This window comes from Paenibacillus farraposensis (assembly GCF_020736845.1).
GTDB lineage: Bacteria > Bacillota > Bacilli > Paenibacillales > Paenibacillaceae > Paenibacillus > Paenibacillus farraposensis.
This window is the reverse complement of record NZ_JAFFQR010000101.1, coordinates 1-57,671: the sequence shown is the minus strand read 5'-3', so window position 1 is coordinate 57,671 and position 57,671 is coordinate 1. Positions and strand designations below refer to the sequence as shown.

Genomic DNA, 57,671 nt, shown 5'->3' with positions numbered 1-57,671 from the left:
TTTCATTTTAATATCGCCGATTTTCAACATATCTGTTCACTCCTTTATTCCTTTATATATATCGTAACTTATCGTCATTCCGTTAGTTCCCGGACTTCAATTCCAAGCGTCTGGGCAATCATGCCCAGCATATCAGGGTCTACTGTGCGATTACCTCGCTCCACAGCACCCAATACGGCCAATGATATGCCGGTTCGCTTAGCCAATTCCTGCTGTGTCATTCCTTTAAGCTTTCGGAAGGCCCGGAGTCGTTGCGCCAGCTGCATGTTTTCCAAAACTGTATGCCATCCTTTCCATCCATTGAATTCAATGCAGTATGAACGATACTGTACAGTCCGGATGGATCTTGGCTCGGAACGATGTCAGCCAATGGCACAAGCACAAAAGCGCGCTCCAACATGCGGGGATGCGGAAGCTCCAAATCCGGTGTAGCCAGCTCTGCGGCTTCCATCCATAACAAGTCCAGATCAATCGTGCGCGGACCATTTGGAATATGCCTTACTCTGCCCAGACGACTCTCCACCTCCAGCATAAAAGCCAGAAGCTCCCCGGGAGCAAGTGTTGTAGATACGGCTACTGTCATATTTAAAAAAGAAGGCTGATCCAGATATCCGACAGGCTCTGTCTCGTACAGGCTGGAACAGCGCAGCACCCATATACACGGATGTTCGTCCAGCCCCGTGATGGCTTCATATAGGGTCTGCTCACGCTCCCCTAAATTAGCCCCTAAAGCAATATAAGCCTCTGATGCCTCAGAGGTCGAATGTGCGTTCATGTACGTTCCTACTTTCTTGCGCGATAAAGCTCAATCGTCACACCTTCAAAATGAATATCAAATGGTGGATGCGGCTTTGTAACTTTAACAGTCAGTGCATCTATACTAGTATAAGTGTCAAGTAGGGAAGATGCAATACGTTCGCCCAAAGCTTCAATCAATTGGTAAGATTCCTTTTCTACAATATTTTTAACGGTGTAGTGCACCTCAGCATAATTTACCGTTTTGTCCAATGCATCCTGCTCGCCTGCCTCACGCAGATCAAGCTCCAGCTCCAAATCAATGTAAAAACGCTGTCCCAGCTTGCGTTCTTCGGGAAAAACACCATGATATCCGTAATACTCCATGCGATGCAAAACCATTTTATCCATCGTGGATAGCCCCCTGTTTTTCTGTTTTTTTTCTAAAAAAAGCTCAACTTAAAAGTTCAGATCGTGCCACTGCACAGTCGGATGGTGCTTCCCACGCCACCACTCCCGGATTGAATCCGAAGAAGCGGAGCGTTCGCCTTTGCAACAGCGATCGTAGGATCAAAGGATTCGTGAAGCGGCTTTACCCGCCATAACTCAGTGCATTTTTAGACCCGTACACCATCGCATCACACATACGCACCGTGCGTTTGATTTGTGCCACATCGTGTACGCGCACAATCTGGCACCCTTGCGCAATACCAAAAGCAACCGTAGCCGCTGTGCCCTCTACCACATCATGTGCAGGCAAATCCAGTGCTGTACGGATGAATCTTTTGCGCGATGTAGCCAGTAACAGCGGATAACCAAGCTGAGCCAATGCATCAAGAGAAGTCATGACATGAATATTTTCATCGTAATCCTTGGCAAAACCGATACCCGGGTCTAAAATAATCTGTTCCTCACGTACACCCGCATCCAGCGCCAATTGGACGCTTTCTTTCAAATCGGCCAGCATATCGGATACCAAATCGGTATAGTTGCGGTCATGACGATTATGCATCAAAATGACTGGACAATCGAATTCGGCAGCGACACTCGCCATGTCGGGGTCTGCCTTAAACCCCCACACATCATTAATGATGTGGGCGCCCGCTTCAAGTGCCTGCCGGGCCACCTCGGCTTTGTAAGTGTCTACTGATAGCGGAATGTGCGGTGCGATACGATGGATCGCCTGAATCACCGGGATAACCCGGTCCAGCTCCTCCTCCACACCTACCGGATCATGACCCGGACGGGTAGATTCTCCGCCAACGTCAATTATATCGGCCCCGTCCTCAACCAGCTTTAAAGCGTGTAAAACAGCAATCTCCGGGCTTTGATGTAATCCCCCATCGGAAAATGAATCCGGGGTCACATTCAGTATGCCCATGATCTGTGTGGCATGTCCGAGCGTAAGCTGGGCCTCCCCCATACGATAACTGCGTTGATAAAGAGTTGGTATGTTCACTTGATCCCTGCTTTCTGTCTATAATCGTGCAGCAGCAAACCTGTTATAGACCCGGTCTGTGCCAAGGAACCGGATACGTGATAGGCCGCTCCTTCCGGCTCCAGCAGCAGATGGACAGGTCGTATTTCCTGAATAGAGTTGGTTATAAAAATTTCATCAGCCCGCTGCAGCTCGTCCCAACGATACAAACCTTGCTCATAGGGAATGCCTCGCGCTTCTGCCAGCTCCAAAATAAGCCCGCGTGTAATGCCCGGCAGAATGCCAGTCGACAGGTCAGGCGTGCACAACGTATGATGTCGCACAAAAAACAGGTTGCTGACCATTCCCTCCGCCAGAAAACCATTGGCCGTGAGCATCATTCCTTCGGCCTTATATTGAACGGCTGCGGCATACTGCTGAAGCTCCCGCTTCGCAATAATATTGTTCATAAAGTGGAGTGATTTTAAGCGAACCTCACCCTCTGGCGTGTTTCTTGGGGTTCGCAGCAGCTGTAGCGCCGATGGGGAATTCGATTCCCCGGCTCGCGGATTTGCAGAGGGCAGCGGCTTGGCGAACAGAATATGGTTGGGCCGCGTATAATCACCGGTCGGCAAGCCCAGCACCTCTTCACCTGCTGATACGGTATACCGGATATAGGCTTCGTCCAGCCCATTTGCCGCCATCAGACTTTGGATTTGGCTGGTAAGCTGCTCCTCATCCGGCTGAAAAGGAATACCCAGCATTCGGCAGCCCTCTGCCAGTCTATGTAGATGCCGATCGAGCAGAAATGGAACACCCTTGTAGGTGCGGAACGTTTCAAACAAGCCCATTCCGTATAAAAAACCGTGATCACTTACGTGAATCACGGCCTTTGCGGCTTCCGTGAGGACGCCGTTAACTCCGATATATTTCATGAATCAGACGCCTACCTTACGTTTAAGGAAATTTCGCAACAGTTGATGCCCATAATCGGTAATAATAGATTCAGGATGGAACTGAACTCCTTCAACAGCAAATTCCTTATGCCGCAACCCCATAATTTCACCTTCTGCGGTTTCAGCGGTAATTTCCAGACATTCAGGCAGGCTCTCGCGCTCCACCAGCAACGAATGATAACGGGTGGCCGTGAACGGTGATGGCAAGCCTTCGAATACCGATGTATTATGATGGAGAATCGGAGATGTTTTACCGTGCATGAGCCGTTCAGCCCGGATAACCTTCCCGCCAAATGCCTGTCCGATGGCCTGGTGGCCGAGACATACACCGAAGATCGGAATACGACCTTTAAAATGACGAATCACATCCAGCGATATTCCCGCCTCGCTCGGCGTGCATGGACCCGGCGAGATCAATATATGCTCTGGTGCCAGCTCTTCTATGCCTTTCACATCAATCTCATCGTTCCGCTTTACGGTCACTTCTTCACCAAGTTCACCCAAATATTGAACAAGATTGTACGTAAACGAATCATAATTATCAATCACCAAAATCATACGGCTCACCCTCCTATGATACCGCTCCTGTTCGCAGCGGCTTCTTCTTCACCACATTGGACTGCCTTTATGACAGCTCTGGCCTTGTTCCGGCATTCCCGATACTCCCTGTACGGATCTGAATCAATAACGATGCCCGCACCTGTCTGTAAGTAGGCGGTGCTTCCTTTGACAGCCAGTGTTCTTATTATAATATTTAATTCCATATTGCCGTTATAGTCAATCCATCCAAGAGACCCGGTATATGGACCTCGCCGGACAGGTTCCAATTCTTCAATAATTTCCATGGTGCGTACCTTCGGTGCTCCGGTAATGGTCCCACCCGGAAAGGTAGCGGCAATCACATCTATGGCCGAACGGCCAGAAGCCAATGTCCCCTCAACCTGGGAAACCAGGTGCATGACATGCGAATAATACTCCACAGTCAGCAGCTCAGGTACATGTACCGAGCCATATTCGGCAATCCGTCCGATATCGTTGCGCTCCAGATCGACGAGCATAATATGCTCGGCACGTTCTTTTTCACTCGACAACAGTTCGGCAGCCATAGCGGCATCTTCGTCCGGCGTCAGCCCTCTTCTTCTTGTGCCTGCGATAGGCCGTGCACTGACGCGTCCATTCTCCAGCTTCACCAGCAGCTCCGGCGAGCCGCTGACAATCTGCAAATCCGGCATGCGCAGCATCCCCATATAAGGAGATGGGTTGAGCAGACGAAGCCATTCATATATATCTTCAGGGCGGGCTGCGAGCTTGCGCTGCTGGCGAATCGACAGGTTAACCTGAAATACGTCACCCTGCGCAATATATGCCTGCACACGCTTCACGGCATGCTCAAAATCGGCCTGGTTGAATGCCGCTTCCCAGCCTTCAGATTCATGATGGACAGCCGCCGCCAGCTCCGCTTCGGCAAGTTTTGCACAACGATGAGAATAGGCTGGATCTGTTTTTCCGGCATCCATGATTTCATTCCACTGAATCCGCATCCGCTCTGCCCGTCGGACAGCTTCTGCATAATGCTCGCGAAGTATGGAGTTTTGTTCATCGTGTACAACATGATCAGCATGATCGGTCTGGCAATTGGCTTGCGCGTGAACAGAAGCCGGCAGATGAACCGCACAATACACGCACGATTTTTCGTGATCATAGATCCAAAGCTCATTTACCCGCATCCACACATAATCAGGTATGTCTGTATCATCTGCAGCTTGAATGGGCAGACGCTCCAGCGAGCGAGCCACATCGTAGCTCAGATACCCCGCTAATCCTCCTGTGAAAAAAGGCAGGTTAGGTACATGCGGCGAACGGTAGGGAGCAATCCAGTCATTTATAACCGCCAGCGGTTGACCATATAGATCGCCATGATTCCCATTTTGTAAATCCGTCCAAACCGCATGCTCTCCCTTGCCTTCCAATACGGCAACCGGATTTAAGCCCAGGTAGGTATATCTCCCGCCTTTACCGCTCTCCAGCAAAAAGGCATATGGTGATGAATCCTCCCATGCCTTTCGCCATGATAACGGCAAACCGCCCGCGGGTAACGGATACTCGGCAATATAAGGGAGTATGCTCCAGCCTTCCTCCTGCCAAACCTGCCATTGTGCCGGCGTCACTCTAGCTGTCGATTCCATCCGTGTGTGCATCCCCTTCCATCCTTTGCGAAAAGTCGATATTCTCTCCTTAAAAAGAAACCCCCACCCCCTGACAACAGGGAAATGAGGGATTCCTTACTATAGTATACACAATTTCAACGTAATTACAGCTCGAAATTATATAGTGGTGTACTCAGGTAACGTTCACCATTACTTGGGATAATGACAACAATTCGTTTGCCCTTGCCCAATCGCTTAGCCAGCTTCAAAGCCGCATGTACAGCAGCACCAGAGGAAATACCAGACAAAATGCCTTCTTCCTTGGCTACTTTACGAGCTACCTCAAAAGCTTCATCGTTCTCTACATGAATAATCTCATCATAGATGCCACGGTTCAAAATTTCAGGAATAAAGTTGGCACCGAGTCCCTGAAGTTTGTGAGGCCCTGGCTTACCGCCAGCCAACAGCGGAGAAGAAGCCGGCTCTACAGCGGCAATTTTGATCTCCGGGAATTCTTTCTTGAGCACTTCTCCGGCACCAGAGATGGTTCCGCCTGTTCCCACACCCGCTACAAAAGCATCCAAAGTCCCACCGATAGAACGAATGGCTTCCACAATCTCTGGGCCTGTTGTTTCACGGTGAATTTTGATGTTCGCTTTGTTTTTGAACTGCTCTGCAGCAAAATAATCCGGATTTTCACTCAGCAGCTCTTCCATTTTCTTAACGGAGCCATTCATGCCTTCCGATCCTGGCGTCAACACAAGTTCAGCTCCATAAGCGCGCAGCAGGTTTCGACGCTCAATACTCATCGTTTCCGGCATAACAATCACCGCCTTATAGCCTTTGGCAGCAGCAACCATAGCCAAGCCGATTCCTGTATTACCGCTAGTCGCTTCAATGATTGTACCGCCTGGTTTGAGCAGCCCTTCACGTTCAGCTTCCTCCACCATACTAATTGCGATACGGTCTTTTACACTGGAGCCGGGGTTCTGATATTCCAGCTTCACATAAATTTCCGCACTGTCTTCCGGTACAATCCGATTAAGGCGTACAAGAGGGGTTCCCCCGATAAGCTCGGTAATGTTATTAACGACTTTGGCCATAATAGTTCCTCCCTGACTGTGATGTTATGTTAAAAAAATGCGAAATCACATGTAGATCATTCTTGTTTTTACAGTGGTTATTTGATTTCCGATAAAAATGGTTGGTTTTATACGCTAATCATAACAATCTTCAATTCCATTGTCAATACAAGCGATCGAAACCACGTTGCTGCCGATCCTTGTCCTCAGCACCGTGCTTCCTTCATCCAACTCACTATTCGCCATGTTCATAATGAAGCCGAGGGTTTATCCTGTTCGGATAAAATACGAGCTCCATATTTATCACGCAGGCTTTTCTCAACCTCTTCCAAAGGAGCTGCTTGTGCAAGCGCAAGAGAGCGGCGGATTTGCTGTCGAATCTCTTCTTTATCCGGGGGAGCCTTCAGACGAATATCGTCCACAAAAATAACAGCATAGCCATCGTTAACAGCTATGGGACCCGCCACATCCCCAGGGGTTAATTCTCTCGCTGCCTTCATAATCGCCTCCGGTTGAAAGGGGTCATACTCATCTACCCATCCCAGCTGTCCGCCGGTATTATTCCCCAGGTGCTGCCCTGAATGTTCTTGAATCAGCGCATCAAACTGTTCTCCTTGTTTGACCCGCGCCAGCATCCCTTCTGCTTCCTCGGCTTTTGCCACATAAAGAACTGCCAGCTTGATCTGCTTGCCAGCAGCAAATTCTTCGGGATGCTCCTTCCAATACCGATCAACCTCGGCTTCTCCAATTTGAATGCCCTGCGTGGCTATTTTCTCCAACCCAATCCGGTATTTCGCTTCATTCCGCAAATCAACCGGACCCAAACCAAACTGCTGCTGCATTTCCTCAAAATAAGCTTGTTCTGAGGCATACCCTTTACTGTCTTGCTCTAGCACCTGCTGTAAATCTCCTTGGGTAACTTGAATCCCAAGACGCTTAGTTTCAGCTTGTACGGCCTTACGATTCAGCATTTGCAACAGCGTATTGGCTCCATATCGCTTCTTCAGTTCCGCAACCCATTGTTCCTCAGATATGCCTTCCTGACCGATCTCCGCCACAGTATGATCGTCGTCATCCTTGATTATATCACCCGGCTTTGATAGCCCCCGAAGCATGATCAAACCACCCAAGGCGGCGACGCTAACGGTCAGGATAATGACAGCTGCCCATAACCCTTTCTCCCGTGTAGTCATCGCTTCCACCCGCCCGTCCGGTTAAGTTTTGGCCTGATCTAACAGACTTTGCAAGGCTTCCTTGTTAAACTGATAAGCCTCATTACAGAAGTGGCATACAACTTCGGCTTGCCCCTCCTCCTCAATCAACTGTTCTAATTCACTTTGCCCCAAGCTGATTAATGTTTTCTCTACACGTTCCCGTGAGCATTCACATTGAAAATGAATATCCGTCTCGTCGAGAATCCGAACATCCGGCAGCATCCAACGCAGCATTTCATCAAGCTCCAATCCTTGATCCAGCAGAGCTGTAACTGGGGGAATGGAACCAACTGCATTTTCAATAGCGGTAATCTCGTCATCATTCAAGCCCGGAAGCAGCTGAACAATGAAACCGCCTGCCACAATAACGGAGTTGTCCGTATCCACCAAAACACCTAAGCCCACTGCCGATGGTGTCTGCTCCGATTTGGCAAAATAATAGGTAAAGTCCTCACCCAGTTCACCAGAAATAATCGGAATACTACCGCGATAGGGTTCTTTTAACCCCAAATCCTTGATAATATGAATGAAGCCTTCTGTACCTACTGCACCTGCAACATCCAGCTTGCCCATGCTATTGCTTGGCAAATGTACATGCGGTTCGGTAACATAGCCTCGCACCTCGCCTGAAGCATTGGCATCAACGACGATCTGCCCAATCGGGCCGTCACCTTTCACTTGGATGGTCAGTCGCTCTTTGCCTTTTAGCATCGAGCCCATCATCGCACCTGCCGTGAGTGTACGCCCCAAAGCAGCGGTGGCAGTAGGGTAAGTATCATGTCTTCTCCGCAATTCTTCTACGAGTTGTGTTGTCCGAACAGCAAAAGCTCTAACCCTTCCATCCATGGCTGTTCCACGAATAAGCCGATCCTGTTTCTGTTCCATATTGATATCCTCCTTATTATCCAGGGCAGCTATGCTGCTTCATTTTGTTTGTGTTTCGGCACAACTAAACATGATTTCTCTATATACACAACCTGCGCTGACAATTCACGCGAATCGTTCAAAATCGTAACACATTTCAGTATTGACGAAAAACGCCGCCAATCCAAACCGATAATATCATCGGCTGGCCTTAGCGGCAGCTTATATCCACTTTTTTATTCAGCGTTACGTTGGTAAATGATTCGCAGGCCTTCGAGCGTCAACATCGGCAGCACCTTCTGAATGCTCTCTGTCTCTGACGCGATGAGCTCAGCCAGGCCTCCGGTTGCAATCACGGTAGGCTCCGCCTGCATTTCTTCCTTAATACGCCTCACAATGCCGTCTACTTGCCCCGCGTAACCGAATATAATCCCGGCTTGCATGGCATGAACGGTATTGCGCCCAATGATCTTCCTCGGTTTCTCCAGCTCAATGCGAGGCAGCTTGGAAGCCCGTTGATACAGTGCCTCGGTTGAAATTCCGATACCCGGCACGATCACTCCACCCAAATAGTTTCCCTTATCATCAATACAATCAAACGTCGTTGCTGTGCCAAAATCCACCACAACCAGCGGCCCGCCAAACTGCTCAACAGCAGCTACTGCGTTCACAATTCGGTCTGCCCCTACTTCACGCGGATTTTCATAGCGCAGGTTAAGACCGGTTTTGATTCCCGGTCCGACGATTAACGGCGTTCTGCCTATGTATTTGTCGCACATTTCCTCCATTACACGAATTAACGGCGGAACAACTGAGGAAATAATAACCCCTTGAATGTCATCCTTTAATACGCCACCCATACCAAAAAGATTATGTATAAGTACGCCGTATTCATCAGCGGTTGTCTGTCGGGAGGTACTGATCCGGTAATGATGCAGCAGCTCGCTTTCCTTGTACATCCCCAGAACAATATTGGTATTACCTACATCCACTACAAGAATCAATGGGTGTCACCTAGCTTTCTTCGCGTTAAGGTCAAGGCTGATATCCAGATTATCAAAAGAATATGTCAGCCTGCCTACAGAAATTACATCTACACCGCTCTCAGCCATCGCACGCACCGTATCCAGCGATACATTGCCTGAGGCTTCCGTTTTGGCATGGGGAGCCCGTTCACGAATGTAACGAACGGCTTCCTTCATATTCTCAATGGACATGTTATCCAGCATAATAATATCCGCCCCGGCATCGAGAGCTTGCTGAACCTGGTCCATATTTTCTGTTTCTACTTCAATGGTCATAGTGTGCGGAATATGGGCACGCGCCCGGCTTACCGCCTGTGCAATACCGCCCGCACCCTTGATATGGTTATCCTTAATCATAACAGCATCGTAGAGGCCAAAGCGATGATTCGAGCCGCCGCCTACACGAACCGCGTATTTCTCCAGCAGCCGATGTCCTGGTGTTGTTTTACGTGTGTCCACCAGCCGGGTAGGCAGTCCATGCAATCGCTCTACAAAAGATTGCGTCCGCGTTGCAATGCCGGACATCCGTTGGAGCAAATTGAGGGCCAGTCGCTCCCCGGTTAAAATCGCGTGGGTACTTCCATTGACTTCAGCCAGAATGCTTCCCTTATCGATCGCCTGTCCATCAGTCACCAGCGGAGTGAACGACAAGGAAGGATCAACGATCTGGAATACGAGGGCGGCCACAGGTAAGCCTGCAACAATGCCGGGCTCCTTGGCATGAATGACAGCCTTGGACTGGTGTCCCTGCTCAATGGTCCAGCGCGTGGTCACATCGCCTGAACCGGTATCTTCACGCAGCCAGCTGCGAATCTGTGCCAACAGTTCCTCCTGATATCCGCTAAACTCTCCATAATGCTCACTATTAAATGTCATGAACACACTCCTCCGTTATGCCTTGCTCGCGCCGCTGCTGAACATGCTTGTGCCATACGCTATCATTTGTCTTCGGGAAATCCTCACGATAATGGGCCCCTCGGCTCTCCTCACGTAATAGGGCACCGTCTGTCACTAACAAAGCACAGGTGAGCAAATTGGCAAATTCCATCTCTTCCTGGCTGGTAATCACAGCCTTAAAAACAGACAGCTGGGCATGCAGCGCATCTAACGCTGCTTGTAACCCTTCGCCATGCCGGTGAACCCCCGCATAACGAACCATGGTTTTTTGCAGCTTGCGCCGCTCCTCCACGACCGACAAAGACCGAAGCTCTGCACGGTTATCATTATATGCTATTAAGGTACGGCCAGCTAGCGGTGGCAATGAATGCAGCCGCTGGGCAATTCTGCTGCCGAATACGATCGCTTCAGATAATGAATTGCTCGCCAAACGGTTAGCTCCATGAACGCCTGTGGAAGAAACTTCGCCGCAGGCGAACAAGCGCGCAATCGTGCTTTCCCCGTACAAATTGGTCTGAACGCCGCCCATCATATAATGCGCGGCTGGTGCAATCGGAATCCAGTCTGTCGTCATATCCAAACCGAAGGATAGGCATGTCCGATAGATCGTTGGAAAACGCTGCTTAACCCGCTCAGACGGCTCATGTGTAATATCCAGATATACAAATGCAGCTTGTGTACGTTCCATTTCATGAACGATCGCACGGGCTACAATATCTCTGGGTGCGAGCTCCTGCCGGGAATCATATTGCTCCATGAATCGTTCTCCGTGAATATTGCGCAACACAGCCCCTTCTCCACGCACGGCTTCGGATATCAGAAACCGCGGGGCACCCGGATGGCACAACGCCGTCGGATGGAACTGAATGAACTCCATATCCCGTACAGCCGCTCCTGCACGATATGCCATAGCAGTCCCATCACCGGTTGCGATATCGGGGTTGGTCGTATAGCGAAATAATTGCCCGCTTCCTCCCGAGCATAAAATCGTGGCGTTAGCAGTCACATACCATCTTTCACCATCCGGCTTTTGGACGAGAGCCCCGATACATTCGCCATGCTCAGTCAGCAGATCGATGACCATACTCTCTTCCCACACTTGAATAGCGGGATGGGCTACAACCTGCTCAGACAATGCACGAACCACTTCATACCCGGTAGCATCTCCGTTGGCATGCAAAATGCGCCGATGACTATGTGCGCCTTCCCGTGTCAGGGCAAGTTCGCCATTCTCCCGGTCAAATGCCGTCCCCAATCGTATTAGCTCCTGTATGCCATCAGGCCCCTCATGAACAAGCGCCCGCACGGCCTCTGGTTCACATAGGCCCGCACCAGCAATGAAGGTGTCCTGCATATGAGAAGCAGGTGTATCCTCGCCCGATGTGACAGCAGCGATGCCACCTTGCGCATAACGCGTGTTGCTTTCCATCAAGGCCTTCTTGGTGATCAGCAACACGCTCCGATTCTCCGCGGCCTTAATCGCCGTATATAACCCTGCAATGCCCGAGCCGATAATTAACACGTCAGCTTCCAATTGCGTCAATTCTGAAGCATCAAAATCAACTATATATCTTGGAATCATGCCTTCACCTGATTTCACAGAGAATAGCGCACACCATAGATTGTACAGTATGCGCTCACGGTATAAGTTCAAAAATAGAAAGTCACTTGCACGGCTATTGCCTTGAATAGGTTAAGAATAGAGCAGCCGTTTATTTAAAATAAATGTACACAACGTTCCTCGGTCTGTCAAATCACTCCATCCATAATATCCCATATTTTAAAAAGCTCCGGAAAACCAATGTTACTGGTTCCCCGGAGCTTATCATCCATTTATTTAACTATTACCTGACGATCAGGTTGTTGTCGGTGGAGTGCCACCAGCATTGCCCGAATTGTTATCATCCTCTGGCTTTTGCAGATTAGGGATATCATTCGGTTGATCCGTAGTATTTTTAGGCTCATCATCCTTGCCTTGAATACGTATACGAACGTCTCCAATGTTGTCGATCACAGGCTCACCAATTTCCGGTGTTCCTTCTCCCTCATTCGTGCTGCCGTCCAAAGAACCGGTCTCGATCAAACGTTTAATTTGCTCAAGTTCCAAGGTCTCTTCCTGCAGCAGGGTTTGAGCGATCAGATGAACCTCTTTGGAATGCTTGGTCAGAAGTTCTTTGGCACGCTCATAGGAGTCAGTGATGAAGCGATTCATCTCCTGATCAATCTCATAAGCGATTTGATCACTGTAGTTCTGCTCATGACCGATATCCCGTCCAAGGAATACCTGGCCTTGGGAAGTGCCGAACTGCATTGGACCAAGCTTCTCACTCATACCATATTCTACAATCATGCTGCGCGCAATGCTTGTTGCTTGCTGGAAGTCACTGTAGGCTCCTGTACCGATTTCACCGATAAACAGTTCCTCGGATACACGTCCACCCAGTAATCCCGTAATTTTGTCCAGCAACTCTTGCTTGGTAGTCAGCATGCGATCTTCCTTAGGAAGCATGATGACATATCCGCCAGCACGTCCACGCGGAATGATCGTTACCTTGTGAACCATATCGGCGTTCTCCAGGAAGTAACCAATAATCGTGTGGCCTGCTTCATGGTAAGCAACAATTCGTTTCTCGCGGTCGCTGATTACGCGGCTGCGTTTTTCTGTACCTACGATTACACGGTCGATGGCTTCATCTACCTCCCGCATCGTAATATCTCTGCGGTTGCGACGGGCTGCCAGCAAGGCAGCTTCGTTCAGCAGGTTCTCCAGATCAGCACCTGTGAATCCTGTTGTGCGTTTTGCAATTACATCCAATTTAACATCCTTCGTCAAAGGTTTGTTGCGTGCGTGTACATGCAGTACAGCCTCGCGGCCTTTAACGTCTGGACGATCAACCGTAATTTGACGGTCAAAACGTCCCGGACGCAGCAATGCCGGGTCCAGAATATCCGGACGGTTCGTAGCAGCTACGATAATGATGCCTTCATTCGCACCAAATCCATCCATCTCTACGAGCAATTGATTAAGCGTCTGCTCACGTTCATCGTGGCCGCCGCCCAATCCGGCGCCACGTTGACGCCCAACGGCATCAATCTCGTCAATGAAAATAATACATGGCGCGTTCTTCTTCGCGTTTTCGAACAAATCGCGAACACGGGAAGCACCGACACCAACGAACATTTCTACAAAATCAGAACCCGAAATGCTGAAAAACGGTACTCCTGCTTCACCTGCAACAGCTCTGGCCAAGAGTGTTTTACCCGTTCCCGGTGGGCCTACCAACAGAACCCCTTTTGGAATACGGGCGCCCACAGCTGCGAACTTGCGCGGGTCCTTTAAAAATTCTACAACTTCGACAAGCTCTTGTTTCTCTTCGTCAGCCCCTGCCACGTCCTCGAAGGTAACCTTCTTCTTCTCTTCGTTATAAAGACGGGCTTTGCTCTTGCCGAAGTTCATAACTTTACCGCCGCCACCCTGTGCCTGATTAAACAGGAAGAAGAACAGCAGGAACATGATCACCAAAGGAATAATAGAAGTCAAAAACGTCAGCCAGATGCTTTCGCCTTCCATCTTCTTCTGTACGTATTCGAACCCGTTCGCTTCGCTGGCGTTAACCAGTTCGCTTAGCGCTTGATCCGTTGGCGGAATATAGACGGAAAAATTATTGGATTTAGCAGTAGCCGGCTGCTTCTTATATGCACCGGTTACCAGATAGGCGTAACCGTCAAATTGGACCGTTACTTTAGAGATATTATTAGCTTTAACCTCTTGCCGTAATTGGTCATATCTAGGGAGATCGGAGGCTTCGTTACTGTTGTTAACAAACTGAACGATACCCACCACAACTAAAAAAAGAATCAAATAAAAACCAGAATTCCGGATGAACCGATTCATCCCCTACCTCCTCTCGAGACACTTTAGTTATTTTACCATAGCCTATAAGTCCTTCTCAACAAAGGGTCTTATTTAGTCCTAGGACCGGAGGCTGAGATTAGCTGGTGTAGATTTCCGGCTTCAAAATCCCTATGTATGGGAGGTTCCGGTAGTGCTCGGCATAATCCAGACCATAGCCGACAACAAATGCATCCGGCAGCGTAAATCCGGTATAATCCGCTTCCAGATTAACGGCCCGGCGTGCAGGCTTGTCGAACAAGGTTACGACACATACCGATTTCGCATTACGATTCTTGAGCAGTTCAATCATATGCGTTAGCGTCAGGCCGCTGTCGATAATATCTTCGACAATCAGAACGTCACGTCCTTCAACGGATGCGTCCAAATCTTTAATGATTTTAACAACTCCCGAGGACTTCGTGGACACTCCATAACTTGATACAGCCATGAAATCAAGCTCTAGCGGCACTGTGATGGATTTAACCAAATCAGCCATAAAGATAAACGCGCCCTTCAGCACGCAGATCACCAATGGATTCTTCCCTTCATATTTTACGCTGAGCTGTGCACCCAATTCCTTGATTTTACTCTGAATCTCTTCTTCGCTGATCAATACTTCCAGAATATCATTTTGCAACGGTGTAAACCTCCTAAGTTTAACTATGAAAGCCGTCCCTGCGCGATTATCGGTGGCCTGGAATATCCCGTCTTTGCCATGACATGTATATAACCGAAGACGTGTGCTTGTGCACAGCGGCATGTACGGAACGCCGCACGCCCGGAATCCAGAGAATAGCTCCAGAGCGGTCACAAACAATGGGAATAACGGAACGCAGCGAAGGAGGAATTTTTCCATCAATGAAAATATCTTTCACCTTTTTCCTTCCGTTTAATCCCATAACATGCATGGCATCTCCAGGTAATCGTGATCGTACGACTAACGGCAGCTTCAATTCATCTGCGTCAAACCACGCTTCCTCCTCATTCGCCGGATAGAATCCATCCGAATAGGAGGTTTTGCGCCACCGAAGTACACCACCTGCCTCAGGCAATTCTAGCTCGCCAGACATAGGCAATACGTTTAGTCCGTAGCACCATTCGCCCGCAAATCCTTGCGATTGGTCAAACAAACCCGCTTGGTCATATTCACGCACTCCAACCGCACCACCGCCCAAGTCCAAACTCCACGTAGACGGTTGTTCCTGAAGAAGTCTCAGCCGAACGGTCTCAATTTTACGAAAATCAAAATTATCACTGTCCGAAGGCAGATAATTTAATATTAGTTTAATCAACCTCCGTTGTAAAGCAACCGGCAGCTTGCGGTAGGAAGCCACAGAAAACATGTGCCTACCGTTATCCAGGCGGACCAATTTCTCGTAGACTGCCAGTGTAGATTCCTCCATAAAATCATTTTCTTCAGCCATCGTTTCCGCCAGCCGGTTGAGGGATAGTGCCAGTTGCTCATTATATTGCCCCAAAAAAGGAAGCACATCCATGCGGATAGCGTTGCGGCGGTATTTGGTTGTTAAATTCGTGCTGTCCGTCACATAGGAAAGGCCATAAAAGTTGCAAAACTCAATCAGGTCAGCCTTGTACATACGTAGCAACGGGCGAATGAGTTGCACATTTTTTTCCCTTCGTGCCAATCGCATACCCGCCAGGCCCGCCGGACCGCTGCCGCGGAGAAGATGCAGGAGGACCGTTTCGGCCTGATCGTCTCCATGGTGGGCCATTGCAATATGCTGCGCTCCCCATTTTGCAGCCGTTTCATGCAGAAAGGCATAGCGTAGATCGCGGGCTGCTTCCTGTGGGCCTTTTCCGCTTTTCTTCATATAGACGGGTACATCAACTCGAATCATTTCAAACGGAAGCCCAAGCTTTTGGGCTATGCTATGTACCTCTTCAGCCTCGGCATCCGATTCCTCTGGCCTGAATCCGTGATGAACATGAGCGCAGATGAGTTGTAAAGGCATATGTGTAACGGATATTTTATGTAAAATGTGCAAAAGGGCCACCGAATCCGGCCCACCGGATACAGCAACCACAATGCAGTCTCCGGGGCTCCACAGTGAATGCTCCCGCGCGAGGGCGAGCACTTCCTGTACAACACCGGTCGGTTTGGTTGTTCCCATTTACGACCCTCTTTTCTCCCGACCGTAAAAAATGATCATCTGTTATCTTATGTAAGTCATGCTGCTACCGTAGCGCCAACCAGAGCGCCCCAGCCAGCAGCAAAAGCGAGACCGTAAAAGCATATCCCAGCCAGCGCGGATTCCCTCGTTTGGCCGACGATTGCCTGACATGTGCAGAAGCCAGACGCGACCAGGATCGAGCCGCTGCACGAGTATCGGAAAAACCCCCGTGTACTGCGGCAAGCAGCCACTCCGCATAGGGACGCAATACACGGCTGCGGCGGATAATGACCGTCAATTCTGCCGTATTGCGCAGCTGCGGCAGCCTGCTCGCAGCCGCCTTTAACAATTCCCCCTCCAATATATGAATTGTTAGAAGAGCAAAGGCGAACAGGTCATACTGGGGATCGGCATTTCGGTTGCCAGCATTCCAGAAACCTCTGTCATACCATTCTGTATATTGTTTCACACTCCTGCCTGCAAGAGATACTCCACCATAATCAATCAATTCGGCTTCTCCATAGGCATTGACCAAAATATTTTGCGGCTTCACATCGCCAAACACCCATCCCGCCTGATGCAGCTCCGCCAGACGATTAAGGATACCGGTCCCCGCTACACCGTACCATTCCGCCCCTTTGGCTGCCACAAAACGATGAAGCGGGTCACCCTTGACATATCGCATGACGTAAAAGGGGATTTCCCCGCTGTGCAACACTACATCGTCTACTTCAAACAAAAAGGGAGGATTCCCGTTTTTCTGAAATACAGCCTTGGTCCCTTGAGACTGTAATGTAGTCAGCACATTAATCTCCGACTGCATATCCAGCGTGTTTCTTCCCATTTTCAAGGCAAATTGCCGATCAGCCTGCGCTTCTTTTACCAAGTATACGGTTCCGTTCGCTCCCCGGCCCAACAAGCGCTGAATGACATAGCTGCTCCGCTTCCACTTGCCCTTGATGACCGTTCCGGGTGCAAGAACGGGATCAGACGACGTAGTCACCGAGCATCCCTTCTCCTTTATTATAGTATTCTTCCATATCTTTCTGTTCTTCTAGTGTAACATATCGGTAATAATCAATCACTTGTAAAATGGCTGGCCCCGTCGGCGTCGCTCCCTTCATCCGCAGACGTCCGAATAGGGATTTGATCTGGCTAAGCTCAGAAGTCCAACCGATATCCATAACCGCATCTGCTCCCATTTGCCCCCCCGGAAAATGAAATACAGATATACGGCTAAGTCCACTCCTAGACTGTAGACTAAGCAGCAGGTCGCGAATGCTGTCTTCTACAGCAGGCAGCTTGGGCCTCATGCTCGCACTAGCATCAATGAGCAAAGCAATTTCCAAAGCGCTGGTCTCTGCCAGCTCGTCCATCACCTCAACTACCTGAGCTCGTTTTGCGGGAGGCAGCTCACCGATATGCCGGGCGCCGCCCTCGCCCAATATATGCGTTAGCTCTCTATTAACCGCCTGCTGAATGGTTTGAACCACCGTTTTACGTGTCATCATCTGCATGGTCTGCGCCAACTGCTTTGTGCCTACGATTTGGCTGAACCCTCCCCCTGCTTTGGCAATTTCCCGAATCTCCGTACTGCCAAGCTCGCCAATTGTCCCATAATCTATGACTCCCGCAACGTTCACTGTAATGCCCTCCTGTAAGGCCTGAGCAGCCGCGATGACCGGGCTGACACCTACATTGGAACATCCGTCTGTAATGATCAAAATTTGCTTCATTGCTTTTTGACCTCCGCTTCCTCTTAATCTATTCCGATAGATTCCATCTTTGCCTATTCCGGAACGATTCAAACGAAGAATGCGGATTTTTAAAAACGAGAAAGAAATTTCCCGGGCAATGTTAGTCTAGCTCACCGTCCGTGGACGCTCCAGCCAGCTCATTCCCGGTACATGAAGGGTTGCCCACTCCGGACGGTAATGATCGATTTTGCTAACGACCACTGTCATATCGTCATAGATTTGATTTTGCTGGTAACGGATAACCCGTTCCAGCAAGCAGTCGGCCAGCTCCTGCGGATCATCACTTTCAATTTCCTGAATCATGCGTTTCATCCATATTTCCTTGTTGACCGCATAACCCGGCGAATCGTAGATACCATCGGTAATCATGATGAGAATATCGCCTGGCTGCAACTGAAACGACACCAAATCAACCTCAATATCCTGTATAATGCCAATGGGCAAATTACTGGCGGATACAGGAATGACCTCCTCCCCTCTTTTAATAAAGCTTGGCGTAGACCCAATCTTCATGAAGGTTGTTCGGGCTGTATACTGGTCAATCAGCGCCATATCGACGGTGGCATACATTTCCTCTGGTGATCGCAGCATCAGGACGGAATTGACCGACTTGATGGCCAGCTTTTCGTCCATACCCGATTGCAGCAATTCCTCTAAAATATGAAGGGCTGCGCTGCTCTCTTGCTGTGCACGTTCTCCATTTCCCATGCCATCGCTCAGGGAGACAGCAAAGGTCCCGTTCCCTATCTCCATCGTGCTATAGCTGTCTCCTGAGAGAAAATCCCCTCCTTTGGCCGCGCTTGCTACTCCTGTGGCAACCTCATACGTCTTGGCAGAGCCAAACGTGACGGTAGCCAGACCCTGGTGGTGATCTGCCGCCGTTTCACATATCACGGCAATATGCTCGTCCAATATGTCCGACAGCAATGGCGCAATGATTTTCCGACATTCATCGAATCCCCTTGTATAGGCATGGACAATCTCGATTTCGACCTGGCCTGCATCCAGATTAATAATCTCAATCGAATGGATAGACAGACCGAGCCGCTCCAGCGCTTCCCGTATTTGCTCCTCCTGCCGGTGCATCGTCTGCCCTTCCCGCTGAATTTCCCGCGCCAAATCGTCCATAATTTGTGATACACCCGATAGCTGTTCAGCAACAAGCTGACGGCTGTCGTATACTTGGCGCTTCCACTGCATATTATGCTGATAGAGGTTATACTGCTGCTTCATCACCTGCAGTACAGCGCTTGTCTTGGCGCATACCTTGTTCCATTGCGACGGCATCTGCTCCGGCTGCAGATCCGGGTTTTCCTCAATGACGCTCATCATTTCCGTCATATACTGATGAGTTTGCATAAACTTCCCATCCCAGCACTGCTCACATTTGAAGCAGGAGGCACACGTCCCTTCCGCTACAGCGCTCATAAAATGCTCAATTTCACCGTCCGGCTTCGCGCCTTCACCCGCGGATATCTGATGGAAGCTGCGGGATAGCTGGCTGAATACGCGGGAAAACTTCGCTACCCGTTCTGCGGTGAGGTCACGAACCCTTTTGGCATACTCGTGCTGGGACTTGGCGTGGTCCTGCGTGCCGGGAACATAGGTAGAAACCGCTTTAAAGAAACTTTTTGGAGTCAATATAAATAATAGAATGGCCGTGCAGCTCTCCCAAGTCGATGTCAGCACATCTCCGGTCCCATCCAGATAGATCGTCAAAATGGAAGAGCCCAACAGCATTCCGAGTGCAACAGCACCTTTTCGGCCTTCACGCAGCATCCCTGCCAGCAAACCTGCAAAAGCAAGCAAGCTCATCTGCACAATCGCCGACATATTGGCCAAGCTTAAAATCAAACCGGTAATCACGCCAACCGAGGCACCTAGTGAAGCGCCTCCTACCAAAGCAAACACCAGCACCAAATACCTTGACAGAATATGATCGACCGATAGTGCATGGACGGCCCATCCGACCGCTCCTGTCATAACAGAAGCCAGTAAAATAATAAGGCACAAAATTTCCTCATTCTTGAGCTGGCTTGTCTTTTTTCGGTACGTAAACAATGGAATTGCCTGCGTGAACACCAGCGTAAGCATAAAGCTGAGAACCGCATCGGTTCCCACAATGACAAGTTCATACCATGTGAAGGACGGAGCCATCACGGCGCTAAATAAATTGACCATGAACACAGACAGGAACACCATCAGCGGAGCGTAGCTTAATTCCAGACGATCAAAGGCACGCAGCCCGCGGAGCAAGAAATAAAATACAACCAGCTCGCCGCCAATCATGAACAGCGATGGATATGGAGCCAACACACTGCCTGCCAATACGGAAAGAGCTACAGGCAGCATCAGATCACGGCGCAGGAATGTGATGACCGCAAAGTAAGCGAGGGCAAAAGGAGAGAGCTCGTCCAAAATCGTGGCACGTCCCAGCAAAAGCCCCATAGCCGACAATAGCAGCATCCATTTTTGCGCCATTACCCATTGCACCGCTTTATGTGAATCCAGCCGCTTCTTGAGTCTGGAAGGCCAACCTTTCGTACGTTCTTTGGATCTGGACTTTCTAGATTTCAACCCCGGAAATTGTACTACGTTCCATTTCTCCATCATGCGTCAGGCACCCCTCATCAATTTGATGCTCCCATCTTAAACCGGAATGATTGAGAAAGTTTGTCAGAACCTCACGCCTTATTCCAAGAAATTTCCGACAAAAAAACGTTCTGTGCGAAAGGACAGAGCAGCGGCCTGAAGATCAGGCCACAAGCGTATGGAAGCAGATGGAAGTTACGTTAATTCTTCACTTGCACAGCCTCTCCCTGTCGTCCATGACTACGTCCAAACTAGCGATTTGCACAGAAGATAGACGGAAAACCGTTGGAGTTTGTCGGACGAATATGTGAACACGACAAAAAAAACATGCACTTTCCAGTTCAATTGCTCCTCGATTGTTCAACAAATCATAATTCTCATCATAGGCTCGTAGTATTTCGGCGGCCTCAATCCCCCTCCATAGCGCTTGCATGCCTCATGTGTTGTCGGTAAAACGCAAAAAAACCGTAGCAGTCTTTCGACTGTACGGTTTCCGTGTATGGTTGATACGGTTGTCAAAGTGAACTAAACCCGCTTCGCGCCGCGCCCTCCGCGTTTACCCTCGGTGTTCTTTTTCAGCGACGAAATGCGTTCCTCACTATCTTTCAGGAAGCGTGACATTTTATCCTCAAATGAAGTTTTACTCGGTGCAGGCTTGAAAGAACGGCCTCCACGATCGCGGTTGAAACCACCACGTCCCTGACTTGGGCCTGAACCCCCACCGCCGAAACGGTCTCCTCCACCTGTTCCCCCTGTGCGCTCCGGTCTTGGAGCTCTTGGTGGACGGGCTTCACTTGCTGGCTTGTCAATTGTTTGCTTAATGGAAAGTCCAATTTTGCCATCTTTGTCAACATTAATGACTTTCACCGTCACGATATCGTTAATCTTCAGGTGATCGTTAACATCCTTCACGTAGTTATCGGCGATTTCCGAGATGTGAACGAGACCCGTGACACCTCCAGACAAATCCACAAATGCTCCAAAATGCGTGATGCCTGTCACTTTGCCTTCTAACTTGGTGCCCACTTCAATTGCCATAGAATAAAATGATCCTCCCTTAAAATATACAACCGATTTTTCGCAAGAAAATCCCGCTGTGGTGATTTGATTATACAAAATGGCGGAACTAAGGTCAACTAAGCAATGACCCGACTATGATCCTATTTCTGATCTCCGATAATCGGCGTTTCTTCCGGTTTATAGAGACCGTACTTGCTTCTGGCAATTTCTCCAATATACTCAGGGTCTTTAAGACGATTCACTTCAGTCTGAAGCTGTTGTTCTGTTTGTATAGCAGCTTGCTTCTGTTTTTCCTTCTGGATGAGCTGTTCATTTCGATCAGCCATAGTCATTCCTTGAGAAAAAAAGGTGAAAATGGCCCAACTACCAAAGGCGGCAAGCGATAGCAACCAAATCATGATTCGCCTGCGCCCGCCCGCGTAGGACTTGGACGTAGGAGATGAATGGCGATCTACAGACGAATTACGCATGATACTACCTCCTTCCAAACCATCTTTTTGCTGTGTTTTTCAATCTAACGCCCAGCTGTACGAGTGACGCCGGAATCTTAAAGCGCGCTTTAAGCGGACCGACCATCCATAGAATCGGCTTCCAAACCGGCATCAGGATATAGATCAGCATCCTTCCCAAAAACACGATAAGTGCCAACGTCCATCTAATCAGCCTGCATACCAGCCGATACAGCAGCAACACCGGATGAATAATCAGGATGCGCAGGATGCTGTTTACGATCAGCGCTAGTCTGCGGACGATCTCTAATAACATTACCACAAAACGTTGGGTTGTAACACTAAAGGCCCAAAAATAGAGACAAACCCCCAAAAGTAGTCCTAAAAAGACATAAAACCGCAGCTCACCGCGATTGCTCGCGTACAGCACACGGAAAATAAACAGCGCCGAGGCCACCCAATACAGTACGTCTAACATATGAATGCTCCAGCGGACAAAATGAAAGCGGATGGACAGTACCCGGTAGCTGTCAAATACCACTCCCATTGCCATGCCCGACAGCAGCATCCACATCAATGTCAACCATTGTGTGTGAGGATTCATCTGAAGAGCTTGCCGAACAGGCTTTTTCCATTTTTGGCCTGGGCCCCTGGCTCCAGGTAGACGAGGGAATGAATCTGACCTTCAATGGACAACAACCCCTCTTCCAGACTGAGGTTTTTGATATGTAAATGCTGTCCGCGAATGGTGAGATGACCCAGCTCAGTCTGAAGCAGAAACTCTTCGCTGTCAAAGCTCTCCACATTGCTGACGCCTGAAATATCAAGCTGCTTTCGGCTTTGCATGTGCAAATCATGGTGTTTGGGCTTCCCTTGTTCAATCATGGCATGTACCCCTCCTTCTGTTCTTAGCTTATGAGGGGGATGATACGATTTAGAACTGCTTTTGCTCTATATCAGCATGCCTTGAAGCAGGAAGCTCCTCATTATAAGTAAAAAAGCACCCCTTCATAGGATGATGAAGGAGTGCTTTCATGTACAGCTTGATGAGAAAATCCGTTAGCCTGCTTACCAGTTCAAACCAGTTTCCCTGGCAATAGGCTCTTCTTTCACCAAAGTGTACATACTTGCAGCCTCGTCCTTGCGTGTAGTGTCGGCGAGCCGTTCCACTCGCACAGTCACCAGCTTCTGGCCAAATTGGACGGTGATTTCATCGCCTGCTTTGACCGCACTGCTCGGCTTGGCTTCGCGCCCATTCACCAGCACTCTGCCCTGTTCGGAGACGTCCTTGGCTACGGTACGCCGCTTAATCAGCCGCGAGACTTTCAAGAATTTATCAAGACGCATTAGTTAACGGCTTCTTTAAGCTTATTACCGGCTTTAAAAGCAGGAACGGTCGATTCTGGAATTTCAATCGTGTGGCCAGTTTGCGGGTTGCGGCCTGTACGGCTGGAACGCTTGCGTGTTTCGAAAGTTCCAAAGCCGATCAGCTGCACTTTGTCACCGCTAGCGAGTGCTTCTGTAATTTCACCAAGAACACCATTCAATACAGCTTCAACGTCACGTTTGCTCAAACCGCTTTTGCTGGAAATATTGTTGATCAGATCTGTTTTGTTCATAAGATAAAAGCCTCCCAAATGTCAAAAAATAATCATCACGCTGCATGTCCACATATGGATCAGACGTGAGGTCAAGCTTTGGCCGAAGCCTCTTCTGAATCCAACTGTAACACGTATCCCTATAAGCTACAGTTATTTTCAGAATTACTACAAGTTATTCTGGCTTGTCCCAAAAAATCCTGCAATGACAGGCTTTTTTTATTGGACCCCAGTTAAGCCAACATCCTACTACAAAACGCTCCCCATTGGCAAGTCTCCACAAACCAGGCATGCTTCCTAACCGACTTAATGTTCACAAGGACGTGCCATCAGCTCCGTCAAGCTGCTTTTTTGCCTCCTGCCAGTAGATTTCCATTTCTTCTACGCTGCTATCCTCGGGACGACGCCCCTGCTCGCGCAATCTCTGCTCAATATACTGGAATCGGCTGACAAATTTTCGATTGACAGCAGACAGCGCCTCCTCGGGATCTACTCCCATAAATCGAGCGGCATTCACAGCAACGAATAACACATCACCCAGCTCCAGCAACTGTGCCTCCAGGGAATGTCCTTCGCGGACGGCCTCCTTTAATTCAGCCACTTCTTCATCCAGTTTGTCAAATACACCTTCAATGCCATCCCAGTTAAAGCCTACTTTTGCTGCTTTTTTCTGAAGCTTGTACGATTTCATAAGCGCAGGGAGATCACGCGGAACACCGTCAAGTACAGAAGGCTGCACAGACGCTGTTCCTTTGAGCCGTTTTTCCTCCGCTTTCATTTGCTCCCAATTTTGCAGCGCCTCTTCCGCGTCATTCGCCTGGTTGTTGCCAAATACGTGCGGATGACGGAAAATGAGCTTATCATTCAATCCTTCGATCACGTCATACACATTGAAGGTTCCAACTTCCTCTTCCATCTGGGCATGCAGCAAAATTTGCAGCAGCAAATCGCCCAGCTCCTCCTTCATATGCTCGGGGTCATCCTCATCTATCGTTTCGATAACTTCATACGTTTCTTCGATCAAGTTTTTGCGGATGGACTGGTGGGTCTGCTCACGATCCCATGGACACCCTTCCGGACTGCGTAAAATATCGACAATTTCGTGGAGACGGTCAAAAGACCGCCGCTTAAGCGTCTCATCCTCGCTACGAGGTATGTACACCAGAGACAGGTTTCCGTAACCCTCCACCCTGTCCAGCTCGTACAGAGGCACCTTATGCACCGCTTCCTCGCCTTCCACGCCAAGGGCATGGCCAACATACACTTCATAATCGTCAGGATAACGTTCCATCAGGCATAGCTTCACATCGGAAGCAGTAAAGGTGTCATACACTTGTCCGATTAACGTGTGTAATTGCGGTTGAAGCCAACTGGCTTCCAGCGTGCTTGCATCCAGCAACTGGAAACCCTCTATCGGATCAAAACCAAGTCGCACAAAAGCTTCATCCAGGAAACTTTCGCCGCCCAGAATGTTCAGTTCAACGCCCTGGGCAGGACAACGCTCCTTAAGAAGCTGCACCGCGGCTTCCGCCACCATCGGGTGACCTGGAACTGCATAGACAATTTCGCTTCCATCTGTCGCCTTAACCGCCGTTGCAATCAATTGACTGGTAATTTCCTCGTATACTTCTGGAAAAGAACCCCTTGTCTCATACACCGTGTCAAACGACTCAAATGCCACTCCAAACTCATCCAGCACCTTAACCGCCGGATGCTCCTTTGTGCGCAGGTACAGCGCTGAAGCGCTCCGCATTTTGTTCAATATCCCGATCGTAAGCTGATCCGGATCTCCCGAGCCCAGGCCGACGACCGTTAATGTTACGCTCATATCCAATCCTCCGTTTCGCAAAAAAACAGGCCCATGCGCCCAAATACACCTTTAGCATACTACTTCTGGCGGCATCCTGCTTCTGGCAATCCTGCTTCCGCTTCCTTTGCTTCGGCATTTAATATACCACAAAGTTGTGCAGGCTCATAAAATGGCCATTCGTTCTTACCCCGAACAGCCAAGGCTACGCCAGTACGCGCAGCCTGCGCAGCGCGGCTGCGAGTGGCCGTCCGAGCTTGGGCACCGCGGCAAGCTCGGTTTCCGTGATCAGCCTCAAGCGAGCGAGGCCGATCACGAATACCACGGCGCCTGCAGCTACGCCCAGCAGGCTTTCCGCCGCTGCCGTGGCACGGCTCCCGGCAGCAGAGCCCAAGGCACTCAGCACAGCGCCAGTGCCCCACGACGCCGCTGCTGCCGCACAGGCCAGGGCGATCAGCAGGGCCGCCGGCTTGAGCACGCTGGCGGACCAGCTCCTGCGCAGCCCTACGAGGCGGGCCAGCAGCGCGATGTTGATCGCCGCCGCCAGCAGATAGGCGGCGGCTCCTGCGATGGCGGCTCCCGCCGTGCCCAGCTGCGGCACAAGCAGCCAGTTCAGCAGCGCCTTGGCGACGGCGGCGGCAAGCATCGCCAGAGCTGGCGCGCGAACTGCGCCAAGCCCTTGCAGCAGCGCTGCCGAGATGATGCTGAGCGTGCCGCCTACGGCGGTCAGCGCCATCCAGCGCATAACCACGCTGCCGGTATCGTCCGCATACAGCAGCACATTAATGGGGACGGCCAGCACGATCAGGCCTGTCGCCGCGGCCAGTCCCAGCAGCCAAAACCAGCGCAGTGATTGCTCGCACTGGCGACGAGCCAGCTCCGTGCCGCCGGTCACCCGGGCCTCGGCCAGCGATGGGATGAACAATGCCGACAGAGTCGTGGCGAACATCATGACTAGCTGTACCAGCGGAAGACCGCGGTTATAGATGCCGAAGGCGACCATCACCGCCGTATCGTCCAGGCCCTCCTGCTTTAATAAGCGAGGGACAGTGAACGTGTCCACCAGGTTAATTAACGGAACGGCCAGCGCTCCAAGGCAGACAGGCAAGGCATAACGCAGCAATTCCTTTAGCAAAGAACCGTAGCTCTCCGTTCGGTGAGCTTCACCAGCCTGCTCCTGTGCTGTCCCGGCAGCAATTTCCAACACCCCTGATATGACCGCGCGGCCGCTGCTAGCCAAATCATCTGTCGTTCCTCCCACAGCCTGCCTAATGGCCTGGGAAGCCTGCTCAGAGAGCCTCTCCTGCCGTTTGAGCTTCTGCCTGTGGTTACGCCAGAATAGCAGCATGACGATCAGACCCGCTGCACCGCCAGCAGCTGAGCCAAACACAGCTCCGGCGGCAATCATATCCGCTCCCGCTCCGTGTGACAGCATGAACAGCAGCAAGATGATCATCACACTTACCCGTACCGCCTGTTCCATCACCTGAGAGACAGCGGTCGGGATCATATTTTGCAAGCCTTGAAAATACCCTCTCAGCCCTGCCATAACCGGCACGAACAAAAAGGCAAATGCCGCCGCCTTCACCGACAGAATGACATGAGCATTATCGATCCACAAACCGATCAGCGGCGCACACGTATACATGAGCACTCCCAGAATCAAACCAAAAATGCCCAATACGAGCGAAGACAGCCGGGCTACACGCTGTCCTGCTGCCCTGTTCCCCACCGCCTCATACTCAGCTACAAATTTCGATACCGCTGCCGGAAATCCAGCAGTCGCAATGGTAATGAACAGTGTATAAAAAGGATAGACCGTATTGTAAATACCAAACACACCGTCGCCGCCGATATTTTGTAGCGGAATCTTTTGCAATGTACCGATCAGCTTGCTCGCTACCGCCGCCAATGTCAAAATGACAGCCCCCCGTAGCAACCGCGCAGCGGTGCGATTCTCCTGCATTCCCCGTCTCCACTCCTACCTGAAATATGCATCTCTTATGATTCCTATTATACCGCCTCTTCCCCCGGAAAGAAAAAAAGCCCTGTACAGCGAAGAACGGCTTTCGCCATCCTGTGCGCTATACAGGGATGAAACGGTATTATTGTTCCATTTGTTTGCCCAGGAAGCCAGCGGCCGTTTCAGCCATTTTGACCTCCATTTCGGACATTTTTACACTCTCATCCTTGTTCAGTAAAATAACGGAACCAATAGGATCCCCACCTGAAACAATGGGAGCCGTCACAAAGGACGAGATTGTTTCTTCGTGGTCACGGGTTAGCTCGTAGGAGCCGCTGGATGTTTCCAGCACCGTTTTGCGGTTGTCCATACTATTTTCGATAATGCTGCCGATTGGTTTGTCCAAAAACTCTTTTTTGGAGCCTCCAGCCACCGTAATAATGGTGTCCCGATCGGAAATCATCGTAATATGGCCTGTACTCTCAAACAGGGACTCAGCATATTCTTTGGCGAAATCACCAAGCTCACCTATAGGTGAATACTTTTTCAAAATGACTTCTCCGTCACGATCCACAAAAATCTCGAGCGGATCTCCTTCGCGAATTCTCAAGGTGCGGCGAATTTCCTTTGGAATAACTACACGCCCAAGGTCATCAATCCGGCGAACTATACCAGTAGCTTTCATTTCACATGTTGCCCCACTTTCCAAAGAAGAATTTAGTAAAACTACTGACGGTATCGAACGACACTTCCACTCCCCTGGAAGCAGTCACGAAGAACGTCACGGTCATGGTGCTTATGGTGATATCTGACCATAGTATTCATCTGTTCCCAATTCCTTATGCATGTTCAGTTATTTGCCTTGGTTTGCAGCCCCGCCTTTAGCGGTTCCAGCTTGGGTATCACTGGTGCTGCCTGTTGTTCCGCTTGGCGCAGCCCCGCTACCTGCGCCCGGAGTCGTGCCGCTTTTCTCTTTTGCAGCAGGTGCCTTCGGCAGATTGAATTTCAAATTAAGCTTTGCCAAATCATTTTCGGTAAAGTTTTGGATACTTTCCCCGGCCAGTTTGTTTCTCAGGGCAGCCTTTTCATTGTCCTTGAGTTTGTCGAACGTTGGCTCATTGCGGGATTCCACCTTGATGATGTGATATCCGTATTCCGTTTCCACCGGATCACCGATTTTGTTAATCGGCTGGGTTTCGGCTGCCTTTTTAAAAGCAGGTACCCATTGTGCAACGGATGCATTCTCATACAGCCCCCCATTCGACGCAGAGCCTGGGTCTTCTGAATATTTCTTGGCAATCGTCGCAAAATCCGCCCCTCCGTCCAGCTTCGCCTTCACTTCTTTGGCCAGTTTGAGGGCATCTTCTTTTTTGCGCGGTTTCTTTGTTTTTGGATCTTCGAAATTAATCAACACATGGCGGACCGTTGCTGTCGTGAATTGATCTTTATTTTTCTCAAATTCCTGCTTGAGCTGATCGTCTGTTACTTTATTGGTTTCACTGTTGATGACGGTCATGACGCGTGTAAAGTAATCCTGTACACCTTGTTCAGTCAGCTTTTGATCACTTAAAAACTTCTTGAACTTATCTTCTCCAACCGACTTTTTATACTGTTCGAGCTGTTCTTTCCCTTGCTTGGCGCCCTGTTCCTTGGCTTTGTCGTCTGCTTTGGCAGCCAGAAGCTTGTACACCACTTCCTGCTTGGCAATTTGCTCCCGTACCTGATCCGAAGCTAACGCAGCCTCGTATTCCGGGTACAGGAATTTCATCATGCTGATTTCCTGGTTGAATTCATTTTCCGTAATAGTTCCACCCGTATAGGTCACGACAGCCTTACTACTGTCTTTCGGCTCCTCGTTGACCTTACTCTCATTAGCTTGCTTCGTACATGCGGCCAGCACGGATATGGCCAGCAACGCTGCAATTCCCAAGGAGAGCATTCTCCAAGGCTTCCTTTTACTTAGTTGAGACATCTTGCAGTTCCTCCTTCAATGTGAATGCTTGTTTCAATGCACTCAAAAATTCCTCCAGTAGTTCTAGCAGCTGTGCATCATTTAGACCTCTACCCTTTATATGTGCGCTCATAGAAGTTCCCTGTTCAAATTGTACACGTCTTTCAAAGCGATTGCCAATTTCGGCGAATTTGGCAGGTTGTATCGCCTGCTGGAGTCCTTCCTGGAACTTCAACACCATGTTGTCATCCCGCTGGACAATGGACTCGATACCGTACATACGTCCATATATCTTAAGACGAGCCACGGCCAGCAGATGACGTACAGCCTCCGGCAGATCGCCAAACCGGTCGACCAGTTCATCCTCCAGCTCGACAGCCTCGTCAAAGGTACTGATTGCCGCAACCTTTTTATAAATCTCAATCTTCTGAATACTATCATAGATATAGTCTCCGGGCAGGTAAGCATCGACACTCAAATCAATCGACGTGCTCCAATTCCGATTCGATATGTCTTTTTCCCCAAGCATACTGACCTTACGTTTGTTAATTTCTTCTGCCAGCATTTGCGAATAAAGATCAAAACCGACGGATGCGATGAATCCGTGCTGCTCTGCACCCAGCAAATTACCCGCTCCGCGAATGGACAAGTCGCGCATTGCAATCTTGAATCCGGAGCCCAGCTCCGTAAACTCCTTGATGGATTGAAGGCGCTTCTCCGCCACTTCAGTCAGCACCTTATCCCGCTGGTATGTGAAATACGCATAGGCAATCCGGTTGGAACGGCCTACACGACCACGAAGCTGATAAAGCTGGGATAGCCCCATTTTATCGGCATCATGCACTATAAGCGTATTCACGTTCGGGATATCGACTCCGGTTTCGATAATGCTGGTGCTGACCAATACATCATATTCTCCATCCAGGAAGTCCAAAATGGTCTTCTCCAGCTCGGTTTCGGACATCTGCCCGTGACCCACACCCACCTTGGCATCCGGCACAAGCGCGTTGATCTCTGCAGCCATTTCCTGAATGCCCTGCACACGATTGTAAAGGTAGTACACCTGTCCACCACGTGCCATCTCACGTTCAATAGCCTCGCGTACCAGCGTCTGGCTGTGTTCAACCACATAAGTCTGCACCGGGAAACGGTTTTCCGGCGGTGTCTCAATGACCGACAGGTCACGCACACCCAGCATGGACATATGCAGCGTACGCGGAATAGGCGTAGCCGTTAATGTCAATACGTCTACGTTCGTCTTCAGCTTTTTCAGCTTTTCCTTGTGTGTTACGCCGAATCGCTGCTCTTCATCGACAATCAACAGCCCCAGATCCTTAAACACGAGGTCCTGTGAAAGTAGACGATGGGTACCAATCACAATATCAACCGTACCTTGTCGGACCCCCTTGGTCGTCTCGTTCTGCTCTTTGCGCGAGCGAAAACGGCTCAATACCTGAATGTTGAACGGATATCCAGAAAAACGTTCACGGAACGTCTCATAGTGCTGCTGTGCCAAAATCGTCGTCGGTACCAGCACCGCTACCTGCTTGCCTTCAATCGCAGACTTGAACGCAGCGCGAATGGCGACCTCGGTCTTGCCGTAGCCTACATCGCCGCACAGTAAGCGATCCATCGGACGGCTCTGCTCCATGTCCTTTTTAATTTCTTCAATGGCCCGCACCTGATCACGCGTCTCTTCATACGGGAACATATCCTCAAATTCCTGCTGCTCCGGCGAATCCTTTTCAAAAGCAAACCCCGGCGCCGACTGGCGCTCTGCATACAGCTTGATCAAATCATCGGCAATGTCCTGAACCGAGCTGCGTACCTTGCTTTTAACCCGTGTCCACTCATTGCCGCCCAGCTTGTAAATTTTGGGCTCTTTGTCCTCCGAGCCAACATACTTCTGAATTAGATCAATCTGTTCAATCGGTACAGACAGCTTATCGCCACCTGCATAGAGAATGTGCATGTAATCCTTATGGATACCGCCAACTTCCAGCGTACCAATCCCCATGTACTTCCCGATCCCGTGATTCTGGTGTACGACATAATCGCCCACCTTCAGCTCGCTATAGCTCTTAATCCGCTCGGCATTGTCCATATGGCGGCCGTGCTTACGCGCTTTGCGCTGCTTCTGGGAGAACATTTCCCCTTCGGTAATGACCGCCAAATGAATGGAAGGCATCTCAAAGCCGCTCTGCAGATTGCCAATAGCCATGGCAGGCTCTTCAATCCCGTAGTCCTCAAGCACCCGCCGCATCCGATCCAGCCGTTCATCTCCGCTGGCCAGCATCATCACCTGTGTGCCTGCCTTGCGCCAACGTTCCATTTCTGCCTTGAGTACGTTCATTTGACCATGAAAATCCTGCATACCACGGCAAATAAAATTCAAAATATTCTGCGGATGGGTATGAGGCACCTGACGGAGGAAGATGGACATGAACAATGTCTGAAATCTCCGATTGTACAACAGATTGTCCGAGTTATCCGATAGTTCTAGCTGCGGTAATGTTTTACCGTTCTGAAGCAAGTGCAAATTCCATTCAGACTCATCCCGTTCCAGTTGCTTGGCCGTTTCCAGCATTCTCGCTGGTTCGTCTATTACCAGGATCGTGTCCTCCGGCATATAATCGGCCAATGTTTTGCGCTCAGGATACAGCAGGGAGATATATTTATAGATTTCGTCAAAATATACGTGCTCCCGCAGAAGCTCAATCTCTCGATGGATCTCTTCCTTCAGATGCTGCTTGGCTTGACGGTCGGTCATTTTGCCCAGTTGCTCTTCTAGCAGAATCGCAGCGGCATCCGCAGCCTGATCCATACGTTGATTGCTCGCAATAACTTCCTTGCACGGCGTTATGGTAACGCTCTGCACCTTCTCTATTGAACGCTGATCTAGCGGATCAAACATACGGATGGAGTCAATTTCATCATCGAACAGCTCGACACGGTAGCCCCAACGGGTTGTCATCGGATAGAAATCAATAATTCCTCCGCGTACACTCATCTCGCCACGTGACTCTACACGTTCTACACGCTGATATCCCATTTCAACCATGTGTAGCAAAAACGACTCCAGTTGAATCGTCTCGCCTTCTTTCAGCTCGGCATGAGCCTCACGCCACGTTTCTGGAATCGGCAGTAAACGACGGACACCAGAAAACGGCACAACAACAACCCCACGAAACCCCTGGGTGCATCGTATTAATACATCAATTCGTTGGGATAGTGTCTCTGGGCTGGATATCGCTGCTTCAGCAGCTACCAGTTCATTAGCAGGGTATAATAAAACCTGATCAGGCGAAAGCGCTTCTTGCAAATCATCTGCTATTTTTTGCGCGGAAAACATATTGTGCGTCATGACCATTAACGGTCGTCCAGTATCTTCAGCTAGCGCGGCCATCAGTACCTGTCTGGAAGAGCCGGACAGGCCCGATATCAGCTGTTCCTTCATGCCCGAAGATATGCCTGCTGCAATGGATGCGTAATCAGCATCCTTCGTAAAAGCCTGAATAAGTGCTTGTAACAAAAAAGGCACCCCTTTATGCTTATAAATAGTTACATGTAAACCGAAAAAGAAGCCTCAGCAATGCTGCCAAGGCCCCATAAGCGGAAAATGCCACTTCACCTCTCAAGCTGGTACTATCTGACCAGTTGAATACCTGTTATTGGAGCGGATTTGCGAGCAAGCTCAGCTCAGGGTTATTTTCCAGTGCCTGACTGCAATGCTCGCAAATAACTTTGACGGTTACTTCGCCGCCCGAATTATACGCTATTATATCTCTACGCTCGGCAGGGGTCAAGGAATGGAAGCCTAACCTTTCTTCGGTTATTGCCGCCGAATCAATGCGTCCCAAGAAAGTTCGACAATGTCTGCATACATAATTGACAATCATGTAATGTATATGCCTCCTGAAAGTTTTCTATACCTTTCAGTATGTCCAACAATCTTTCATTTAAGCCCGTCTGCCTCTGCGTAAACTCACTTATTGAATTCGGCCATCGTCCGTTCAAAAGGATGATTCAGGCTATATTCCAAAGCGTTGCACGCATCTTCTATCATTCCGTTCAGCAAATCTTTTTCCTTCTTAGGAAAGTTCCCCAGAACGTAATCGACAATAGCATATCCAGGCTCAGGGCGGGAAATGCCCATACGAACCCGGTTGAACGACTGTGTCCCTGTATGCTGAATGATTGATTTAATCCCGTTATGACCGCCTGCGCTGCCTTGATAACGCAATCTAATTCTACCGACCTCTGTATCCAGATCATCGTACACGACGATCAAATCCTCAAGGTCCGCCTTGTAGTAGTCCATATAAGCACGCAAAGACTCGCCAGAGAGATTCATATAGGTCATCGGTTTGATCAGCACCGTTTTCACGCCGCCGATGTGTCCCTCTCCAATCAGAGCCTTGCATTTGCTTTGATTAATCTGAATGTTATGACGTGAGGCAAGGGCATCAAGTGCCATGAACCCCACATTATGTCTTGTTTTCTCGTATTGGGGACCCGGGTTCCCCAAACCTACAATCCACTTCATAAACCTTGGCTCCCCTCTTTCGGAGTCTTTATTTTTTGGTAAAATAGTAATATTGAACAGGAAGGTGCGTGTCGGTATGCTCAAACAGGGTGATATCCTCTTATATGACAGCCATTTTCTATATCATTTAAAACATTCCGTTCCTGTCCAGGTCTATGACGGGAATGTACATATCCAGATTGGCATCATTGTACGTTTTAATGAGCATTTTGTCGAAATAGAGGACACGCTATACAATCGTCAACGTTTTACTTTTATATCTCGTGCAGGCTTTTAGCCTGACATGTGATAGGGGTTACCTTTTCCATATGGAAAAAGCAACCCCTTCTTTAATGAGCCAGCGCTTATTCGATTTCAAACAGTTTGCTGATCGACAATTCCTCATGCACACGGATAATGGCTTCTCCCATTAACGGGGCCACAGACAAAATCTTCAGCTTGCTTGTCGGATTCGGGTGAACGATCGGAATGGTATCCGTTACGACCACCTCTTTTAATGGTGAATTCTCCAGTCTTTCCATCGCAGGGCCGGATAGCACGGGATGCGTACAGCAGGCATACACATCCTTTACGCCGCCTTCTTTAAGCGCATTTGCGCCCAATACAATCGTTCCGGCTGTATCAATGATATCATCAATTAAAATAGCCGTTTTCCCTTCGATGTTCCCGATGATGTTCATGACTTCACTGACATTTGGCTCTGGACGACGCTTATCAATGATAGCGAGAGGCGCATTCAGGAAATCTGCCAGCTTGCGTGCACGAACAACCCCGCCATGATCGGGTGAAACTACAATCGGGTTCTCAATTTGCTTGGAACGGAAATATTGAGCCAGAATTGGAGCTCCCAACATATGATCTACTGGAATATCAAAGAATCCCTGAATCTGCATGGCATGCAAGTCCATACTGATTACGCGGTGAGCTCCCGCCTTTTCAATTAGGTTGGCGACAAGCTTCGCTGTAATCGGATCACGCGAACGGGCTTTACGATCCTGACGAGCATAACCGTAATATGGCATAACGACGTTGATGCTTTTGGCAGAAGCACGTTTAAGTGCGTCAATCATAACCAGCAGCTCCATCAAATTATCGTTAACTGGTAGACAAGTCGACTGCACAACGTACACATGGCAGCCACGAACGCTTTCCGACAGCTTAACCTGAATTTCACCGTCACTAAACGATGTGGTATGGGATTCCCCCATTGGGATTCCGATGTAGTCCGCAATCTGGTGGGCTAACTTCGGATTGGAGTTACAAGTAAATATTTTGAGTTTGGAATCGCAATAAGTCATTAATAGAAACCCTCCGTGCTGGTTCATTCATTACAGATTCAACAGCTTGCTGATTAGGTTATTCGGATCTTTTTTTCTTCGCTTTGGCACGTGCGCGGATTTTGTCCGCATATCCGGCTTTGTTTTCCTGACGTGGTCTGGAAATGGCCAAATCATTATCAGGGACATCATGTGTTACGGTGGAGCCTGCTACGACATAAGCACCTTTCCCAATCTTAACCGGGGCGATCAGATTCACATTGCTGCCAATAAAGGCATCATCTTTAATATCTGTAATGGATTTATTATATCCATCATAATTAACCGTTATTGCCCCGCAGCCAATATTTACATTCGATCCCACCTTGGCATCACCAACATAGCTCAAATGAGACACCTTGGAGTGATCCCCGATGGTCGCATTCTTCACCTCAACAAAATCACCGATCTTCACATGTTCGCCAAGTTTCGCACCTGGTCGCAGATAAGCAAACGGTCCTACAGACGTACCGCTTCCCACTTCCGCTTCGTCCAACACCGAGTGTTTTACCGTTGCGCCCGAACGAACAATCGTATTGTGAATTTCAGCCTGCGGACCAATGACGCAATCTTCGCCAATTTGCGTTTGACCATGCAGCCATGTGTTGGGGTACAGCACCGTATCAGCACCAATGACAACACCGCTCCCGATGTAGGTAGAGGACGGATCAATAACAGTGACACCATTCAACATATGCTTGCGAACAATACGCTCGCGCATATAGCCTTCTGCCACCGACAAAGCGACTCTGTCGTTCACACCGATAGATTCCGACACATCCTTGGTCAAATACGCCTCGATCTGCTCACCTTGGCCATGCAAAATACCAATGACATCTGTCAGGTAGTATTCCTGCTGTGCATTGGTGTTCGTTACCTTGTCCAGCGCTGCGAACAGCTTGGCATTGTCAAAACAGTACGTTCCCGTGTTGATCTCCCGAACCGCATCCTCCTCAGGTGAGCAATCCTTCTGCTCTACGATTTTGAGCACAGCTCCTGAGGTATCACGGATAACTCGTCCATATCCTTTCGGGTCATCCATCTCAGCGGTCAAAATCGTAGCCGCCGCCCCGCGACTCTCGTGCAACTGTGCCAGACCCTCCAGTGTCTCTGCCGTGATCAACGGAGTGTCTCCACAGATGACGATGGTCGTGCCTTTCTCCTGGCCAAGCAGGTCCTTCGCCTGCTTGACGGCATGGCCTGTTCCCAACTGCTCTGCCTGAAGCGCGTATTCTGCTGTAGGTCCCAGGTAAGCCTGTACCGCCTCCGCACCGTGGCCCACGACAACTACACTGCGTGATACCCCGATTTCACGAACCGTGTCGAGCACATGGCCAACCATCGGTTTTCCGCACACCGGATGCAGAACTTTATATAATTTGGATTTCATACGTTTTCCCTGCCCTGCGGCAAGGATGACTGCCAACCTTTCCAACAAGTCCAACCTCCTATCCTGAAAATAACAGTTACCCTTGGCTAAAACGTTAATTCCCAGATCAGATTTTGCTTAACTTTTCACAATCCTCCTGAAAAATAACGGCGAACCTTTGGTTAATGGCTATTTTTTCAGGCCAGCTTGTGCTGGACATTCATCCCCGGGACGTATAGCTTGCCCAGTCCCTGTCTTATGAAAAAGCCGCTTCGGCAGCCCGGATGACTCCAAGTTGCCTTAAAACTGACTGTTAACTCACTAAAGAATATATCTCATTCCAGCCAAAAAGAAAAGAGAGCCACAGTTAGTGGCCCTCTTTTTCTTTTATACCCCAATCCTGCTTTAGGCGAATTAAGCGCCTTCTTCAATAGCGACTTCTTCATCCACGGCTGCGCGTTCGTACTCAGTCAGAACAGCAGCCTGGATCTTCTCACGGGTTCCTGAAGATATCGGGTGAGCGATATCGCGAAACTCTCCATCCGGAGTTCGTTTGCTAGGCATAGCTACGAACATTCCGTTATTACCGTCGATAACTCGGATGTCATGAACAACAAACTCGTTATCAATCGTAATGGATGCAATCGCCTTCATTCTTCCATCAGAGTTTACTCGGCGAAGTCTAACATCCGTAATTTGCATGTGTGTTTCACCACCTTTTTCCAAATAGGGCTTGGTGTAATATTCCACACAGCAATTCGAATTCCTTCTTTTTTTGGACAATTTGTATCCTAAATTCAGGGAATTTTTTTGAAAAGCTTCCTTTTCGACAATTTTAGGTATTTTGTGATGAATTGTGACAATTTATTGCCCTGTCAAGTCATCAAAATAATTCCCCAGCCTGACTATAATTTGTTTGCTGCGAGAATCGACCGCAGTCAGATTAGCCAGTGAAATATAATCGTGCAACAGGCGCTCCTCGTTCTCCACCTCGCCCGATTCTACCAATACACCTACTCCAGCTACCTCGGCATCAAACTCGGTCAGTAGATCGACCATTCCCTGAATCGTTCCGCCTGCCTTCATAAAATCATCTACGATAAGCACACGCGATTTCTCGCGCAGCGCACGTCTGGATAAGGACATCGTATGCAGGCTCTTTTGCGATCCTGAAACATAGTTAATACTTACAGCCGAGCCTTCGGTCACCTGATGGTCACGCCGTACAAGAACAACAGGCAAATTCAATTGCGCTCCGGTCGCATAGGCGAGTGGAATCCCCTTGGTCTCTACCGTCATCACCACATCAATCTGGCGGTTGGCAAAAGCAGTTGCAAATATTTTGCCAGCTTCGTTCATCATGGCCGGTTGGCCCAACAAATCAGACAGATACAGATATCCTCCCGGCAATATGCGATCAGGCTGCTCCAATTGCGTACACAGATCGTTCGCAAACGCAAGCGCGCGCGCTCTGGAGAGCTTAGGGATGAGCTTGACGCCCCCTGCCGCTCCTGCAAGCGTCAGAAGCTCGCCAATCCCCTCATCCTCGAATACTTCCTTGATAATGGCCAGATCCTCGCTTATAGATGACTTGGCCGCCCCATAGCGATCCGCAAAATGAGTAAGAGGCACCAGCGTATGCGGCTGTGACAACAAAAATTGCGTCATTTCCACCAATCGTGAGCTTCTTTTAAGTTTCTTCACAACAATTCCTCGCGATCTATTATCCTGCCGCCCGCTTTGTACAAGAAAGCACCGGCGGACTGGCCGGTTGCTGGCGGAATGTAAGTGATATAGTAAAATCCGAATATTTAATAGTAAATATATCATCTTCGTACGTATTTGTACAACAATTACCACTATAATCAGCAAAAAATAATTAAAATCAGGTCAAAAGTCGTACTGCATACACATCTTTACAAAAACCTCTCAGGCCGTTGTAAATCCGCGGCACCTTCGCCTCCTTCGATACCAGTCCAAACACGGTAGGTCCGCTGCCTGACATCAGTACACCATCCGCTCCCAACCGAATCATGGAGTTTTTGAGATGCTCCACTTCCGGATAGAGCTTCAGCGTTACCTCCTCCAGTACGTTCCCCAGTGTGCTGCACACCTCGGTAAACGAGGCGTTCCGGATCGCACTCTCCATCTGCTGGGCAGACGGGTGACGCGTGATCTGATCGGCTTTGACACGTCCATACACTTCTGCAGTCGATACATTAATCGGCGGCTTGGCAAGAATCACCCAGCATTGGGGCGGGTTCGGCAGCGGCTTGAGCAATTCTCCGCGACCGCTCGCTAAAGCTGTACCCCCTGTAATACAGAAAGGCACATCTGAGCCCAGCTCAGCACCCAGCGCTCTCAATTCCGCATCCGAAATACCAAGCTTCCACAGCCTATTCAATCCGCGCAATGCTGCGGCGGCGTCACTGCTCCCGCCCGCCAATCCTGCCGCTACCGGGATATGCTTATCCAAATGGATATGCACGCCCCTAGACACGTTATAACGTTCCTTGATCAGACGTGCCGCCTGAAAGGCCAAATTCTTTTCATCCAACGGTATGTACCCGGCTTGGCTTGAAATAATAATGGTGTCACGCGGTAACTCGGACATCGTCAAACGGTCGGACAGATCGACCATCGTCATGATCATTTCGACCTCGTGATATCCGTCATTCCGCTTATGTAAAACATCAAGCATTAAATTGATTTTCGCCGGTGCTTTTTCGTATATTTTCAAGGCGTTCACCCACCTTCAACTTTTCCCTCAAGACAGCTTAACATATTATATCAGACTCGGCCTATCAAGTCATGAGGTACAAAAAAGCGGAGACTACCCGGTATACACCGGATATCCCCGCCTTTTCATAGCACCATTGATGGTTATGATTTGCGGGAAGCCGCCTGCTCCGCAAGCTGAATAGCCCGCTTGACCATATTGCCCGCGTCTTTGGCCTTAATGCCTCCCCAGCCCTCTTCCTTGATCGTATCGTAAAACCCGAGATCTTTGGCCAGCTCGTACTTCAGCTCCTCTGACATGACACTCCGTCTTCTTCGGCTCATGCATACGCCTCCTTCGGCAATGGAATAAGGAAGATCATTCCCAAGCCTTAGTATGTGCAGAATATCATGCTTCATCCCGCTCTGCATATACAAAACGGCCCCGTCATTTGGAATGACGAAGCCGCCGCTAAACCTGCAACGCTGGTATAAATTACGTAAAACCTTTAAGGTGTTTCAAAATACTCGACTACACCTGCACGGGAGTCGGGATCATATACAGTGACTTCCACCGACTCGGTAAGAATGTCAGCATAGCTATAGGAGACACGTTTAAACGTTTGTTGCTCCTGATCCAGCTTGACGATAAAAACAGAAGGGTACGTTTCTTCTAAGACACCAGTTCGTTCGACGGTCTTACGGCGTCCGCCGTTAGCCCGCAGCAAAATTTTTTGCCCTACATGTGCGTCGAGACTGCGTTTGATCTCCAACAGCGTATTTTTAGCCATTGCCTAACGACCACCTCTTTCCTTGTCCATTATAACGAATTTTAGAGGGATTGTCAAATCAAGCTAAATATTATATCAACACGAAAAATAAGTTGTCAATTATTTTTTTTCGAACAGAAATGATTTGTATAAAATGACAAAAGGCCCCTGAAATCAGAGGCTTTAGGCTTTAGATATTTTCTATTTAGCGCGCTGAAATTTTAGATGGCGGAAGGTGTTACTTTAAGAGTTGACAAATTTTCAAGCTTCGGCAGGCCGATACGATAACTTCCCCGCGTCTCGATGCCACCCACTCCGCGGCTGCCGCTGATCGTCTGGTGAAACAGGTCACCCATATTGATCGTATCTCGAATGGACGTAAAGGCCGCCTTGGCAGCCACGTAAACCGGGTCCAGCGCGTGAATCAGGATTCGCCCCGGGGAACTGGCAAAGTTCGCTCCCGCTCGCAGCAGTGCCTCAAAGTGGGACTGGCATGCACCGGCTACAATCGTCAGCGAATCCAGATGACGTTCATATTGTCTCGCCACCTGAATCGCCGCCACAAAATTTTGCGAATTTTTATAGCTTTTCAGACTATATAAGTCATAAGGTTGCGGCTGCTTTAATACACCATCGTGTCCGGTAATGACTACGATATCCGGACGGATGCGAGGAAGCAGCCGGTACAACGTATCGGCCATCGCCGATTCATGAACATGGTGTCCCTCTGCGGGAACACGGAGCTGCTCGTATAGGCTGAGACACTTTTTCAAGTAACCGGGGTCTCCATCCAGATGAAGCACCCTCCCGGGCATTTCAAAGTACGTCGACTCCACTGGATCACTCCACTCTCCGATCAGAGCGGCCTGACTCCGGGCAGCTTGCCGCTGCCTTGCCTGCTGCAGCAGATGAAGAGACTCGCCAGCCTTAATATGGGCCTGCTGAGCCTTACCGCTAACCTGGTCCGCAGGCACCTTGACCAGATCGTCCACCGGGGAGTCGGCGAGCAGTCGAAATTCCGTCCCCTTAATGATCGCTTTATCCCGCTGGATGTCCTCAATGCGAAACGTGACATCTCCGCCATACGATTTTCGAACGACCAAGTCTCCTAAAATCATCACACTGTATCACCCCTCCTATATCGTATGGGTGAATGCACAGTTTGGTTCCAACTTAGGAAATCCCAGCCTCCAGCAGGACGGCGCTAAGACGCGCAAATTCCTCGATGCTTAGCGTTTCGCCCCTGCGAGAGGGTTCAATGCCGGCTTGATCCAGCAACGGCTCCAGCATGCCCCTGTTCTCTTTGGTGAAGAAGCGGCTTTTCAAATTATTGGAGATCGTTTTGCGGCGCTGGGCAAAAGCAGCATGAATCACTTCAAAGAAGTGCTTCTCATCCCTGACCTCTACCGGAGGAGTCTCCCGCACACGCAGACGAATCACAGCCGAATCTACATTTGGCTGGGGAATAAATACCGTATTCGGCACAGTGCAGACCAGCTCAGGCTCGCTATAATACTGCACCGCAATGCTCAGGCTGCCATAGTCCTTCGTCCCAGGAGATGCAGCCATACGCTCAGCCACTTCCTTTTGGATCATGACGACGATATTCTCAAGGGGGAGCCTGTCCTCCAGCAGCCTCATCAAAATCGGTGTAGTCACGTAATACGGCAGGTTAGCGACGACACTCACTTTACTGACCTCTGCAAAATCGGAGGCGAACACCTCGTTCAGGTCCAATTTCAACACATCCCCGTGACGCACCTTCACATGCTCATAAGGAGCCAGCACTTCTTCGAGAATAGGCAGCAGCCGCTGATCAATCTCAACGGCAGTAACGACCTTGGCTGATTGCGCCAGCTTTTCGGTCAACGCACCAATTCCTGGACCGATTTCGAGCGCACCCTTGGTGTGATCCAATCCGGCAGCACTCACAATCTTGTTCAGAATATTTTGATCAATGAGAAAATTTTGTCCCAAACTCTTTTTGAACGAAAAACCGTGTCGCTGAATAATCTCCTTCGTGCGCCGCGGTGTTGCTATATCTTGAATCCCTGTCATACGGTATCACAATCCTTCACTTTCGATTTGTGCCAGCGCACCGGCAAATTCCTCACGGCTGATCTGGAATACAGCGAGCCGTTTATGCAGCTGCTTTCCGTTACAATAGCCAATCCCCAGCACATTGCCGAGCGCCATACGGCGTGCTGCAGCATTCGGGTGGGTGATAAGTCCGGCGTCAATCAGATCGGCCCACTCAATCAGCGGATCGGCCCCTTCCACCGTTGTATGTACCCGTGCGAGAGCCTGTCTGATGGCCTCCGGGGAGGCATTTTCCACCCCAATATCTCCTTTACGCGTCGCTTCCGCCTCTGGAATAAAGGCCTGCTTGCAGCCGGGTACCTTGGACGCGATAATTTTGCGGATGCGCTCCCCTGCATGATCGGGGTCGGTCAAAATAATGACCCCCCGCCGCTCCTGCGCCAATGCAATTTTACGCAGCGTCATTTTATTAATGGCAGAGCCGCCCGTTTCGATTGTATCCGCTTCGACAGCACGGCGAATAGCTACCGTATCATCCCGGCCCTCTACTACGATCACTTCCTTGATCATTTGCATTTCCCTCCACCGCTACACAGCAAGCTATATTTATCTTTCCCTGTTTTTGAAAACAAAATAAGAAGAGGATATCCTCTTCTTAGCATGGCATTACTATGATGTTAATACTATCGCATTGTCCTGAATATACACAACCCGTTTTAGTTGATTTCAGGCTTTACCGGTCCGATTACATACACGGTTTTACCATACTTGCGGCCAAATTGATTAGCCCGGCTCAAACTCTCATAATACACATCGATTTTGTGGCCTTTAATAGCGCCACCGGTATCCTCCGCCCGGCGGAAGCCTACCCCCTCAATATACACCCACCAGCCGATTGGAATTATGCTTGGATCGACAGCAATGGTCCGTCCTTCCGTGACACGTGTACCGGAAGCGGTACGTGTGCCGATACCCGCCTCTTGTGAGGAATACGCCGTCATGGAGAAGTTCTGCAATACTTTGCTGTATTTAAAATTCACACCAGCTTTACGAACTGCATTGCCCGAACTCACTCGCGTTGCCTTGGCGGTATCTGGACTGACAGAAGCAGCCAGAACGACCGGCTTTTTCTTTGTTCCTATCGCAATTACCTTATCCACACGCTTCTGCGTGACTTCCTTGTTGATCAGCTGCTTGGATACCAATTTTCCGTCATGGTATATCTTCTGGACACGCTGAACGACAACGCCCGATTTCCCGCTTTGGAGGACCCGATTGTCGCCTTTATAAAGACTCGGATCGGACGTTTTGATGACCTGATAAGGCACCTGTTTTTTCTGTTCGACTTGCTGCTTCTTCACACGTACGATTTTTATGTGCATGTTAGACGAAACAGAAGCACCAAGCGCAGGGTAAACCTTGTCATTTGACGATAATTTATAGCCCGAAGTGCGGATAGCACCCTCTACTGTATTTTCTGTTGTGTACAACTTTTTCGTCTCATTGCCTGAGGTAACTTTGACTTGATTGGCACGCTTGATGATTACGCGATCCCCATCCTTTATTGCTCCGTTCACCGGCATGGAAATTGTATCATGCGGCTGTAGTGAAATCGAATGCTCATTGAGCAAATTTTGGAGCTTGGATTCCCGGGTTTCTACCGCAGATGCCTTACCGTCGATGACAAAAAAGACCTGTTTCTTGGATTGGGTGTACATCAGAATTGAAATCATAATCGTTAGTGCAATTAGAAAAATGGCAACCAAACCAGCCTGGCGCACATTCTCCTTCTTCCAACGTAATACGTAAGACATGCTGGATGAGCGTGACTCATGGGTCTCCTTTTTTCGGAAAATGCCCATTTCCTCCGTCCTCCTTACATAGCCCGCCGTCTAGAGTAAGACATAGATGAGGTTTGACGTGACTATAACAGATTTTCTACAAGACAAGCCCATACTACGGCTGTCCTGCACCATGTACCCGTCTTCGCGACATGCTGTCCTCCTCTGTTTAACCACAGTATGATGACAGATTTCCTTTTATTCACAAACAAAAAAAGCCAGAGAAAGAGACTAGAGAGCTCTTTCGTGGCTTCCGGCATGTAGTGAATATGCGGAAAAATCATGCACGAGATGGCTTCTCTCTTGTTACGCTTACGGGGTTAGCTGTCGGGTTCGGACGTAGAGAGTCGCCCTAGTTTGGGTCAGCCGCTCATGGCGGTTGCCTTTACATTCACCCCGAAGACCCAGAAAGAAATCGAAATATGGCTTCTCCACCTGATCTATCCCATTCGGGAAAGTGTTGCGGTCGAGCCGACTGGCGAAAGAGACAAACCCCTTCGTCCTCTTGTGCCGGACTTGCAGTAAGCCATACCGGTTCCCCCGTTCCCTGTTTGGGACTCAGCGAGACTGGTTCATGAAATGAGTTGTTGGTGTTTACATTCCAGCAACAATTCACTGAAAAGATGATATCCTGTTTCTATGCATGTTGTAAAGCAGGTTTCAAGTACATTTTTTAAAATATTCGGTTAAAAAAATGTAATATTCTCTAGTTTTCTGTATCAAATTTATGATTAGCTCCGTCTATCTCTTTATTTTGATTGGTTTCTTCTCTTTTTCACCGAATGTTAAATCGTTCCAATGCATTTTGGGTCGTTATGGCTACCATTTCCTCCACCGTAATCCCCTTGATTTGGGCAGCAGCCTCTGCCACCAGCCTCACATGTGCAGACTCGTTTCGTTTGCCACGAAATGGGTGAGGTGTCAGATAAGGTGCGTCCGTTTCAATGAGCAAGCGATCCAGTGGAACCTGCGCGAGCACCTCTTTAGGCTGCTTTGCATTTTTGAACGTAATCGGCCCGCCGAAGGAAACGTGAAAGCCCATACCCAGCACCATTTTGGCTGTCTCCCAGCTTCCTGAGAAGGAGTGCATGACTCCACCTACCTCACTCGCTTTTTCCTCACGTAAAATCTTAATCATATCTTCATGGGCATCCCGGTTATGAATCACAATAGGCATGTTCAGCTCCCGAGCCAGACCAATCTGGCTTCGAAGCACTCGGTGCTGTACATCCTTCGGGGATGTATCCCAATAATAATCCAGACCAATCTCCCCAATGGCTACAACTTTTTTGTGACTGCATAACGATGCAATCCACTCTAGATCGCCCTCCTGCATTGTAATGGCGTCCACAGGATGCCATCCGACTGCCGCATAAATAAAATCATACGTCTCGGCCAATTTCATCGTAGATGGAATCGTCTCACGATTAAATCCGATATTAATCATCCGGGTTACTCCGGATTCGACAGCGCGTGCTATAACTTCTTCACGGTCTTCGTCAAATTGCGGCGCATCCAAGTGAGTATGAGTGTCGAATAAATCCAAGGTTCTTATCTCCTTTTTTTACTTTCATTGTTATACAATTGTCTATTGTTTGACAAAATAATTCCTTATTTCGGCAGGCAGCCTGTCTTTTACCGCATTCCATTTATTTTGGGGATAATACATATGATACTTGCCGCGGTGAATGCCACTAATCGAGCGCACAATTTCCGAAACTTCAGAAATCTCTTTCACCTCACCCTGACGTCCAAGCAGCAAAATCTGGTTGTCGGTCGACCCGCCCTTCCGAAACACATCATAAGGAAGATCTGTCGGAAAATCAATTTCAAGATCGTATTCCGGGTGCAAACCAGCCTCAGCCAAAGCTCTTCGAATGCTGTCAATCGTATCGGTATCCATCGTTTCGATCTCTACATATTTATACAATTTACGATCCATAAAACGAGCACTCAAATCGCTTAAAATGCCATCCTTTTCCCGTTTCCACTGGCCGAATACCGTCTGAATTAGAGACTCATCCAGCATCAAATATTGCTCTACCGTGAGGTCTCCCTTCAGAAGATCCGGAAGCGGGTCCAACAGAAAACCAAACTCATATCCGTTTTTAAACAGTTCCTTCGCCCGCTTGAAAATTTTCCGTAAAAGGATTTCCGAACTGCGTGTTACAGGATGGAAATAAATTTGCCAGTACATCTGATAGCGTGACATCAAATAATCCTCAACCGCATGCATGCCTGACTCCTTTACGACGATTCTTCCATTATGAGGGCGCAGCAGCCGTAAAATACGATCCAGATCAATGGTTCCATAATTGACACCTGTCGAATGAGCATCCCGCAGCAGATAATCCATACGGTCGGCATCCAGCGGACTTGTTACCAGATTGACAACGATTGGCTTGTCATACGTCTTGGCAATAACTGCAGTTACCTTTTGCGGAAGCTCCTCATCGACCTGCCGGAGCACAGCATTAATTTTGGTATCGCCCAGTACAATGCGGCACGTCCAGTCCTCATGGTTCATATGGAAAGCTTCCTCAATAGAGTGGGAAAATGGACCGTGCCCCACATCATGCAGCAGAGCGGCGCACAAAGCAACCAGCCTTTCCTCCTTGGGCCAATCGGGAAAATCGCCATGCTCAAATTGGGAAATAATACGCCGCGTAATTTCGTAGACGCCCAATGAATGCGAAAAACGGCTATGCTCTGCTCCATGGAACGTGAGATACGATGTGCCCAACTGCCGGATGCGTCGTAAACGTTGGAACTCCGGCGTATTGATCAACCGCCAAATTACAGCATCCTGAACATGGATATAGTTATGTACCGGATCCTTAAAAACTTTTTCTTCACTGAGTGACTGGTGCAAGATATCAGCTCCTTTAATATTCGGAATAATGGGTTAAAATACAATAAAATCCTAAACGTTTTCCCTCATTCGACATTATTTGTCGCAAAATGTCGAATTATAGTTTTTATACATTTCCAAATCGACAAATGTGAATAAAACAAGTTAAAAATAAAAATTCACACACATCAAGCTCTTTAATCTAAATATTTTTGCATAATCGGTCTGTTACTACATTTTTAAGGTTGACTGTTTTGGGAATCGTTGGTATAGTAATTATCAGAAAAGAGAAAATTTTGTCGAATCATGACACTTAACTTATTTTAAATGGCGAGAGGAGCCTGATTTATTATGATGAAATCCACAGGTATTGTAAGAAAAGTTGATGAACTCGGACGTGTCGTTATTCCAATCGAATTGCGTCGTACTCTGGGAATCGGAGAGAAAGACGCTTTGGAAATTTACGTTGATGGCGAGCGAATCATGCTTAAAAAATACGAGCCTGCTTGTATCTTCTGCGGTAATGCTGAGAACGTAATTTACTTCAAAGGGAAAATTGTTTGCCAAGATTGCATTTCTGAAATTCCAACACCTGTGACAAACTGAGATTTTTAGTATATAATAGACTTATCAGAGATTGTTAATTCTAACCTTTTTCATATATACTCCTTGTTGCCTTCCACGGTTTGAACCCAACCGTTGGAAGGCCCTTTTTTGTGTGGACAGGTATTCACAGCAGTGCGTTATATACATCCCTCTTGGAAATCGAGCGGTCTGTCGCTGTGCGCTTCATCGCCTCCTTGCGTGTAAGGCCCTCTGCTTCGTAGTGAGCGACGTGGTCCTCCAAGGATAAGGACTGCCACCATGCCTGACGCTCCTGCTCTTCCTCCGCTTCGTTCTTTCCCTCAACCACCACACAATATTCGCCAATCGGTGGATGCTCCTCCAGTTTTGCAAGGCATTGCTCGACTGATCCCCTTACCCATTCCTCATGCAGCTTGGTCAGCTCGCGCGCAAGCACCACTCTCCGCGATCCCAAAGTTTCCTTTAACACCGTCAGCGTCTTCACAATACGATGCGGCGATTCATAAAAAAGGATCGTGCCGTGAGATGCTTGAAACGATTGCAGCAGCTTCTCCAGGTCCTTTTTATCCCGTGGCGGAAATCCGACGAAGGTGAACCTCTCCGTATCCAGCCCAGAGGCAATTAACGCGGACAAAGCTGCATTCGCTCCCGGGATAGGAATGACGCTAATTCCCGCTTCCAGCGCCAGCTTGACCAAATCTGACCCGGGGTCCGAAATGGCTGGTAAACCTGCATCACTGACCAACGCCAAATTTTTTCCTTCTATTATATACCTGATTAATTCAGGCCCGCTAGCAGCCTTATTATGCTCATGATAACTGAAGAGCATGTCCGGCGTGATATCAAAATGTGTCAGTAATTTGCGTGTCTGCCGCGTGTCCTCTGCCGCTATAATACTGCACGATTTTAAGGTATTAATCGCCCTGAAGGTCATATCGTCCAAATTCCCAATCGGTGTTGCCACCAGATACAGCTTGCCCCGTTCTTCCTCGCTGGCATTAAAGCTTTTTTGTACAGCTGCTTTCACACTGAATCCTCCTTGCTTACTTCCCCATAGATATCCCTTATTTCCTGAGTATAATTCCCATCTTCCTGATATACAATGAGCGGTGGCAACAGACGGACATCTGGCTTACCGTCACGCAACGCTTCGATCAGTACCATATTGGCCTCCATATGAGCCCGTGGGTGAACAAAACGAATTCGCTTCGGCTCCAGACTGTGCGCACGCATCAGAGATATAATCTCACCCAACCGCTGCGGCCGATGAACCATGGACACTTTGCCTCCGTTGCGAACCAACCGGGTACACGCCTGTATAACCTCTTCCAGTGTACAGCTAATTTCATGACGAGCAATGGCCTGGTGAGGGTTGACCTTCAAATCACTGCCGTTTAAAGGCATATAGGGAGGATTCACCGTAATGGCATCATAAGCGCTGTGACCCGTAATTTGAACCAGTTCACGCAGATCGCCTTCCCGAATCTGAATTTTTCCCTCCAATCCATTCAGGCTGACACTCCGTCTGGCCATATCCGCCAGGCGCGGCTGAATCTCAATTCCTTCAATATTTGCTTGGGTTCGCGTCGTGAGCAGCAAAGGAACAACCCCATTGCCGGTGCAGAGGTCCAAAATCTTTCCCCGCTGCGGAATACCGGCAAACCGTGCCAGCAAGACCGCATCCATTGAGAAGCTGAACACCTCGTCACTTTGAATAATACGCAGATGATGTGTAAGCAGATCATCAATTCGTTCAGAATTTTTTTCATTTTCGTACATAATGCTCTCCTATCTCTTTTAACCAGAATCCCTCTTTATTCATACTTCCTTACAAAAAAGCCGTAGGCATCTTACTCCTACGGCTTGTTTTTATTTATTCAAAAAAGACAGACAGAAGAGGCAATCGCCTTCCGTGCGCAAATGTCCGTAATACACGTTGCATATATGAAATCCTTCATGATACAGCCTTGCCAGATTGTCGTAGCCTTCGCCCACGACCTCGCCCGTTTCCTCTTCATTCTTAATGACGATGGGAGGAGGGAGCTTCGGCTTGCTTGCCGGCCTTTCTTCTCCAGAGGTTTCACGCTTAAGCATCTTGCGCACCTGTTCGTTTTCAATCGTTAGTCGTTGATTTTCCTCTAGCAGCTCTTTTATTGCCAGCTTCAATTCACCCAGATCGCTATACAACTGTCCCATTTGGGTTTCCATTTCGTGAATACGCGCAAAAACATTTAATTTATCCAAGTTTCCACCCCGAAGCAACCTAATGGTTTACTTGACGACTACATCGTCCATTGGAAGTTCCTTGACCTTGCCGATCTCAAACAATTGAACATGCACCATACGATGACCTGTATTTACGCCTACAACTTTACCTTCTCCCATAGAGGTGATCACTAGCTTACCCACCTGTGGGAGTTCTTCCTTTACGCTCTCGTAGTTATCATGTTCGAACTTGAGACAGCACATCAATCTTCCGCACAACCCGGAAATCTTTGTCGGATTCAGCGACAAGCTCTGATCCTTCGCCATCTTGATAGATACCGGGTCAAAATCTCCCAGCCATGAGGAACAGCACAAAATACGTCCACATGGTCCGATTCCGCCAAGCATTTTAGCCTCATCCCGTACCCCGATCTGCCGCAGCTCAATCCGTGTACGAAAGATACTGGCCAAATCCTTTACAAGTTCTCGAAAATCCACCCGGCCCTCTGCCGTAAAATAAAAAATGATCTTATTGCGGTCAAATGTAAATTCCACATCAACCAGTTTCATTTTAAGGCCATGGTCTTTAATTTTATTTAAACACGTACCGAATGCATCTTTGGCCGCCAATTTATTCTCTTCTACAACAAGAGCGTCATCATCTCCGGCAATACGAATCACTTTCTTTAACGGCAGGACAACATCGGAGTCATTGACTTCTTTTTTGCCCACCACAACCTTGCCATATTCAATACCGCGCGCGGTCTCTACAATGACGCAGTTTTCTTTCTCCACTGGAAGATCCAGCGGATCGAAATAATAAGTCTTGCCCGCCTTCTTGAAACGGACACCCACTACACTATACAAAAATTAACCCCCTTGTATGCCACTAAACCTCATTTGAAGCCGACATTGTACGAATGGCCGCAATTGAAGTCTCACTGTCGCACAAACCGGGAACCTGGCGTCGCGGTTGTGCAGAGTGGAACAAGCGCGCCTTCCTGTTAGACGGTGATTGAACCGCTTGTATCGGACAAGCCAACCAGAAGCTGCTCCACGCATAATTGTCCATTGACGTTAAAACGCAGCTTCTTCCTGCAGTTCGCCGCCAAATCCATATAAGAGACCCATTGTTCCGTGCTGCGGGTGATTGCCAATTTGGAGACGGACTCCAAATGATCTATGAAAACAATGCTTTCGTGCCTTCCGTAACGGAAATGAAGCATATCTCTAAACCACAAATGAAACAGATGAAACAGAGTATCCAGGTGTTCAGAAAGTCCAGTTTTAAAAATCTTCTGTTGAGCCAGTATAATGGAAGAACTCCCCCGGCTCATGGACTCCTTCACTAATTGTAACACTACGTTTCTAATTTCTGCAAACCAATTCTGCTGGAGAATTTCTCTACATGCTTCCAGTCCCGAAGCGATATGAACCACCGAACGGACAAGGGCTGTCGTATAGCCTTCCCCAATCAGCTCCTGCATCATCACTTCCGGGTGTAAAGCATGGAAAGGAACCATCTGCGTCCGCGATTGGATCGTAGGCAGCAACGCCTGTCCATTTTGGGAAATGAGTATGCCGACCACCGGCAGCTGAGGCTCCTCCAGAAACTTAAGCAGGCTGTTTGCAGCTTGCACTGTCATGGTATCCGCTTGCTGAACGATATATACCTTCGGATTGGAGTTTTCCGATTTGTAAGAGAATAAACGTTGCAACCCGCGAATTTGGTCAATTTTAATCGAAGCTCCATCCGGCTCTACAATATGCAAATCCGGGTGATTCCCGTGCTCTACCTTACGACACGACAAACACTCTCCACACGCATCATCCGTCCGTTGCTCACAAAATAAAGCCTTGGCAAAGGTCTGGGCCATCTTCATTTGCCCACTTCCTGGCGGTCCGCTAAAAACATATGCATGGCTGACCGTATGATTTCGCAGCGCGCTTTGCAGCATTTTTTTGGCTATATCCTGCCCCATTATCTGTTGGAATGACATAATTCCTCACTTTCTCCACTAAAAACAACTGTCAATCATCGGCAAATCGTTGTTTCACCGGGCAACTTTGTTGCTGTTTTTCATCTTGACACCTGCGTCTGTCCACATGCACTTCATAGTCAAAAATAATCTGCCAGCATGGTTAGCAAGCAGATTATTCTTCGTGGCAACAGCCCGTTGTATTCATCTATAACATAAGTCGACATTAAAACGAGAGATTAATCAGCAAACCCCTTATTTCACCGACTCCCTGCAAAAGCTCAATCTTGCCCTGCTCGGTCTCAAGCAGCTCATCCGCCATCTTGAGCAATATCTCATCCACCTGATCAATCAGCTTATAACGCTTGCTGCGCCCCCGGCGATCCCAGCCCTTCGTATCCTTCATGGACACACCTCGACGAACCGTATCCTCCAGAAAACGTTTGACCAGCATCTTATAGGCCTTCAGCTCACGAATCGTCATTGAGCGTGCAAGACGATCTCCCTGCATTTGAATTTCCTTAAAACGCCGGTTCAATTCCTGCTGTGATGCTTGCTCCCCATTTTGCTGCATAACATCGGAAAAACTCTTGGCCTGAACCGGCTTCGTGTTCATTTCATTTGTAGACAATGTGCTTTGTAAAGGGCGATAGCCCGGATTTATTTTCATATAAACCTGCTTTCTCCCCGGATGCTTCCACTTTCTCCCCTCTTACAGTTCAATGCAGGAACTTGGGGGTCCGATCGGCTTTCCAGGGACTGCGCTTTGGCGCGGCCGTTGTAGTGGATCTGTCCTCACCCCCATCATGCGGGCAAGAAACAGCATTTCCCTATCATATCGGCAGAATAGGTCCTATTGTGTAGATTCAGAAATGCTCGAAACGGTCTACAGGCATCACAAATACCGTAGCTCCACCCACCTGCACTTCAACAGGCAACGGCAGATAGGAGTCCGTCGTACCACTCATAGGGGTAACGGGCGTGACCAGCTGTTCACGAACCTTGCAACTGCTGCGAATGACATTCATCAAAGCATCTACCTGATTGTCATCAACACCGATCATAAACGTCGTATTACCTGCACGCAGAAATCCCCCTGTGCTCGCCAATTTGGTAGCACGGAAATTAGCTTTTACCAGTCCGCTGGATAATCTGTTACTATCCTTATCCTGTACAATCGCAATAATCAGCTTCATCCTGTATCCTCCTTCAAGCCATATTAGGGACAAGCTTCCCTAACCCAATTTTACCGTATATCCTTCGGCAATTACACGTTAAAATTTTGAATGAAACGCTTTTTCAGCAAATCCTTCAATACATGCTCTACCTGTTCCGGCACAGGAGATGCATCGACAACCGTAATTCGCTCCGGAAATTGACGGGCCAGCTCCAGATAGGCCTCTCTCACCTTATGGTGAAACGATATACTTTCCATATCGAGGCGATCCATTCCCTCTCCCCGTGAGGCATTAATTCTTGCCAATCCCAGCTCGGGTTCGATATCGAGATAAAATGTAGCATCCGGCTCCCAATCATCGACCGCAAAACGATTAATTGAGGCAACCTCTTCTATGCCGATTCCTCTTGCAAATCCTTGATAGACCAGGCTGCTATCCACAAAACGATCACATAATACGATTGCCCCCTGTTCAATGGCCGGTTTCACTTTCTCCACCAAATGCTGACGCCGGGCCGCCGCATATAAAAGCGCCTCTGTCCGGGGGTCCATACTGGTATGGGCTGGGTCTAAAATGATAGAACGAATCTTCTCAGAAATTTCAATGCCGCCCGGCTCCCGCGTCGTGACGACCGGATAGCCTTCTTCCTCCATAAACTTGGCCAGCCGCTCGATCATAGTTGTTTTACCGGAGCCATCTCCCCCCTCCAGCGTAATAAAAATACCTTTGCGATTCATATCATTCCCTGCTTTCCAGCCTGAAAAATAAAAGTTACCACAGGCTCGTATGCTTCTTTTTTTCAATCTCTTGTATTTGTTAAGTCTCTTGTCCATCTAATCTTTATTTTAAACGATATACCCGAATCGTAAGCATACTTTCATCTGCTACTCCTTGCCACTTGGCTCCCAGCTTACATAGACGTGTCATCCGCAGCGCGTGCTCCTCTGTGATGGTCTCTCCTGCATATAGCAAAGGAATACCTGGAGGATACGGGATAATCATTTCCGCAGCTACCCTGCCGGCCGAGCCCTCTACAGGCACGACCTCGATCTGATCTGGTTGAATCGGTTGAAGCCCAAACTGCACCGGATTAGAGAAAGCGTTCATGCCATTATTGTTCCACGTGGAAAAATCCGAATCCGGGACATGCGGCTCCATTCCAGCAGAACCTGGATCAACAGCCGCCTTTTTAAACCTCATATCATTATTTATATGCACAAGTGCCTGTAACAGGTGATTCGCATCCTTAACCATAGAGCCCAACGTAAACAGTAAAACAACGTGCTTCTCGTCACTCATCTCAGGAATACAGCCGTAAGCCTCCATCTCATGCTTGAGTCCAAAGCCATCTAATACACCCAACGTATCATACAGCACCATTTTAAAAGGATCCTGTGTCGAATATCCGCTGCTCTTCTCCCTGCTCTCATCTAGATCTTTCGAGACAGCCTCTGAAACGTTATTTCTTCGTTCCGATTGCGGTACTGGCTCTACCAAGCGGAAGCGTGGAAGCTGCTCCAGCCCCTTTCTAAAAGCATCTGCCGCCGCCAATCCCTCCGTAAAAGCATCCTCCCCGTGAACGTCGATATGCTGTCTAGCCAAATCCAGCGAGGCCATGATTGGATACGAAGGGCTTGAGCTTTGTACCATAGCTAACCGTTGACGCAGCAGCTCCCGATGGATTCGCTCGCCTTGCACATGTAGCATGGCTCCCATGGTCATGGCTGAAAGCATTTTATGTGTCGATTGAACGACAACATCAGCTTCACAAGAGAGCGCAGAGGCTGGCAAACGAGGATGCAGCCCGTAATGAGCGCCGTGCGCCTCGTCTACCAATAGCGGCACACAGGCTGCATGGCAGACATCAGCTGTTGACTTCAGGTCATATCCCATCCCATAGTAGTTAGGAAGCGCAAGCAGCACTCCTTTGGCCGAGGGATAGGCCTTTAGCGCAGCTTTTACCGTCTCCGCTGATGGAGCAACCGCCAGCCCGCTAAGCGTATCTATTTCGGGCTCCAGGAACACCGCAGCAGCTCCTGACAGCATAAGGCCATTCAATACAGACTTATGTACATTTCGCTGTACCAGCAGTAAATCTCCCGGATTTGTACATACAGTCAAAATCATAGCCAAATTACCGGCCGTGCTTCCTCCAACCAGCCAGAAGCTCTCCTCCGCACCAAAACATTTCGCAGCCAGCTCCTGTCCTTCACGAATCACGTCTTCAGGGTGATGCAAATCATCTAGTCCTGTAATTTCCGTCCCATCAATGGACATCACTTCTTGCAGAAGAGACGCGATATCTTCATCCTTATATACTTGTCCATTCTTATGACCCGGTACATGAAAAGAAGCATTACCCTGATCCCGGTAACGTATCAGAGCCTCCATTAATGGTGCATGTGCCGCCTTTTTCCCCATCATTCTGCAATCCTTCCGAAACAAAGCTTTATATCTACCCTATTTTATCGTAAAATCAAACGGAATCCTACTTTTACACGCAGAAAAAAGGCCCGTATCGACAGACCTTGGAATGCCAATCCTTCAGAGACGAGCTGATAAAGGATTATTATGCATTTTTCTGAACCCAAATCTGCTTCAGTTGATCGATAAAAAAATGATATTTGGCGTCTGTTGCATCTGTGTGCACCATTTCAGCTTCACATGCATCGCAGATAAACTCAGAGACGATAAAAATGCCTTCATGCTTGTGCTGGCTGCATATAATGCAGCGGTAGCCGTTTTGTTCATGCATATCCATCCCACCTTGTTTCTTTTACTATTAGTATGGGTCACTGTCTACTATTTTAAACCTTTTCATAGCCCAACTTTACGACATACCCTATATATATTCTCTCTGGGCCCTTATGGTGTTTGTACGCGCCGTATGTTTAAAAAACAGCCGCCTATGCCGATATAAAAAGAAAAGCTCCTATGTATGGATACCCTTTCATGGGAGCCTGGTACCTTTTATTAGCATAACTTTTCCTCTAAATTAGAGAATGGGCTAACTAACACTAGATGTCGATCATTCTGCACTTTTACAAACGACTGGGGAATTATTTAAAGTGGCATGAGCAAAGCATCGTCCCTCTCTCCGACTGGGGACAGCGAGCCACTTGTGGTGCAGTAGATTAATGAAAGGACTGTTTGCATGGTAGAGGAAACCGGAACCAAAGCTACCTACTATCACTACAAGCTTATTAAAAAAATCAGTATACCGCGTCAGCTGATATGGAGCCACATCTCACTGTCTGTCATTATGCTTCTCTTCTTGCTTCTTGCCTTTTCCTGGACCAGCATATTTTTGTTTGCCCTGGCCTTTTTCTTGACCCTATGGGTACACTTCGTAATTTCCCGTTCTGTCCTATTCATCGGCCGCGGAACAGCTTTCCGCAAACGTTGGACATTTCACCGCAAGCTGCCTTGGCTGGGTTATATGACAGACCAGTACATAAGCTACGGTATCTTTCGTCGTGTACACATACATACACTCTGGATCGGTATCTGCTTGTCAGCTGTATTCATATTTTGGTCTCCGCCAGCCTTTACCGTATCCTTGCTTTTCTGGCATCTTTGGCTTATTGGGCCGCGTCTATACATTCTGAGCCGGCTTACAGGCGAGAGAAAAGACGGCATGTTGAAATTCACCGATGAAGAGGCCTCCTATTATCAACAGTAAATCTTGCTATTCATCTAATCATATGGATATAATTCCCAAACCCGTCTTATCCCTAATGATCTATGTAAAAAGGAGCAACCCTAATATGGTTGCTCCTTTTTTTACACTAACATCAAGAACTGCCTATACTCTTTCGTGGAGTCGGTCCCCTCATCTGCATCCTCATCAACAAAGAAAATTGCACCTGTACATAACTATATAAAAGGAATCCACTCCTCTACTTCAACAGCAGTTTTGAGTGCTTCCTAACCTGATCTCTTTCATCTAACATTATATACAGCATTCCATCTGTTATGTTTTCGAGCTAAGAATGGCCTCCGACAAATCCTGGGATGCATGCCCTTGCACATCCTTGTAAAAAACATGCCCTATTAATTAAGGTCTACACTTTTGCTCTTTACAGCAGCCTTTCCATCTTTCGGAACCAACACAGTAAAAGAACCATCATGAACAGACAAATGCACCATATGTTTATTTTTCTGGAATACCTTCTGATTAGAAGTTGATAAACTCGGTTCCTCTGTCCAGCCCCAAGCTGCAATCTCCTCCAGATAAGGAGCAGGCAAGCTATCACTTTCCTTTAGCGCTGGCAGGGCATAGCGGACATAGTCCATATCCGAATTACTGCTGGCCCGATCCGTTTTACTAGCTTCTTTGGGAACCGGAAACGTCTTTTCGTTAGCCGCACCCTCAAATGATGTCCAAGAAGGTTCCTCTTCCACGCACCCGGTAAGAATCGCGACAGCGACACTGAATAGCACCAATAGAGCAAGCCATTTATTCCGCCGCATGATCTTCCCTCCTTACCAGCCTGATTGACTATACAAATTCCACGATAGGAAGTTGCATAATTCTGCAATAATGCAGCGTGTGTGTATGGGATTCAATACCTATTATACAGGGTTTGCCCTTACATTCCGTAACAAAAATGTTACCTTCCTTTTGTAAGGGTATTTCTAAAATATACGTATATGTAAAAGAGGACCACAATCTCATCGAGATCATGATCCTTTTTACTTGTTGCTTGGCAACGTCCTACTCTCCCAGGACCCTGCGGTCCAAGTACCATCGGCGCTGGAGGGCTTAACGG

60 protein-coding genes and 1 riboswitch (1 of these 61 running past the window's edge) are annotated in these 57,671 nt (G+C 48.7%); of the genes, 3 read left to right on the top strand and 57 right to left on the bottom strand.

Features of this window, described 5'->3' with window-relative positions; translation table 11 throughout:
* The 33 genes from dusB to pth all read right to left on the bottom strand — a co-directional run.
* Positions 1 to 30 carry the beginning of a tRNA dihydrouridine synthase DusB gene (gene dusB, locus JO375_RS16210; protein ID WP_229525439.1) on the bottom strand. The gene continues 999 nt to the left of window position 1, outside the view, so 30 of the gene's 1,029 nt are visible here — the first part of the coding sequence; it begins with the start codon at positions 28 to 30; its stop codon lies off the left edge, out of view.
* A 44-nt stretch (positions 31 to 74) separates the two neighbouring features.
* Entirely contained in the window at positions 75 to 275 is a 201-nt protein-coding gene (locus tag JO375_RS16205; protein WP_229525438.1) for a helix-turn-helix domain-containing protein, read from the bottom strand.
* Positions 218 to 775, bottom strand: coding sequence for a 2-amino-4-hydroxy-6-hydroxymethyldihydropteridine diphosphokinase (gene folK / locus JO375_RS16200; protein WP_229525437.1), 558 nt, complete (start codon positions 773 to 775; stop codon positions 218 to 220). The genes JO375_RS16205 and folK overlap by 58 nt, the downstream gene beginning before the upstream one ends.
* A gap of 8 nt (positions 776 to 783) precedes the next feature.
* A complete protein-coding gene (folB, locus tag JO375_RS16195; RefSeq protein ID WP_229525436.1) occupies positions 784 to 1,146 on the bottom strand; it encodes a dihydroneopterin aldolase in 363 nt (120 codons plus the stop codon).
* Positions 1,147 to 1,327: 181 nt separating this feature from the next.
* Positions 1,328 to 2,194, bottom strand: a complete 867-nt coding sequence (gene folP / locus JO375_RS16190; protein ID WP_229525435.1) for a dihydropteroate synthase — start codon at positions 2,192 to 2,194, stop codon at positions 1,328 to 1,330.
* Positions 2,191 to 3,087 carry an aminotransferase class IV gene (locus JO375_RS16185; protein WP_229525434.1) on the bottom strand — a complete coding sequence of 299 codons (897 nt, stop codon included), beginning with the start codon at positions 3,085 to 3,087 and terminating at the stop codon, positions 2,191 to 2,193. Before JO375_RS16185 ends, folP begins: the two co-directional genes overlap by 4 nt.
* 3 nt (positions 3,088 to 3,090) lie before the next feature.
* A complete protein-coding gene (gene pabA / locus JO375_RS16180; protein WP_229525433.1) occupies positions 3,091 to 3,666 on the bottom strand; it encodes an aminodeoxychorismate/anthranilate synthase component II in 576 nt (191 codons plus the stop codon).
* 5 nt (positions 3,667 to 3,671) lie between these two features.
* Positions 3,672 to 5,294 (bottom strand): anthranilate synthase component I family protein, encoded by a 1,623-nt coding sequence (locus JO375_RS16175; protein WP_229525454.1) that lies wholly within the window; start codon positions 5,292 to 5,294, stop codon positions 3,672 to 3,674.
* Between the two features lie 125 nt (positions 5,295 to 5,419).
* A complete protein-coding gene (gene cysK, locus JO375_RS16170; protein ID WP_229525432.1) occupies positions 5,420 to 6,358 on the bottom strand; it encodes a cysteine synthase A in 939 nt (312 codons plus the stop codon).
* Positions 6,359 to 6,585: 227 nt separating this feature from the next.
* Positions 6,586 to 7,530 (bottom strand): peptidylprolyl isomerase, encoded by a 945-nt coding sequence (locus JO375_RS16165; RefSeq protein ID WP_229525431.1) that lies wholly within the window; start codon positions 7,528 to 7,530, stop codon positions 6,586 to 6,588.
* 21 nt (positions 7,531 to 7,551) lie between these two features.
* The gene (hslO, locus tag JO375_RS16160) at positions 7,552 to 8,436 is read right to left on the bottom strand and encodes an Hsp33 family molecular chaperone HslO (RefSeq protein ID WP_229525430.1); all 885 of its coding nucleotides are present in this window, start codon (positions 8,434 to 8,436) and stop codon (positions 7,552 to 7,554) included.
* A 215-nt stretch (positions 8,437 to 8,651) separates the two neighbouring features.
* The gene (locus JO375_RS16155) at positions 8,652 to 9,419 is read right to left on the bottom strand and encodes a type III pantothenate kinase (RefSeq protein WP_229525429.1); all 768 of its coding nucleotides are present in this window, start codon (positions 9,417 to 9,419) and stop codon (positions 8,652 to 8,654) included.
* Between the two features lie 6 nt (positions 9,420 to 9,425).
* Positions 9,426 to 10,316, bottom strand: coding sequence for a carboxylating nicotinate-nucleotide diphosphorylase (gene nadC, locus JO375_RS16150; protein ID WP_229525428.1), 891 nt, complete (start codon positions 10,314 to 10,316; stop codon positions 9,426 to 9,428).
* Positions 10,306 to 11,919, bottom strand: coding sequence for an L-aspartate oxidase (gene nadB / locus JO375_RS16145; RefSeq protein WP_229525453.1), 1,614 nt, complete (start codon positions 11,917 to 11,919; stop codon positions 10,306 to 10,308). Before nadB ends, nadC begins: the two co-directional genes overlap by 11 nt.
* Before the next feature lie 273 nt (positions 11,920 to 12,192).
* Positions 12,193 to 14,232 carry an ATP-dependent zinc metalloprotease FtsH gene (gene ftsH / locus JO375_RS16140; RefSeq protein ID WP_229525427.1) on the bottom strand — a complete coding sequence of 680 codons (2,040 nt, stop codon included), beginning with the start codon at positions 14,230 to 14,232 and terminating at the stop codon, positions 12,193 to 12,195.
* A 97-nt stretch (positions 14,233 to 14,329) separates the two neighbouring features.
* Complete coding sequence (hpt, locus tag JO375_RS16135; protein ID WP_229525426.1) at positions 14,330 to 14,869, bottom strand: hypoxanthine phosphoribosyltransferase; 540 nt, start codon at positions 14,867 to 14,869, stop codon at positions 14,330 to 14,332.
* Positions 14,870 to 14,915: 46 nt separating this feature from the next.
* Positions 14,916 to 16,364, bottom strand: coding sequence for a tRNA lysidine(34) synthetase TilS (tilS, locus tag JO375_RS16130; RefSeq protein WP_229525425.1), 1,449 nt, complete (start codon positions 16,362 to 16,364; stop codon positions 14,916 to 14,918).
* Between the two features lie 64 nt (positions 16,365 to 16,428).
* Positions 16,429 to 17,367 carry a protein kinase domain-containing protein gene (locus JO375_RS16125; RefSeq protein WP_229525424.1) on the bottom strand — a complete coding sequence of 313 codons (939 nt, stop codon included), beginning with the start codon at positions 17,365 to 17,367 and terminating at the stop codon, positions 16,429 to 16,431.
* Positions 17,351 to 18,100: a vWA domain-containing protein gene (locus tag JO375_RS16120; protein ID WP_229525423.1), complete on the bottom strand. Its 750-nt coding sequence runs from the start codon at positions 18,098 to 18,100 to the stop codon at positions 17,351 to 17,353. The genes JO375_RS16125 and JO375_RS16120 overlap by 17 nt, the downstream gene beginning before the upstream one ends.
* 126 nt (positions 18,101 to 18,226) lie before the next feature.
* On the bottom strand, positions 18,227 to 20,734 hold the full coding sequence (gene spoIIE / locus JO375_RS16115) for a stage II sporulation protein E (RefSeq protein WP_229525422.1): 2,508 nt from the start codon (positions 20,732 to 20,734) through the stop codon (positions 18,227 to 18,229).
* Between the two features lie 504 nt (positions 20,735 to 21,238).
* Positions 21,239 to 21,751: a S1 domain-containing RNA-binding protein gene (locus JO375_RS16110; protein ID WP_229525421.1), complete on the bottom strand. Its 513-nt coding sequence runs from the start codon at positions 21,749 to 21,751 to the stop codon at positions 21,239 to 21,241.
* Positions 21,752 to 21,873: 122 nt separating this feature from the next.
* Positions 21,874 to 22,203: an FtsB family cell division protein gene (locus tag JO375_RS16105; protein WP_229525420.1), complete on the bottom strand. Its 330-nt coding sequence runs from the start codon at positions 22,201 to 22,203 to the stop codon at positions 21,874 to 21,876.
* 4 nt (positions 22,204 to 22,207) lie between these two features.
* Positions 22,208 to 22,786: a spore cortex biosynthesis protein YabQ gene (yabQ, locus tag JO375_RS16100; RefSeq protein WP_229525419.1), complete on the bottom strand. Its 579-nt coding sequence runs from the start codon at positions 22,784 to 22,786 to the stop codon at positions 22,208 to 22,210.
* Positions 22,783 to 23,067: a sporulation protein YabP gene (gene yabP, locus JO375_RS16095; RefSeq protein ID WP_229525418.1), complete on the bottom strand. Its 285-nt coding sequence runs from the start codon at positions 23,065 to 23,067 to the stop codon at positions 22,783 to 22,785. The genes yabQ and yabP overlap by 4 nt, the downstream gene beginning before the upstream one ends.
* Before the next feature lie 183 nt (positions 23,068 to 23,250).
* Positions 23,251 to 23,529: an RNA-binding S4 domain-containing protein gene (locus JO375_RS16090; RefSeq protein ID WP_229525417.1), complete on the bottom strand. Its 279-nt coding sequence runs from the start codon at positions 23,527 to 23,529 to the stop codon at positions 23,251 to 23,253.
* Positions 23,529 to 23,801 carry an HU family DNA-binding protein gene (locus tag JO375_RS16085; protein ID WP_229525416.1) on the bottom strand — a complete coding sequence of 91 codons (273 nt, stop codon included), beginning with the start codon at positions 23,799 to 23,801 and terminating at the stop codon, positions 23,529 to 23,531. Before JO375_RS16085 ends, JO375_RS16090 begins: the two co-directional genes overlap by 1 nt.
* A gap of 292 nt (positions 23,802 to 24,093) precedes the next feature.
* A complete protein-coding gene (gene yabN / locus JO375_RS16080; protein WP_229525415.1) occupies positions 24,094 to 25,608 on the bottom strand; it encodes a bifunctional methyltransferase/pyrophosphohydrolase YabN in 1,515 nt (504 codons plus the stop codon).
* A gap of 184 nt (positions 25,609 to 25,792) precedes the next feature.
* A complete protein-coding gene (locus tag JO375_RS16075) occupies positions 25,793 to 27,553 on the bottom strand; it encodes a putative polysaccharide biosynthesis protein (protein ID WP_229525414.1) in 1,761 nt (586 codons plus the stop codon).
* A 139-nt stretch (positions 27,554 to 27,692) separates the two neighbouring features.
* On the bottom strand, positions 27,693 to 28,235 hold the full coding sequence (gene spoVT, locus JO375_RS16070; protein WP_229525413.1) for a stage V sporulation protein T: 543 nt from the start codon (positions 28,233 to 28,235) through the stop codon (positions 27,693 to 27,695).
* Positions 28,236 to 28,403: 168 nt separating this feature from the next.
* The gene (locus tag JO375_RS16065) at positions 28,404 to 29,522 is read right to left on the bottom strand and encodes a peptidylprolyl isomerase (RefSeq protein WP_229525412.1); all 1,119 of its coding nucleotides are present in this window, start codon (positions 29,520 to 29,522) and stop codon (positions 28,404 to 28,406) included.
* Positions 29,506 to 33,033: a transcription-repair coupling factor gene (gene mfd, locus JO375_RS16060; protein WP_229525411.1), complete on the bottom strand. Its 3,528-nt coding sequence runs from the start codon at positions 33,031 to 33,033 to the stop codon at positions 29,506 to 29,508. The genes JO375_RS16065 and mfd overlap by 17 nt, the downstream gene beginning before the upstream one ends.
* A 136-nt stretch (positions 33,034 to 33,169) precedes the next feature.
* Positions 33,170 to 33,400 (bottom strand): anti-sigma-F factor Fin family protein, encoded by a 231-nt coding sequence (locus JO375_RS16055; RefSeq protein ID WP_010349540.1) that lies wholly within the window; start codon positions 33,398 to 33,400, stop codon positions 33,170 to 33,172.
* A gap of 86 nt (positions 33,401 to 33,486) precedes the next feature.
* Positions 33,487 to 34,047 (bottom strand): aminoacyl-tRNA hydrolase, encoded by a 561-nt coding sequence (pth, locus tag JO375_RS16050; RefSeq protein WP_229525410.1) that lies wholly within the window; start codon positions 34,045 to 34,047, stop codon positions 33,487 to 33,489.
* A gap of 76 nt (positions 34,048 to 34,123) precedes the next feature.
* On the opposite strand from pth, the gene JO375_RS16045 reads away from it, so the two are divergent.
* Positions 34,124 to 34,324, top strand: a complete 201-nt coding sequence (locus JO375_RS16045; protein WP_229525409.1) for a hypothetical protein — start codon at positions 34,124 to 34,126, stop codon at positions 34,322 to 34,324.
* A gap of 67 nt (positions 34,325 to 34,391) precedes the next feature.
* On the opposite strand, the gene JO375_RS16040 is transcribed toward JO375_RS16045, so the two are convergent.
* The 13 genes from JO375_RS16040 to JO375_RS15980 all read right to left on the bottom strand — a co-directional run bounded on the left by JO375_RS16040 (position 34,392) and on the right by JO375_RS15980 (position 46,973).
* A complete protein-coding gene (locus JO375_RS16040; RefSeq protein ID WP_229525408.1) occupies positions 34,392 to 35,345 on the bottom strand; it encodes a ribose-phosphate diphosphokinase in 954 nt (317 codons plus the stop codon).
* Positions 35,346 to 35,403: 58 nt separating this feature from the next.
* On the bottom strand, positions 35,404 to 36,801 hold the full coding sequence (gene glmU, locus JO375_RS16035) for a bifunctional UDP-N-acetylglucosamine diphosphorylase/glucosamine-1-phosphate N-acetyltransferase GlmU (protein ID WP_229525407.1): 1,398 nt from the start codon (positions 36,799 to 36,801) through the stop codon (positions 35,404 to 35,406).
* 345 nt (positions 36,802 to 37,146) lie between these two features.
* Positions 37,147 to 37,434: a septation regulator SpoVG gene (spoVG, locus tag JO375_RS16030; protein ID WP_229525406.1), complete on the bottom strand. Its 288-nt coding sequence runs from the start codon at positions 37,432 to 37,434 to the stop codon at positions 37,147 to 37,149.
* A 162-nt stretch (positions 37,435 to 37,596) separates the two neighbouring features.
* Positions 37,597 to 38,436: a pur operon repressor gene (gene purR / locus JO375_RS16025; protein ID WP_229525405.1), complete on the bottom strand. Its 840-nt coding sequence runs from the start codon at positions 38,434 to 38,436 to the stop codon at positions 37,597 to 37,599.
* Between the two features lie 181 nt (positions 38,437 to 38,617).
* Positions 38,618 to 39,472 carry a 4-(cytidine 5'-diphospho)-2-C-methyl-D-erythritol kinase gene (ispE, locus tag JO375_RS16020; protein ID WP_229525404.1) on the bottom strand — a complete coding sequence of 285 codons (855 nt, stop codon included), beginning with the start codon at positions 39,470 to 39,472 and terminating at the stop codon, positions 38,618 to 38,620.
* A gap of 143 nt (positions 39,473 to 39,615) precedes the next feature.
* A complete protein-coding gene (locus tag JO375_RS16015) occupies positions 39,616 to 39,795 on the bottom strand; it encodes a small, acid-soluble spore protein, alpha/beta type (RefSeq protein WP_229525403.1) in 180 nt (59 codons plus the stop codon).
* Between the two features lie 164 nt (positions 39,796 to 39,959).
* A complete protein-coding gene (veg, locus tag JO375_RS16010; RefSeq protein WP_229525402.1) occupies positions 39,960 to 40,241 on the bottom strand; it encodes a biofilm formation stimulator Veg in 282 nt (93 codons plus the stop codon).
* A 200-nt stretch (positions 40,242 to 40,441) separates the two neighbouring features.
* Positions 40,442 to 41,338, bottom strand: a complete 897-nt coding sequence (gene yabG, locus JO375_RS16005; protein ID WP_229525452.1) for a sporulation peptidase YabG — start codon at positions 41,336 to 41,338, stop codon at positions 40,442 to 40,444.
* Between the two features lie 55 nt (positions 41,339 to 41,393).
* A complete protein-coding gene (rsmA, locus tag JO375_RS16000; protein WP_229525401.1) occupies positions 41,394 to 42,278 on the bottom strand; it encodes a 16S rRNA (adenine(1518)-N(6)/adenine(1519)-N(6))-dimethyltransferase RsmA in 885 nt (294 codons plus the stop codon).
* Positions 42,279 to 42,284: 6 nt separating this feature from the next.
* A complete protein-coding gene (rnmV, locus tag JO375_RS15995; protein WP_229525400.1) occupies positions 42,285 to 42,830 on the bottom strand; it encodes a ribonuclease M5 in 546 nt (181 codons plus the stop codon).
* A 146-nt stretch (positions 42,831 to 42,976) separates the two neighbouring features.
* Positions 42,977 to 44,122, bottom strand: a complete 1,146-nt coding sequence (locus JO375_RS15990; protein ID WP_229525399.1) for a 3D domain-containing protein — start codon at positions 44,120 to 44,122, stop codon at positions 42,977 to 42,979.
* A gap of 272 nt (positions 44,123 to 44,394) precedes the next feature.
* Positions 44,395 to 44,675, bottom strand: a riboswitch (cyclic di-AMP (ydaO/yuaA leader).
* A gap of 201 nt (positions 44,676 to 44,876) precedes the next feature.
* The gene (locus tag JO375_RS15985; RefSeq protein ID WP_229525398.1) at positions 44,877 to 45,647 is read right to left on the bottom strand and encodes a TatD family hydrolase; all 771 of its coding nucleotides are present in this window, start codon (positions 45,645 to 45,647) and stop codon (positions 44,877 to 44,879) included.
* A gap of 42 nt (positions 45,648 to 45,689) precedes the next feature.
* Positions 45,690 to 46,973: an HD domain-containing protein gene (locus JO375_RS15980; RefSeq protein ID WP_229525397.1), complete on the bottom strand. Its 1,284-nt coding sequence runs from the start codon at positions 46,971 to 46,973 to the stop codon at positions 45,690 to 45,692.
* A gap of 330 nt (positions 46,974 to 47,303) precedes the next feature.
* Here JO375_RS15980 and JO375_RS15975 point away from each other — a divergent pair, with 330 nt between their 5' ends.
* Positions 47,304 to 47,558: an AbrB/MazE/SpoVT family DNA-binding domain-containing protein gene (locus JO375_RS15975; protein WP_007428005.1), complete on the top strand. Its 255-nt coding sequence runs from the start codon at positions 47,304 to 47,306 to the stop codon at positions 47,556 to 47,558.
* A gap of 124 nt (positions 47,559 to 47,682) precedes the next feature.
* Here JO375_RS15975 and rsmI read toward each other — a convergent pair whose 3' ends face one another.
* From rsmI to JO375_RS15925, 10 genes are all read right to left on the bottom strand, one after another.
* Positions 47,683 to 48,564 (bottom strand): 16S rRNA (cytidine(1402)-2'-O)-methyltransferase, encoded by an 882-nt coding sequence (rsmI, locus tag JO375_RS15970; RefSeq protein ID WP_229525396.1) that lies wholly within the window; start codon positions 48,562 to 48,564, stop codon positions 47,683 to 47,685.
* Positions 48,561 to 49,316, bottom strand: a complete 756-nt coding sequence (locus tag JO375_RS15965) for a tRNA1(Val) (adenine(37)-N6)-methyltransferase (protein WP_229525395.1) — start codon at positions 49,314 to 49,316, stop codon at positions 48,561 to 48,563. Before JO375_RS15965 ends, rsmI begins: the two co-directional genes overlap by 4 nt.
* Before the next feature lie 90 nt (positions 49,317 to 49,406).
* Complete coding sequence (yabA, locus tag JO375_RS15960; protein WP_229525394.1) at positions 49,407 to 49,781, bottom strand: DNA replication initiation control protein YabA; 375 nt, start codon at positions 49,779 to 49,781, stop codon at positions 49,407 to 49,409.
* Positions 49,782 to 49,808: 27 nt separating this feature from the next.
* A complete protein-coding gene (locus JO375_RS15955; protein ID WP_229525393.1) occupies positions 49,809 to 50,609 on the bottom strand; it encodes a PSP1 domain-containing protein in 801 nt (266 codons plus the stop codon).
* Positions 50,610 to 50,746: 137 nt separating this feature from the next.
* Entirely contained in the window at positions 50,747 to 51,742 is a 996-nt protein-coding gene (gene holB / locus JO375_RS15950) for a DNA polymerase III subunit delta' (protein WP_229525392.1), read from the bottom strand.
* A 205-nt stretch (positions 51,743 to 51,947) separates the two neighbouring features.
* The gene (locus JO375_RS15945; RefSeq protein ID WP_229525391.1) at positions 51,948 to 52,391 is read right to left on the bottom strand and encodes a YaaR family protein; all 444 of its coding nucleotides are present in this window, start codon (positions 52,389 to 52,391) and stop codon (positions 51,948 to 51,950) included.
* Between the two features lie 196 nt (positions 52,392 to 52,587).
* Entirely contained in the window at positions 52,588 to 52,917 is a 330-nt protein-coding gene (locus JO375_RS15940; RefSeq protein ID WP_229525390.1) for a cyclic-di-AMP receptor, read from the bottom strand.
* 71 nt (positions 52,918 to 52,988) lie between these two features.
* Positions 52,989 to 53,636 carry a dTMP kinase gene (tmk, locus tag JO375_RS15935; protein WP_229525451.1) on the bottom strand — a complete coding sequence of 216 codons (648 nt, stop codon included), beginning with the start codon at positions 53,634 to 53,636 and terminating at the stop codon, positions 52,989 to 52,991.
* A gap of 103 nt (positions 53,637 to 53,739) precedes the next feature.
* Positions 53,740 to 55,323 (bottom strand): aminotransferase class I/II-fold pyridoxal phosphate-dependent enzyme, encoded by a 1,584-nt coding sequence (locus tag JO375_RS15930; protein WP_229525389.1) that lies wholly within the window; start codon positions 55,321 to 55,323, stop codon positions 53,740 to 53,742.
* A gap of 145 nt (positions 55,324 to 55,468) precedes the next feature.
* Positions 55,469 to 55,654: a sigma factor G inhibitor Gin gene (locus tag JO375_RS15925; RefSeq protein WP_229525388.1), complete on the bottom strand. Its 186-nt coding sequence runs from the start codon at positions 55,652 to 55,654 to the stop codon at positions 55,469 to 55,471.
* Between the two features lie 399 nt (positions 55,655 to 56,053).
* Between JO375_RS15925 and JO375_RS15920 the strand changes: the two genes are divergently transcribed.
* On the top strand, positions 56,054 to 56,581 hold the full coding sequence (locus JO375_RS15920; protein WP_229525387.1) for a hypothetical protein: 528 nt from the start codon (positions 56,054 to 56,056) through the stop codon (positions 56,579 to 56,581).
* 371 nt (positions 56,582 to 56,952) lie between these two features.
* On the opposite strand, the gene JO375_RS15915 is transcribed toward JO375_RS15920, so the two are convergent.
* The gene (locus JO375_RS15915; protein ID WP_229525386.1) at positions 56,953 to 57,372 is read right to left on the bottom strand and encodes a hypothetical protein; all 420 of its coding nucleotides are present in this window, start codon (positions 57,370 to 57,372) and stop codon (positions 56,953 to 56,955) included.
* Between the last annotated feature and the right edge of the window lie 299 nt (positions 57,373 to 57,671).

Excerpts from the sequence above, each read along its gene's own strand:
- JO375_RS16120 (WP_229525423.1), bottom strand. The coding sequence starts at position 18,100 with ATGAAGCAAATTTTGATCATTACAGACGGATGTTCCAATGTAGGTGTC.
- JO375_RS16110 (WP_229525421.1), bottom strand. The coding sequence starts at position 21,751 with ATGGCAATTGAAGTGGGCACCAAGTTAGAAGGCAAAGTGACAGGCATC.
- JO375_RS15940 (WP_229525390.1), bottom strand. The coding sequence starts at position 52,917 with ATGAAGCTGATTATTGCGATTGTACAGGATAAGGATAGTAACAGATTA.
- yabG (WP_229525452.1), bottom strand. The coding sequence starts at position 41,338 with ATGATTTTAGGAGACTTGGTCGTTCGAAAATCGTATGGCGGAGATGTC.
- JO375_RS16185 (WP_229525434.1), bottom strand. The coding sequence starts at position 3,087 with ATGAAATATATCGGAGTTAACGGCGTCCTCACGGAAGCCGCAAAGGCC.
- cysK (WP_229525432.1), bottom strand. The coding sequence starts at position 6,358 with ATGGCCAAAGTCGTTAATAACATTACCGAGCTTATCGGGGGAACCCCT.
- JO375_RS15920 (WP_229525387.1), top strand. The coding sequence starts at position 56,054 with ATGGTAGAGGAAACCGGAACCAAAGCTACCTACTATCACTACAAGCTT.
- spoVT (WP_229525413.1), bottom strand. The coding sequence starts at position 28,235 with ATGAAAGCTACTGGTATAGTTCGCCGGATTGATGACCTTGGGCGTGTA.
- pth (WP_229525410.1), bottom strand. The coding sequence starts at position 34,047 with ATGAAGTGGATTGTAGGTTTGGGGAACCCGGGTCCCCAATACGAGAAA.
- JO375_RS16065 (WP_229525412.1), bottom strand. The coding sequence starts at position 29,522 with ATGTCTCAACTAAGTAAAAGGAAGCCTTGGAGAATGCTCTCCTTGGGA.
- pabA (WP_229525433.1), bottom strand. The coding sequence starts at position 3,666 with ATGATTTTGGTGATTGATAATTATGATTCGTTTACGTACAATCTTGTT.
- JO375_RS16090 (WP_229525417.1), bottom strand. The coding sequence starts at position 23,529 with ATGCGTCTTGATAAATTCTTGAAAGTCTCGCGGCTGATTAAGCGGCGT.
- JO375_RS16015 (WP_229525403.1), bottom strand. The coding sequence starts at position 39,795 with ATGAGCCGAAGAAGACGGAGTGTCATGTCAGAGGAGCTGAAGTACGAG.
- yabN (WP_229525415.1), bottom strand. The coding sequence starts at position 25,608 with ATGAGCGTAACATTAACGGTCGTCGGCCTGGGCTCGGGAGATCCGGAT.
- JO375_RS15990 (WP_229525399.1), bottom strand. The coding sequence starts at position 44,122 with ATGGGCATTTTCCGAAAAAAGGAGACCCATGAGTCACGCTCATCCAGC.
- spoVG (WP_229525406.1), bottom strand. The coding sequence starts at position 37,434 with ATGCAAATTACGGATGTTAGACTTCGCCGAGTAAACTCTGATGGAAGA.
- nadB (WP_229525453.1), bottom strand. The coding sequence starts at position 11,919 with ATGATTCCAAGATATATAGTTGATTTTGATGCTTCAGAATTGACGCAA.
- JO375_RS16055 (WP_010349540.1), bottom strand. The coding sequence starts at position 33,400 with ATGATTGTCAATTATGTATGCAGACATTGTCGAACTTTCTTGGGACGC.
- veg (WP_229525402.1), bottom strand. The coding sequence starts at position 40,241 with ATGGCTAAAAATACGCTGTTGGAGATCAAACGCAGTCTCGACGCACAT.
- JO375_RS16165 (WP_229525431.1), bottom strand. The coding sequence starts at position 7,530 with ATGACTACACGGGAGAAAGGGTTATGGGCAGCTGTCATTATCCTGACC.
- JO375_RS15925 (WP_229525388.1), bottom strand. The coding sequence starts at position 55,654 with ATGCATGAACAAAACGGCTACCGCTGCATTATATGCAGCCAGCACAAG.
- JO375_RS16040 (WP_229525408.1), bottom strand. The coding sequence starts at position 35,345 with ATGACTTATTGCGATTCCAAACTCAAAATATTTACTTGTAACTCCAAT.
- folK (WP_229525437.1), bottom strand. The coding sequence starts at position 775 with ATGAACGCACATTCGACCTCTGAGGCATCAGAGGCTTATATTGCTTTA.
- rsmA (WP_229525401.1), bottom strand. The coding sequence starts at position 42,278 with ATGACAGGGATTCAAGATATAGCAACACCGCGGCGCACGAAGGAGATT.
- JO375_RS16045 (WP_229525409.1), top strand. The coding sequence starts at position 34,124 with ATGCTCAAACAGGGTGATATCCTCTTATATGACAGCCATTTTCTATAT.
- tilS (WP_229525425.1), bottom strand. The coding sequence starts at position 16,364 with ATGGGAACAACCAAACCGACCGGTGTTGTACAGGAAGTGCTCGCCCTC.
- yabP (WP_229525418.1), bottom strand. The coding sequence starts at position 23,067 with ATGATTGAACAAGGGAAGCCCAAACACCATGATTTGCACATGCAAAGC.
- spoIIE (WP_229525422.1), bottom strand. The coding sequence starts at position 20,734 with ATGATGGAGAAATGGAACGTAGTACAATTTCCGGGGTTGAAATCTAGA.
- ftsH (WP_229525427.1), bottom strand. The coding sequence starts at position 14,232 with ATGAATCGGTTCATCCGGAATTCTGGTTTTTATTTGATTCTTTTTTTA.
- yabQ (WP_229525419.1), bottom strand. The coding sequence starts at position 22,786 with ATGAATCCTCACACACAATGGTTGACATTGATGTGGATGCTGCTGTCG.
- JO375_RS15930 (WP_229525389.1), bottom strand. The coding sequence starts at position 55,323 with ATGATGGGGAAAAAGGCGGCACATGCACCATTAATGGAGGCTCTGATA.
- rnmV (WP_229525400.1), bottom strand. The coding sequence starts at position 42,830 with ATGATCAAGGAAGTGATCGTAGTAGAGGGCCGGGATGATACGGTAGCT.
- JO375_RS16175 (WP_229525454.1), bottom strand. The coding sequence starts at position 5,294 with ATGGAATCGACAGCTAGAGTGACGCCGGCACAATGGCAGGTTTGGCAG.
- folB (WP_229525436.1), bottom strand. The coding sequence starts at position 1,146 with ATGGATAAAATGGTTTTGCATCGCATGGAGTATTACGGATATCATGGT.
- JO375_RS15915 (WP_229525386.1), bottom strand. The coding sequence starts at position 57,372 with ATGCGGCGGAATAAATGGCTTGCTCTATTGGTGCTATTCAGTGTCGCT.
- hslO (WP_229525430.1), bottom strand. The coding sequence starts at position 8,436 with ATGGAACAGAAACAGGATCGGCTTATTCGTGGAACAGCCATGGATGGA.
- nadC (WP_229525428.1), bottom strand. The coding sequence starts at position 10,316 with ATGACATTTAATAGTGAGCATTATGGAGAGTTTAGCGGATATCAGGAG.
- holB (WP_229525392.1), bottom strand. The coding sequence starts at position 51,742 with ATGTCATTCCAACAGATAATGGGGCAGGATATAGCCAAAAAAATGCTG.
- JO375_RS16085 (WP_229525416.1), bottom strand. The coding sequence starts at position 23,801 with ATGAACAAAACAGATCTGATCAACAATATTTCCAGCAAAAGCGGTTTG.
- JO375_RS15975 (WP_007428005.1), top strand. The coding sequence starts at position 47,304 with ATGATGAAATCCACAGGTATTGTAAGAAAAGTTGATGAACTCGGACGT.
- JO375_RS15965 (WP_229525395.1), bottom strand. The coding sequence starts at position 49,316 with ATGTACGAAAATGAAAAAAATTCTGAACGAATTGATGATCTGCTTACA.
- JO375_RS15945 (WP_229525391.1), bottom strand. The coding sequence starts at position 52,391 with ATGAAAATAAATCCGGGCTATCGCCCTTTACAAAGCACATTGTCTACA.
- JO375_RS16075 (WP_229525414.1), bottom strand. The coding sequence starts at position 27,553 with ATGCAGGAGAATCGCACCGCTGCGCGGTTGCTACGGGGGGCTGTCATT.
- JO375_RS16105 (WP_229525420.1), bottom strand. The coding sequence starts at position 22,203 with ATGCGTAATTCGTCTGTAGATCGCCATTCATCTCCTACGTCCAAGTCC.
- tmk (WP_229525451.1), bottom strand. The coding sequence starts at position 53,636 with ATGAATCGCAAAGGTATTTTTATTACGCTGGAGGGGGGAGATGGCTCC.